The 57,671-nt window shown below is 42.7% G+C and carries 59 protein-coding genes and 1 riboswitch (2 of these 60 only partly in view); of the genes, 42 read left to right on the forward strand and 17 right to left on the reverse strand.

The window, feature by feature from the left end:
* On the forward strand, positions 1 to 566 hold the 3' portion of the coding sequence (locus H70737_RS11835; protein ID WP_042187433.1) for an aldose 1-epimerase. It extends 424 nt beyond the left edge of the window; 566 of the gene's 990 nt are visible here — the last part of the coding sequence; the start codon falls outside the window, past its left edge; its stop codon occupies positions 564 to 566.
* 198 nt (positions 567 to 764) lie between these two features.
* Here H70737_RS11835 and thrS read toward each other — a convergent pair whose 3' ends face one another.
* Positions 765 to 2,675, reverse strand: a complete 1,911-nt coding sequence (gene thrS / locus H70737_RS11840) for a threonine--tRNA ligase (RefSeq protein WP_042187435.1) — start codon at positions 2,673 to 2,675, stop codon at positions 765 to 767.
* Positions 2,676 to 3,148: 473 nt separating this feature from the next.
* On the opposite strand from thrS, the gene H70737_RS11845 reads away from it, so the two are divergent.
* The gene (locus tag H70737_RS11845; protein ID WP_042187437.1) at positions 3,149 to 3,817 is read left to right on the forward strand and encodes a TraX family protein; all 669 of its coding nucleotides are present in this window, start codon (positions 3,149 to 3,151) and stop codon (positions 3,815 to 3,817) included.
* A gap of 93 nt (positions 3,818 to 3,910) precedes the next feature.
* Complete coding sequence (locus tag H70737_RS11850; protein WP_052404257.1) at positions 3,911 to 5,431, forward strand: copper amine oxidase N-terminal domain-containing protein; 1,521 nt, start codon at positions 3,911 to 3,913, stop codon at positions 5,429 to 5,431.
* Positions 5,432 to 5,533: 102 nt separating this feature from the next.
* Here H70737_RS11850 and H70737_RS11855 read toward each other — a convergent pair whose 3' ends face one another.
* Positions 5,534 to 6,949, reverse strand: a complete 1,416-nt coding sequence (locus H70737_RS11855; RefSeq protein ID WP_052404258.1) for a metallophosphoesterase — start codon at positions 6,947 to 6,949, stop codon at positions 5,534 to 5,536.
* Between the two features lie 208 nt (positions 6,950 to 7,157).
* On the opposite strand from H70737_RS11855, the gene H70737_RS11860 reads away from it, so the two are divergent.
* Together H70737_RS11860 and H70737_RS11865 are read left to right on the forward strand one after the other, a co-directional pair.
* A complete protein-coding gene (locus H70737_RS11860; RefSeq protein ID WP_042187439.1) occupies positions 7,158 to 7,757 on the forward strand; it encodes a nitroreductase family protein in 600 nt (199 codons plus the stop codon).
* A gap of 72 nt (positions 7,758 to 7,829) precedes the next feature.
* Positions 7,830 to 8,024 carry a DUF2188 domain-containing protein gene (locus H70737_RS11865; RefSeq protein WP_042187441.1) on the forward strand — a complete coding sequence of 65 codons (195 nt, stop codon included), beginning with the start codon at positions 7,830 to 7,832 and terminating at the stop codon, positions 8,022 to 8,024.
* 76 nt (positions 8,025 to 8,100) lie between these two features.
* Here the strand turns inward: H70737_RS11865 and H70737_RS11870 are convergent, their stop codons facing one another.
* Positions 8,101 to 9,270: a peptidylprolyl isomerase gene (locus H70737_RS11870; protein WP_042187443.1), complete on the reverse strand. Its 1,170-nt coding sequence runs from the start codon at positions 9,268 to 9,270 to the stop codon at positions 8,101 to 8,103.
* A gap of 185 nt (positions 9,271 to 9,455) precedes the next feature.
* Positions 9,456 to 9,791 carry a hypothetical protein gene (locus tag H70737_RS11875; protein WP_042126947.1) on the reverse strand — a complete coding sequence of 112 codons (336 nt, stop codon included), beginning with the start codon at positions 9,789 to 9,791 and terminating at the stop codon, positions 9,456 to 9,458.
* Positions 9,792 to 9,972: 181 nt separating this feature from the next.
* Here H70737_RS11875 and H70737_RS11880 point away from each other — a divergent pair, with 181 nt between their 5' ends.
* Entirely contained in the window at positions 9,973 to 11,079 is a 1,107-nt protein-coding gene (locus H70737_RS11880) for a lactonase family protein (protein ID WP_042187445.1), read from the forward strand.
* A gap of 124 nt (positions 11,080 to 11,203) precedes the next feature.
* Here H70737_RS11880 and hfq read toward each other — a convergent pair whose 3' ends face one another.
* The gene (gene hfq, locus H70737_RS11885; RefSeq protein ID WP_042126951.1) at positions 11,204 to 11,425 is read right to left on the reverse strand and encodes an RNA chaperone Hfq; all 222 of its coding nucleotides are present in this window, start codon (positions 11,423 to 11,425) and stop codon (positions 11,204 to 11,206) included.
* Positions 11,426 to 11,535: 110 nt separating this feature from the next.
* On the opposite strand from hfq, the gene H70737_RS11890 reads away from it, so the two are divergent.
* Positions 11,536 to 12,177 carry a phosphatase PAP2 family protein gene (locus H70737_RS11890; protein WP_042187448.1) on the forward strand — a complete coding sequence of 214 codons (642 nt, stop codon included), beginning with the start codon at positions 11,536 to 11,538 and terminating at the stop codon, positions 12,175 to 12,177.
* 94 nt (positions 12,178 to 12,271) lie between these two features.
* On the opposite strand, the gene H70737_RS11895 is transcribed toward H70737_RS11890, so the two are convergent.
* Positions 12,272 to 12,805, reverse strand: coding sequence for a hypothetical protein (locus H70737_RS11895; RefSeq protein WP_042187450.1), 534 nt, complete (start codon positions 12,803 to 12,805; stop codon positions 12,272 to 12,274).
* A gap of 187 nt (positions 12,806 to 12,992) precedes the next feature.
* On the opposite strand from H70737_RS11895, the gene H70737_RS11900 reads away from it, so the two are divergent.
* The 3 genes from H70737_RS11900 (at position 12,993) to H70737_RS11910 (ending at position 17,936) form a co-directional block, all read left to right on the forward strand.
* Positions 12,993 to 14,039 carry an FUSC family protein gene (locus tag H70737_RS11900; protein ID WP_042187452.1) on the forward strand — a complete coding sequence of 349 codons (1,047 nt, stop codon included), beginning with the start codon at positions 12,993 to 12,995 and terminating at the stop codon, positions 14,037 to 14,039.
* 97 nt (positions 14,040 to 14,136) lie between these two features.
* On the forward strand, positions 14,137 to 16,488 hold the full coding sequence (gene helD, locus H70737_RS11905) for an RNA polymerase recycling motor HelD (RefSeq protein WP_042187454.1): 2,352 nt from the start codon (positions 14,137 to 14,139) through the stop codon (positions 16,486 to 16,488).
* Between the two features lie 134 nt (positions 16,489 to 16,622).
* Positions 16,623 to 17,936, forward strand: a complete 1,314-nt coding sequence (locus H70737_RS11910; RefSeq protein ID WP_042187456.1) for a bacillibactin exporter BcbE — start codon at positions 16,623 to 16,625, stop codon at positions 17,934 to 17,936.
* Positions 17,937 to 17,991: 55 nt separating this feature from the next.
* Here the strand turns inward: H70737_RS11910 and fsa are convergent, their stop codons facing one another.
* Positions 17,992 to 18,639 carry a fructose-6-phosphate aldolase gene (gene fsa / locus H70737_RS11915; protein WP_042126959.1) on the reverse strand — a complete coding sequence of 216 codons (648 nt, stop codon included), beginning with the start codon at positions 18,637 to 18,639 and terminating at the stop codon, positions 17,992 to 17,994.
* A 235-nt stretch (positions 18,640 to 18,874) separates the two neighbouring features.
* Here fsa and H70737_RS11920 point away from each other — a divergent pair, with 235 nt between their 5' ends.
* The 8 genes from H70737_RS11920 (at position 18,875) to H70737_RS11955 (ending at position 26,999) form a co-directional block, all read left to right on the forward strand.
* Positions 18,875 to 19,327: a hypothetical protein gene (locus H70737_RS11920; RefSeq protein ID WP_197071283.1), complete on the forward strand. Its 453-nt coding sequence runs from the start codon at positions 18,875 to 18,877 to the stop codon at positions 19,325 to 19,327.
* Between the two features lie 78 nt (positions 19,328 to 19,405).
* Positions 19,406 to 19,888, forward strand: coding sequence for a GNAT family N-acetyltransferase (locus H70737_RS11925; RefSeq protein WP_231573435.1), 483 nt, complete (start codon positions 19,406 to 19,408; stop codon positions 19,886 to 19,888).
* Positions 19,889 to 19,926: 38 nt separating this feature from the next.
* The gene (gene rpiA / locus H70737_RS11930; protein WP_156113224.1) at positions 19,927 to 20,607 is read left to right on the forward strand and encodes a ribose-5-phosphate isomerase RpiA; all 681 of its coding nucleotides are present in this window, start codon (positions 19,927 to 19,929) and stop codon (positions 20,605 to 20,607) included.
* Positions 20,608 to 20,666: 59 nt separating this feature from the next.
* Positions 20,667 to 21,083, forward strand: a complete 417-nt coding sequence (locus tag H70737_RS11935; protein ID WP_197071284.1) for a VanZ family protein — start codon at positions 20,667 to 20,669, stop codon at positions 21,081 to 21,083.
* Between the two features lie 3 nt (positions 21,084 to 21,086).
* Positions 21,087 to 21,527: a GNAT family N-acetyltransferase gene (locus H70737_RS11940; RefSeq protein WP_042187462.1), complete on the forward strand. Its 441-nt coding sequence runs from the start codon at positions 21,087 to 21,089 to the stop codon at positions 21,525 to 21,527.
* 171 nt (positions 21,528 to 21,698) lie between these two features.
* The gene (locus H70737_RS11945; RefSeq protein WP_042187464.1) at positions 21,699 to 22,154 is read left to right on the forward strand and encodes a MarR family winged helix-turn-helix transcriptional regulator; all 456 of its coding nucleotides are present in this window, start codon (positions 21,699 to 21,701) and stop codon (positions 22,152 to 22,154) included.
* A complete protein-coding gene (locus H70737_RS11950; RefSeq protein ID WP_042187466.1) occupies positions 22,151 to 25,312 on the forward strand; it encodes an MMPL family transporter in 3,162 nt (1,053 codons plus the stop codon). The genes H70737_RS11945 and H70737_RS11950 overlap by 4 nt, the downstream gene beginning before the upstream one ends.
* 283 nt (positions 25,313 to 25,595) lie before the next feature.
* Positions 25,596 to 26,999: a lytic polysaccharide monooxygenase gene (locus H70737_RS11955; protein WP_042187468.1), complete on the forward strand. Its 1,404-nt coding sequence runs from the start codon at positions 25,596 to 25,598 to the stop codon at positions 26,997 to 26,999.
* Positions 27,000 to 27,096: 97 nt separating this feature from the next.
* Here H70737_RS11955 and H70737_RS11960 read toward each other — a convergent pair whose 3' ends face one another.
* Positions 27,097 to 27,768, reverse strand: a complete 672-nt coding sequence (locus H70737_RS11960; protein WP_042187471.1) for a tetratricopeptide repeat protein — start codon at positions 27,766 to 27,768, stop codon at positions 27,097 to 27,099.
* 192 nt (positions 27,769 to 27,960) lie between these two features.
* Here H70737_RS11960 and H70737_RS11965 point away from each other — a divergent pair, with 192 nt between their 5' ends.
* The 3 genes from H70737_RS11965 to H70737_RS31035 all read left to right on the forward strand — a co-directional run bounded on the left by H70737_RS11965 (position 27,961) and on the right by H70737_RS31035 (position 30,537).
* On the forward strand, positions 27,961 to 29,517 hold the full coding sequence (locus H70737_RS11965) for a stalk domain-containing protein (RefSeq protein ID WP_042187473.1): 1,557 nt from the start codon (positions 27,961 to 27,963) through the stop codon (positions 29,515 to 29,517).
* An 88-nt stretch (positions 29,518 to 29,605) separates the two neighbouring features.
* Complete coding sequence (locus H70737_RS11970) at positions 29,606 to 30,199, forward strand: LOG family protein (protein ID WP_042187474.1); 594 nt, start codon at positions 29,606 to 29,608, stop codon at positions 30,197 to 30,199.
* A 173-nt stretch (positions 30,200 to 30,372) separates the two neighbouring features.
* On the forward strand, positions 30,373 to 30,537 hold the full coding sequence (locus H70737_RS31035) for a hypothetical protein (protein WP_188114458.1): 165 nt from the start codon (positions 30,373 to 30,375) through the stop codon (positions 30,535 to 30,537).
* Positions 30,538 to 30,609: 72 nt separating this feature from the next.
* Here H70737_RS31035 and H70737_RS11975 read toward each other — a convergent pair whose 3' ends face one another.
* A complete protein-coding gene (locus H70737_RS11975; protein WP_042187476.1) occupies positions 30,610 to 30,822 on the reverse strand; it encodes a hypothetical protein in 213 nt (70 codons plus the stop codon).
* Between the two features lie 182 nt (positions 30,823 to 31,004).
* Here H70737_RS11975 and H70737_RS11980 point away from each other — a divergent pair, with 182 nt between their 5' ends.
* The 15 genes from H70737_RS11980 to H70737_RS12050 all read left to right on the forward strand — a co-directional run bounded on the left by H70737_RS11980 (position 31,005) and on the right by H70737_RS12050 (position 46,754).
* The gene (locus tag H70737_RS11980) at positions 31,005 to 31,598 is read left to right on the forward strand and encodes a manganese efflux pump (RefSeq protein ID WP_042187478.1); all 594 of its coding nucleotides are present in this window, start codon (positions 31,005 to 31,007) and stop codon (positions 31,596 to 31,598) included.
* A 329-nt stretch (positions 31,599 to 31,927) separates the two neighbouring features.
* Positions 31,928 to 32,530, forward strand: coding sequence for a hypothetical protein (locus H70737_RS11985; RefSeq protein WP_042187480.1), 603 nt, complete (start codon positions 31,928 to 31,930; stop codon positions 32,528 to 32,530).
* 136 nt (positions 32,531 to 32,666) lie between these two features.
* Positions 32,667 to 34,022: an ABC transporter substrate-binding protein gene (locus H70737_RS11990; RefSeq protein WP_042187481.1), complete on the forward strand. Its 1,356-nt coding sequence runs from the start codon at positions 32,667 to 32,669 to the stop codon at positions 34,020 to 34,022.
* 156 nt (positions 34,023 to 34,178) lie between these two features.
* Positions 34,179 to 35,132: a carbohydrate ABC transporter permease gene (locus H70737_RS11995; RefSeq protein ID WP_042187483.1), complete on the forward strand. Its 954-nt coding sequence runs from the start codon at positions 34,179 to 34,181 to the stop codon at positions 35,130 to 35,132.
* On the forward strand, positions 35,129 to 35,992 hold the full coding sequence (locus H70737_RS12000; protein ID WP_042187486.1) for a carbohydrate ABC transporter permease: 864 nt from the start codon (positions 35,129 to 35,131) through the stop codon (positions 35,990 to 35,992). The genes H70737_RS11995 and H70737_RS12000 overlap by 4 nt, the downstream gene beginning before the upstream one ends.
* 83 nt (positions 35,993 to 36,075) lie before the next feature.
* Positions 36,076 to 37,800, forward strand: a complete 1,725-nt coding sequence (locus tag H70737_RS12005; RefSeq protein WP_042187488.1) for a sensor histidine kinase — start codon at positions 36,076 to 36,078, stop codon at positions 37,798 to 37,800.
* A gap of 33 nt (positions 37,801 to 37,833) precedes the next feature.
* A complete protein-coding gene (locus H70737_RS12010; RefSeq protein WP_042187490.1) occupies positions 37,834 to 39,180 on the forward strand; it encodes an ABC transporter substrate-binding protein in 1,347 nt (448 codons plus the stop codon).
* 16 nt (positions 39,181 to 39,196) lie between these two features.
* A complete protein-coding gene (locus H70737_RS12015; protein WP_042187492.1) occupies positions 39,197 to 40,795 on the forward strand; it encodes a response regulator in 1,599 nt (532 codons plus the stop codon).
* A gap of 169 nt (positions 40,796 to 40,964) precedes the next feature.
* Positions 40,965 to 42,029: a Delta(5) desaturase DesA gene (locus H70737_RS12020; protein WP_042187494.1), complete on the forward strand. Its 1,065-nt coding sequence runs from the start codon at positions 40,965 to 40,967 to the stop codon at positions 42,027 to 42,029.
* Positions 42,030 to 42,190: 161 nt separating this feature from the next.
* The gene (locus tag H70737_RS12025) at positions 42,191 to 43,327 is read left to right on the forward strand and encodes a sensor histidine kinase (protein ID WP_042187496.1); all 1,137 of its coding nucleotides are present in this window, start codon (positions 42,191 to 42,193) and stop codon (positions 43,325 to 43,327) included.
* Positions 43,327 to 43,929: a response regulator transcription factor gene (locus tag H70737_RS12030; protein WP_042187498.1), complete on the forward strand. Its 603-nt coding sequence runs from the start codon at positions 43,327 to 43,329 to the stop codon at positions 43,927 to 43,929. Before H70737_RS12025 ends, H70737_RS12030 begins: the two co-directional genes overlap by 1 nt.
* A gap of 125 nt (positions 43,930 to 44,054) precedes the next feature.
* Positions 44,055 to 45,140, forward strand: a complete 1,086-nt coding sequence (gene asd / locus H70737_RS12035) for an aspartate-semialdehyde dehydrogenase (RefSeq protein ID WP_042187500.1) — start codon at positions 44,055 to 44,057, stop codon at positions 45,138 to 45,140.
* Between the two features lie 116 nt (positions 45,141 to 45,256).
* Positions 45,257 to 45,655, forward strand: coding sequence for a hypothetical protein (locus tag H70737_RS12040; protein WP_042187502.1), 399 nt, complete (start codon positions 45,257 to 45,259; stop codon positions 45,653 to 45,655).
* 115 nt (positions 45,656 to 45,770) lie between these two features.
* The gene (locus tag H70737_RS12045; protein ID WP_042187505.1) at positions 45,771 to 45,953 is read left to right on the forward strand and encodes a DUF3934 family protein; all 183 of its coding nucleotides are present in this window, start codon (positions 45,771 to 45,773) and stop codon (positions 45,951 to 45,953) included.
* A 108-nt stretch (positions 45,954 to 46,061) separates the two neighbouring features.
* Entirely contained in the window at positions 46,062 to 46,754 is a 693-nt protein-coding gene (locus H70737_RS12050; protein WP_042187507.1) for a pseudouridine synthase, read from the forward strand.
* Here the strand turns inward: H70737_RS12050 and thiE are convergent.
* The 6 genes from thiE to H70737_RS12080 are packed head-to-tail and all read right to left on the reverse strand — an operon-like array spanning position 46,735 to position 51,547.
* Positions 46,735 to 47,391 (reverse strand): thiamine phosphate synthase, encoded by a 657-nt coding sequence (gene thiE / locus H70737_RS12055; RefSeq protein WP_156113226.1) that lies wholly within the window; start codon positions 47,389 to 47,391, stop codon positions 46,735 to 46,737. The two genes, H70737_RS12050 and thiE, sit on opposite strands and share 20 nt — an antisense overlap.
* Entirely contained in the window at positions 47,381 to 48,208 is an 828-nt protein-coding gene (gene thiD / locus H70737_RS12060) for a bifunctional hydroxymethylpyrimidine kinase/phosphomethylpyrimidine kinase (protein WP_042187509.1), read from the reverse strand. Before thiD ends, thiE begins: the two co-directional genes overlap by 11 nt.
* A gap of 22 nt (positions 48,209 to 48,230) precedes the next feature.
* Positions 48,231 to 49,025 carry a hydroxyethylthiazole kinase gene (gene thiM / locus H70737_RS12065; protein WP_042187511.1) on the reverse strand — a complete coding sequence of 265 codons (795 nt, stop codon included), beginning with the start codon at positions 49,023 to 49,025 and terminating at the stop codon, positions 48,231 to 48,233.
* A gap of 41 nt (positions 49,026 to 49,066) precedes the next feature.
* On the reverse strand, positions 49,067 to 50,101 hold the full coding sequence (locus H70737_RS12070) for an ABC transporter substrate-binding protein (protein WP_042187513.1): 1,035 nt from the start codon (positions 50,099 to 50,101) through the stop codon (positions 49,067 to 49,069).
* Entirely contained in the window at positions 50,098 to 50,871 is a 774-nt protein-coding gene (locus H70737_RS12075; protein ID WP_081951101.1) for an ABC transporter permease, read from the reverse strand. Before H70737_RS12075 ends, H70737_RS12070 begins: the two co-directional genes overlap by 4 nt.
* Positions 50,852 to 51,547: an ABC transporter ATP-binding protein gene (locus H70737_RS12080; protein WP_197071285.1), complete on the reverse strand. Its 696-nt coding sequence runs from the start codon at positions 51,545 to 51,547 to the stop codon at positions 50,852 to 50,854. The genes H70737_RS12075 and H70737_RS12080 overlap by 20 nt, the downstream gene beginning before the upstream one ends.
* Positions 51,548 to 51,814: 267 nt before the next feature.
* A riboswitch (TPP riboswitch) is annotated at positions 51,815 to 51,918 on the reverse strand.
* Between the two features lie 223 nt (positions 51,919 to 52,141).
* Between H70737_RS12080 and H70737_RS12085 the strand changes: the two genes are divergently transcribed.
* The 3 genes from H70737_RS12085 to H70737_RS12095 are packed head-to-tail and all read left to right on the forward strand — an operon-like array spanning position 52,142 to position 54,465.
* Entirely contained in the window at positions 52,142 to 52,978 is an 837-nt protein-coding gene (locus H70737_RS12085) for an amino acid ABC transporter substrate-binding protein (RefSeq protein WP_042187517.1), read from the forward strand.
* A 51-nt stretch (positions 52,979 to 53,029) separates the two neighbouring features.
* On the forward strand, positions 53,030 to 53,698 hold the full coding sequence (locus H70737_RS12090; RefSeq protein ID WP_042187519.1) for an amino acid ABC transporter permease: 669 nt from the start codon (positions 53,030 to 53,032) through the stop codon (positions 53,696 to 53,698).
* 14 nt (positions 53,699 to 53,712) lie between these two features.
* On the forward strand, positions 53,713 to 54,465 hold the full coding sequence (locus tag H70737_RS12095; protein ID WP_042187521.1) for an amino acid ABC transporter ATP-binding protein: 753 nt from the start codon (positions 53,713 to 53,715) through the stop codon (positions 54,463 to 54,465).
* A 93-nt stretch (positions 54,466 to 54,558) separates the two neighbouring features.
* On the opposite strand, the gene H70737_RS12100 is transcribed toward H70737_RS12095, so the two are convergent.
* Positions 54,559 to 55,221, reverse strand: a complete 663-nt coding sequence (locus H70737_RS12100; protein ID WP_042187523.1) for an S-layer homology domain-containing protein — start codon at positions 55,219 to 55,221, stop codon at positions 54,559 to 54,561.
* A gap of 320 nt (positions 55,222 to 55,541) precedes the next feature.
* On the opposite strand from H70737_RS12100, the gene H70737_RS12105 reads away from it, so the two are divergent.
* Positions 55,542 to 56,015 carry a Fur family transcriptional regulator gene (locus H70737_RS12105; RefSeq protein ID WP_042187525.1) on the forward strand — a complete coding sequence of 158 codons (474 nt, stop codon included), beginning with the start codon at positions 55,542 to 55,544 and terminating at the stop codon, positions 56,013 to 56,015.
* A 365-nt stretch (positions 56,016 to 56,380) separates the two neighbouring features.
* On the opposite strand, the gene H70737_RS12110 is transcribed toward H70737_RS12105, so the two are convergent.
* On the reverse strand, positions 56,381 to 57,061 hold the full coding sequence (locus H70737_RS12110) for a TIGR00266 family protein (RefSeq protein WP_042187527.1): 681 nt from the start codon (positions 57,059 to 57,061) through the stop codon (positions 56,381 to 56,383).
* Between the two features lie 145 nt (positions 57,062 to 57,206).
* Between H70737_RS12110 and H70737_RS12115 the strand changes: the two genes are divergently transcribed.
* The gene (locus H70737_RS12115) at positions 57,207 to 57,413 is read left to right on the forward strand and encodes a hypothetical protein (RefSeq protein ID WP_042187530.1); all 207 of its coding nucleotides are present in this window, start codon (positions 57,207 to 57,209) and stop codon (positions 57,411 to 57,413) included.
* 61 nt (positions 57,414 to 57,474) lie between these two features.
* On the forward strand, positions 57,475 to 57,671 hold the 5' end (the start) of the coding sequence (locus H70737_RS12120; RefSeq protein ID WP_042187532.1) for a class I SAM-dependent methyltransferase. It continues 535 nt past the right edge of the window; the window shows 197 of its 732 coding nt (coding positions 1–197); it begins with the start codon at positions 57,475 to 57,477; its stop codon lies beyond the right edge, outside the window.

Genomic DNA, 57,671 nt, shown 5'->3' on the forward strand with positions numbered 1-57,671 from the left:
CGTTTAAATACACAATGAAACTACGGTATACCCTTGGTGAAGGTGGCTTATCTCAACAGGTACAAGTCCATAATGATGGTGATGAAGAGATGCCTTGCTTGTTGGCATTCCATACCGCGATTAATGCACCATTCGCACCAGGTAGCACACCACAAGACTACCTTGTAAAAGCGACCATCGGTAATCGCTGGGAATTGAATGACCGTATGCTGCCGACTGGTAAATTCCAAGAGCTGGAGCCAGGTGAAGCTCAGCTTCGTGATAAAGGTGTGAATCCTTATTTCGCTTCGATGGACAACCATTACACAGCTGTAGCTCAGAATGGACGTAACCGGATGGAGCTTACCGACAGCAAAGCTGGAGTCACTTTAGTTTATGACGTTGGGACTTCATACAAGCAGTGGATGATCTGGAATAATGGTGCTTCTGAGCAGTTCTTCTGCCCAGAGCCGCAAATCAACTTGGTTAATGCACCAATGGTAGATCTGCCAGCGGATGAGATCGGCTTATTCAGTCTCAAACCAGGCGAGTATTGGGATGAAAGCAGTCGTCTGTACGTGAAATAGTGTCCCTGTGAAATTTATATGTGATCAAAGAAAGGGCTGTCTTGTTCGTAGATTTCTACGATAGACAGCCCTTTAACGTTTAATTTGAAGCAGAACTTTATTTTTTAAAATATAGGAATTTATATGCTACACGTATAAATTATTCTTATATTTCTCGCTAAAACGCTTACCGTCCTTATAAGGACGCCGAAGGCGTTTTTACTTGCTAACTATTTCTTTATTAATCTGTTCAATAATCTCTTGGATACTCTTTGAACCAAGATCACCCTCACCACGTTTTCTTACAGAAACACTGCCAGAGTTTTTCTCATTCTCACCGAGAACGAGCATATAGGGTGCTTTTTCAAGTTGGGCTTCACGAATTTTGTAACCTAGCTTCTCATTTCGGATATCAACCTCTACACGAATGCCAGCTTGTTCTAAGGATTGTTTCACCTGAAATGCATAAGCAACGTAGTTCTCAGAGACGGGCAATAACTTCGCTTGAACGGGTGCTAGCCATAGCGGGAATGCGCCGGCATAATGCTCCGTAATAATCCCCATAAAACGATCAATCGACCCATAAACAGCGCGATGGATTACGACTGGGCGGTGCTTAAGGTTATCTTCCCCGATGTAAGTAAGATCGAATTTCTCTGGCATTTGCCAATCTAGTTGGATGGTTCCACATTGCCAGCTTCGTTTTAGCGCATCTAAAATATGAAAATCAATCTTTGGTCCGTAGAATGCGCCATCACCTTCATTCACACGATACTCGATCCCGAGATTGTCTAATACACTTTGTAATGATTGTTCAGCTAGATCCCATAGTTCTTCTGATCCCATATAATCTGCCGGGCGAGTAGATAATTCAATCTTGTACTCAAAGCCAAACACTTGATAAATATGGTCAATCAGTGAGATTACCCGGCTTATTTCATCTTCAATTTGCTCTGGTAATACGAAGAGATGGGCATCATCCTGACAAAAAGTACGAACACGCATCATCCCGTTAAGTGCCCCAGAGAACTCATGGCGATGTACTTGACCAAATTCGGCAATTCGGATAGGCAACTCTCGGTAAGAATGTAGGTTATTTTTGTAGATCATCATATGACCTGGGCAGTTCATCGGTTTGAGTGCGAATTTTGTTTCGTCTACATTGGTGAAATACATATTGTCTTTGTAGTGATCCCAGTGTCCGGATTGCTCCCAAAGCCGATTGTTCATCATCAGTGGTGTACGAACTTCATCGTAATCTCTCTGTCTTTGTAATTCACGTGCGAAATTCTCAAGCTCTGTGCGGATAGTCATCCCCTTGGGAAGATAGAAGGGCATACCTGGAGCTTCTTCAGAGAACATAAACAATTCCAGTTCCTTGCCGAGCTTACGGTGATCACGTTTTTTAGCTTCTTCAAGAAAGAGTAAGTGCTCTTCAAGTTGAGCTTTCTTAGGAAAAGCAGTTCCGTAAATACGTTGCAGCATTTTATTATTGGAATCTCCACGCCAGTAGGCACCTGCTACATTCAACAGCTTAAAAGCCTTGACCAAGCCAGTTGAGGGAAGATGTGGGCCTCGGCAGAGATCCGAGAATTCACCTTGATCATAAATAGACAATACTGTGTCTTCCGGTAGATCACGGATAAGCTCTAGCTTTAAGGGCTCATTCATCGCTTCAAAAAGCTTGATTGCTTCAGCGCGGGGAACGACACGGCGGACAATCGGGTGATTCTCTTGAATAATTCTCGCCATCTCTTGTTCGATTGCTACAAGATCATCCGTGGATAGAGGTGTCTCAATATCAATGTCGTAATAGAAGCCATCTTCGATTACTGGACCTATGCCGAGCTGGACACCCTTGTCTCCATATATACGTTTTATGGCCTGCGCCATGATATGTGCTGTACTGTGTCTATAAATTTCCAGGCCTTCTTTGCTATCCAACGTAACAATTTCGAGCTGGCAATCATGTTCGATCGTTTGGTTTAGATCAACGGATCTTCCATCGATTATTCCAGCTACAGCATTTTTTTTCAGACTGGTACTTATGGCACCTGCTGCTTCTTTAATCGTCGTTCCTTGCAGTACCTCTCTAATTGTTCCGTTTTGCAGTGTTACCTTGATCTCCATGATTGTTAGCCTCCATTTCTCAAAAATTGTTAGTGGTGAACGCAAAAAAACGCATCTCTCCCAGAAAGGGACGAGTGCGTTCAGCTCGTGGTTCCACCCTAATTCGACCTATCACAAGGATAGGACCTCATTGGTATCCTTTAACGTGGATAAGTCGGTGCCACATACTACCGCAAAATTTAGATCGGCGGATTCAGCGTCACGGCTACAAAGGGGTAACTTCACAATCGTGTACTGGAGAAGCTTTCAGCCTAGACCTCTCTCTCTGGACAGTTCGTATAGGAAATCATGTCTTTGATCATTGCCATATGATGTTGCTCGTTCATAGTACTCAATTGCACCCCATAAAGTCAAGAGGCAAGAAACCAGAAATTCAGTTCTCTTTTATTGCAGTCATCATTTGTGTACAGGCGAAGGAGATGAAGTACTCATTGGCGAATGTATGATATCAACTTATTTTAAGGAGGTTTGATATGCAGATTCTCGCCATGTTGACGATGCTAATCGACCATATTGGCTATATCTTTTTTCCAGAGGATATTGCTTGGAGATATGTAGGAAGAATAGCCTTTCCAATCTATTGTTACGGGCTTGTGCAGGGGCATATCCATACATCATCCAGACCGAAATACTTGTTCCGACTGCTCATTATCGCTATTATTGCGCAGATCCCATACAATTTAGCGATTAATCCTGGTGGATGGAACGTGGTGTTTACGCTTTTGTTATCCGCAACCGTATTGGTTATTTTAGATAAACTACCTACTCCATGGCTTGGAATACCAGTCGTCATTGCAGCTATCGCGTTAATGGATTATTTCCCGATAGATTATAATGCGTACGGCCTGCTGCTAGTATTGATATTCCGTTATACGAAGTCATTTTGGCTTGTTGTAGCACATTTGGCACTTAATCTATTCTACATGTTTTATAATTATTGGGTTGTGCAAATGCTTAGTATTTTACCAACGCTGTTGATTGCTTTGGCGCCTGCACTTTGGGGATATTTAGAGCGTCACCGGGTACCACGCTGGGTGTGGTGGTCTTTTTATCCTGCGCATTTACTGATTTTAGCATTATTTAAAGGCGTAATATACAATGAATGGGTTTCTATCGAATGGCGAACTTTGTTGAATCTATAGTGTTTTTACAATAAGCAATACTTTGATTTACAAATGTTGCCTTTGCTGAGATAATGGATTGATTTCAAAAAATCTTAAAAAAGGAGACTTGCTATGAGGAGAATGAAAGCTAGGGCAAAATGGTTTATTCCTTTTGTCGCACTGCTGCTTGTTCTGGCCGGTTGTCAATCGGTTGGAGGTTTCGATGTTAATAAGGCATTGATCGGGGATGTCGGTGTTAAATCATCAGAATCCAGCATGACGTTTTCTATGAACGCTGAACCTTCAGAAGGAATTAGCGCAGAAGATAAGGAAATGGTCGATCTCATAAATTCTTTTTCCCTGAGTATTAGCAATGCAAAGTTACAAGAGAATGGTAATGTATCTGCCAATGGAACGATCGGCTATAAACAATTGAATATTCCATTCTCATTGTTTATGGACAAAAAAACTTTAGTCTTTACGGTTGAAGGAGCAAAACAACCGTTTTACTTCCCGGTTCAAGGCTATGATGAGGTCTTTGCTGAAGTTGGATTGGATCTGACTAAAGCTGAAGATCTTAGTAAGCTGCTAACGAAGTTTGTGGTGAAGAATCTTCCTAATCCAAGCGCAATTAGCGTAACACCCGTTAGTGAGGCTGTGTATGGCCAGCAGGTGAATATGACGAAGTTACATACCGAAGTGACGGGTGATGAGCTTCCGGCATTGTTAAAAGGATTCCTGAAATCGATCTCTAAAGATACGGAAGGCTTTACAGAATTGGTTGGTGGTCTATATGACTATCTATATCCTGTGATTAAAGCTATGGACGAAAAAGCCTCCGGTGATTATGAAATTCCAGGTATTGGAGTCATTCCTCTGGGTGATAAAGAAGCTGTTGTAACTGTACTACATGATGCAGCAAAATTGGCTGTGGATGCGTTACTGCTGGTTTATGACAATCAACTAGACAGTCTTTACAAAGCTACCCCTGAGCTTAAAACGGTTCTGAGCAAGGATACGAAGCTTGCTGTCGACATTTTTGTAGACAGTGGACTACATGTTCGTAAACAGAATGTTGATCTGAAAGTGGCGCTTCCAGGTACTGAAGATATGCCATTAAAGAGCTTCTCTCTTAAGGCTTCCAGTCAGATTTGGAACATTGGTGGTGCTGTAACGGCAGATCCAATCAGTACTGAAGGAGCACTTGATGTTTCTTCTGGTGACCTGACTCCTGGAGAGACTTTGAACAATTTTGATCCAAATTCTAACGTCTATCGTATATTGAAAGACGATCTTGGTATCACCAAGAGAACGATTGTCATCGAACCAGACGACGAATATTATTATCCGATCGTTGACAATAATACGACGTACATTCCTCTTCGGTATTTTGCAGAAGATTTAGATGCTATTGTGGAATGGGATACAGTCAATCGTGCTATTATCGTAACTGATGGTGTGTACGGTGATAAGCTGGTATTCAAAATCGGTTCTTCCGAAGCAGTAATTAACGGTGAAAAAGTGAAGCTTGCAGAGCCTGTATTTGTTGACGAATATGGTGATGCCTATGTATCGCTGCGTCTGCTTGCTGAAGCACTTCATGCTACTGTGTATGTAGATGAAGATGGTTGGATTACTATTACACGTAAATAGTTAGTTCGATCCTCATTGGCTAAATAACACAAACAAACCCAGCTTCTAACTTCGCAGAAATGCGGGTGAAGCTGGGTTTTTTATATGAAATATGGCATCTTTTCATTGCTTCGTTAAAACCACTTCTAGGTCGACATTACTTAGCGCTTTTTCTTCAGCCATACTTTGGACATACCCTCCTAAGAAACCGTCCTGCTGTTCCTCCCAAAGCTTGTAGCCCGGCAACGCTTTTATATCCTTAGCAAAGGTACCTGCAGTTCCTGCGAAGTATCGTACATTCAGCTTGGACATTACCTTCGCCATGGATTCTTTTTCAGACTCCGTTAAAGGGCTTTCCTTAAGACTATCCATAGCTTTGTCATAGGAGTTAGTAGCAAAGGCTTCTTCGGCATAAGCCTTGAAGTTTAAGAGATTGTGATCTGTAATCTGATTAGCTTCAGCCCAACCTTCTACGTTCAAAGACGTTGTTTTATAATTTATGGTTCGCGAGACGGGATCGAAGGTCATGGCTCCATATTGATGCGGATTGACGGCCATCGCACTCGTAGCGATATCATAGATTGGCATTTGTTCAGAGGATGCTGTATCTTCATTCGCGTCTGCTGGATCTACTTGAATGTCCTGCATATGAATATGTCCTGAGAGAACTAGATTAAGTCCATTCTTCCGTAAGGATTTTATAGCTTCCTGGCTGTTATTAAGCTTGAAGCCTGAAACAGACATAGAAGTGTGACTTAATAAATTATGATGCATCACCGTGATCACAGAAGCGTGCTCTTTGGCTGCAAGCTTAACGGATTCATCCATCCATGAAAGCGTAGAGGAAGCAATACGCCCATCGGTCTGAGGGAAACCGTATTTTTTATTATTAAGGTATTGGCTACTGTCTATCATCAGAATCCATAAGTTGGGGGCAGCCTTGACGATATAGCTTAGTGATTCCTTATCACGTGATGCAGCTTCTTTGTAGCCGAAATCCGCATACATTTTGACGAAATCCTTATCTGTAATTGAATCCGTAAGGAGCTGTTTATCGCCACTGAAGGATCTAGCCCAAGGATTAAATAAGTCGTGATTGCCTGGAATGACATATACAGTGGTTCCTTGTTGTTCAATTCGTTTTAAATTTTCGGTTAACTTTTGATGGCTGCTGCGTTCTCCATTATTAGTTAAATCGCCACTGAGGATGATAAACGCAGGTTTTTTCTGTTCAGCGTCATAGACCAAAGCTTCAGCCATTTCATCACTGTAGGGCAGCATTTTTCCATCGCCTCCAGTGACATAGGTCTGAAAAGCCTGCCCACCATCCTGAAGATCCTTATCCAAAAAGTGAGTGTCTGTGGCGACCCAGAAAGATACAGGTTTAAGCTCAGCTTGATCAAGTTCCATAGCGTTTAAATTAGACGATTTTGTGTCTTTACAGCCAGTAAGTGCCAAGCTAAGGAAAAAGAGCACTACACAAGAGAATATGATCGTTTTTTTATGTAGAATAAGAACTTTATCTGTTGAAAAATTCATTTATATAACCTTCCTTCTGTACTTTTGCTGCACTATTGTAGCTTATTTTTAGCCGAAATGTATATCGGAAAAGTGAAGGGGAGATGTTACTAACCGAGGCTAATTGTATATCCGACAAAATAAGTTGTGAATAAATGTTGTATTTTCAGAAAAAAGGTGATAAGATGTACAAAAGTAAGTTACTTAAATAAATGGAGGTAGTTATTTTATGTCTAACAATTTTCTTGAAGCGGTTAAAGGAAGACGTTCCATCTATGCCATCAGTAAAGAATCCACTGTAGCCGATGCTCAAATTATTGAAATCGTTGAGCAAGCGGTTTTGCATAGCCCAACTTCATTCAACTCCCAAAGCTCCAGAGCGGTTGTTCTTTTAGGTGAACAGCATGATAAATTATGGGATATCACGACAGAAACTTTGCGCAAAATCGTTCCAGCTGAACAATTTGAAGGAACAGCACAAAAATTAGCATCTTTCAAAGCAGGTTACGGTTCCGTATTGTTCTTTGAAGATCAAGCGGTAGTGAAGAACCTTCAAGAAAACTTCGCCTTGTATGCCGAGAACTTCCCAGTTTGGTCTAACCAATCTTCAGGCATTCTGCAATTCGTAGTATGGACTGCACTTTCTGAAGCAGGTTTAGGTGCATCCTTGCAGCACTATAACCCACTAATTGATGACGAAGTGAAAGAAGCTTGGGGCATCCCGCAAGACTGGAAACTGATTGCTCAATTGCCATTTGGTAAGACAGTAACTCCAGCAGGTGAGAAACAATTCCAACCGGTTGAAGATCGCGTTAAAGTCTTTAAATAAGCTTAAGAGAGTGTTTAAAACCTCCTAGACCAGGCTAATTAATTATATAGTCAGGTTAAGGAGGTTTTTTGTATGCCGTGGAACAAAAAAGATTATCCAGATTCACTCAAAAACTTCACTGCACCTATTCGTAATAAGGCGATTGATATTGCTAATGCACTGCTAGAAGATGGATATGAAGAGGGAAGGGCGATTTCTATTGCTACCGCACAAGCGAAAGAGTGGGGAGAGAATCGTGATAAGCAGGTCCGTAAAAAAGGACATTAATTAAAAGTTCGAAAATAGAGGTACAAAAAAAGCAGGACAGCGTCGCTTAACGCTTGTCCTGCTTTTTACAGTCATATTATTTAGCAGATTCAGTTCCTGCTTCTGCGCTTGCAGATGGCTCAGGAGAAGCTGTTGCTTCTTTTTTGGCATCCGTAAGTGAATTTGTGATTTTTGCTTTTGCAGTTGTATCTGACAACCAAGTGGTGGAAAGAGTGGAAACCTTCTGAGACACAAGCGTCTTTTTGATTTCATCTTTCTTTTCTTCCATGGTGTAGTTTTTAGCGTCTTTGTGGTCGGTAACTTTAATAATGTGATAACCGTAATCGGATTTCACAGCACCGCTTGTTTCCCCAACTTTAAGTTTAAAGGCTACATCGGAGAATTCAGCTACCATATCTCCACGTTTGAAGAAGTCTAGATCTCCGCCATTAGCTTTGGAACCAGTGTCTGAAGATTTTTCTTTTGCTAGTTCAGCGAAATCAGCTCCATCTTTCAATTGCTTCAGAATTGCATCTGCTTCTTCTTTAGTCTCAACGAGAATGTGGGAAGCGCGAACTTGTTCTTCTTCATTGAAAGTAGCTTTATTTGTTTCATAGTAGTCTTTGATTTCTTGATCCGTTACAGTCACTTGCGGCTCAAGAATCTTACGCAGTTTAACTTGTAGCGGCATTTGCTTCTTCAAGTCATCAACGGTCATTGAGCTTTGTTGCAATGCAGCATTAAATGCAGCTTCTCCGCCGAATTGTGCCTTAAGGTCTTCTAATTCAGCATTGATGTCTTCATCAGTAACGGTTACGTTGGCTTTTTTAGCTTCTTGATCAACGAGTTCAGTAGTAATCATAGCTTGCAGTGTGCTTTCTCCGCCTGCTTCGATCAATTTATCATAAAGTTGTTCTTTAGTAATGTTAGTTCCGTTAACGCTAGCAACAGCTGTGCTGCTGTCGTCCTTTTGGAATGGAGGCTTAATCAATACAATGATGAGTGCCGCAGCCAGAACCACAGAGGCAATCATCCAGCCCTTGTTACCTTTAGGAGAAACTGGTGGAGCAGGTGGCGTCGTATTATTGTTGCTGCCGACTTTGTTCATTACTGGAACACTTTCCTCTTTTGTTGTATTCACAGGTTCTTCAGCAGCTACGACCTCCACTTCATTTACTTCATTGGTATTCTCGGTAGTGTTCAATTCTTCTTCCGGAGTACCGTTGTTTTCTAAGTTCTCATTTCCATTCAGATCTTTTTTGTCCATTATTAGTAATGACTCCCTTCAATATAGGTGTTGCTTGTCTATTTACAACTTTAACAGAAATCCAGATCCTAAACCTTAAGAAAGTATAAAAAAAGATAGGATCTTTTTAAGTTTCTATTAATAAAAAGCAAAAAGCCGGAAATGGCATCGGTAACATGCCCTTCCGGCTTATGGGAATAAGATGTTTACTTCAGTCCTTTCAATAGATGACGAATACTTTCTTGTTTCCGTCTTGGAACCCGTACGTTTTTAGCGAATAGGCCCTTTTCTCCGAAATAAATGCAGTCGTCTTCGATAGAACTGATCTTGTTTAGATTGACATAACAGCCACCGTACACATGATAGTAAGTAGAATTGGATAACAATCGTTTTAATTGCTCGGCAGTCATTCTCTTTTTTATGTTGTAGTTTCTGCCGTGAAAAATGACCAAATCATGGTCCCCGACCTTAAAGAACAGAATGTCTGTTTCCACCTCGAAGTCCTCGTATACATTTCTGGCTTCCAGCAGGATGCTACTCATTCATGTTCCCCCTTTATACTTAATAAAAGACTAATGTTAGCGCTTTCATTATAGCACAATCCCTAATCATTGGAAAGCCTTATTTTTGAACTATTTGTCACACTTTTTACTTTATAGTTTGTCTTTAACGTTTAAAAATTGTAAATTATATAATAGCAATACTTTGGAGGAGGATGTAGAGATGGAAAAGCAGACTAAGTTATTGCTGTTTACGGGTTCCTATGCAAGTGCCACGGAAAGCGGTGTGCAGGTATTTGAATTCGATGGCGAAGCAGGAGGTACGTTAAAATTAATCGACTCGGTTCAGGGTCTAACTAACCCCACCTTTGTTAATGTAGATGCTTCAGCCCTGCGTTTATATGCCATAGGAGAAAAGCCAAATGGTGAAGGTGGAAAAGAGGGAGAAGTCGTTACCTTTGCTATCGACGCTAAGTGTGGGAAATTGAGCGAGTTGAATCGTATAGCCTCAATGCCTGCTTCAGGTAATGGTCAAACGACCACATGCCATATTTCAAGAGATCTAAACGATGAATACATTGTTGTATGTAGTTATCATGGTGGCAGTGTAGGCTTGATCACACTAGATGAAGAAAAAGTTGCTAATCAACTGGCGGATGTCGCGATTCATTCCGGTCATGGTCACCATCCTGAACGTCAGGATCGCCCACATCCCCATTCGGCTATTTTCAGTCCGGACGGACAGTATCTGTTTGTTTCTGATCTTGGGCTTGATATTATTCGGTCCTATAGAATCAATAGAGACTTGAACAAACTAGAAGTTCACGGAGATACTGCGCTTCATCCAGGGGCCGGACCTCGTCATTTTACATTTCATCCAGATGGAAAGTCTGCATATGTTATAAACGAGGTGGATTCCACGATAACATCGTTTACATATGACAGTGCTACAGGGACTCTTCACACGGTAGATACAGTTTCAACTTTGCCTGAGGATTTTAAGGAAGAGAATACTTGCGCTGAAATTGCTACTTCAGTAGATGGAAGATATCTTTACGCTTCTAACCGTGGAGCTGATAACATCGCAGTGTTTGCAGTGGATAACGCTACTGCCAAGCTTACACTAATTGAATATGTATCTACTCGTGGAGGGCATCCACGACACTTCTCATTAACTCCGGATGGGGCTTATCTTATTGTTGCAAATCGTGACGCTAATAACCTGGTTGTGTTCTCTATTGAAGAGACCAGTGGTCGTCTCGTCTTTACTGGGAATACTGCTGATGTATCCAAGCCGGTGTGTGTGAAGCCTGTGATTTTCCCAGTATAAAAGAAACTTGTTTTGAAGAGTGAATAAGACAATTTAAGAAAATAATAAAGGGAACACCGGAGATGTAGTCCGGTGTTCCCTTTATTATTGAAAATAGGATGAAGAAGTTTAATGAATGTGTGAACTATTTGAGTGAGACGGGCTTAAGAGGTACAATAGTGGATACTGCAGATTTGAAGAGCACATTCTGTCTGCCATCACCTTGACCCTGTAAAGTGATTGTGAATGCATCATACGAGGTTACGACGCCTTGCATTTTTACACCATTTGTTGTAAAAATCGTCACGGGCACCTTTGTGGAAATAAACTGATTCAACAAACGTTCCTGCAATTTTAGACTCTCCACTTTGGCAGCACTCCATCTTTTTGTATATTTATTTCTCTATAATTATAGCACGGGTTATAGCTTCTCAGGAAATGTGATCGACAGGCACAAAATTAGACACGGAGGTATTTATGCTTTATTATCAGAACTGGTCTAGAGGTTTTCGTTATTTTATAGGGTTTACTGCTTGTTTCGTCGTTATTGCGATCCTAGTTCATATGAATAAGGTATCATCATTTGATAATTATTTGATTCATTTTGTTCAATCCGCTGAATCACCTGGACTGACCACATTCGCCAAAGGACTATCTCTGATTGGTTCCTCTAAGGTAGCGATTGGCATATCTATCGGCACGATGGCACTGCTGTATTTTCTGCTGAAACATCGGCTTGAGCTAATTCTGTTCCTATGGGTTGGACTAGGCTCACAGCTATTGAATACACTTATGAAGTTATGGTTTCAAAGGGAGCGTCCAAATTTCAATCGTATTGTCCAAGAGCTCGGTTATAGTTTCCCAAGTGGACATTCCATGGCAGCCTTCTCCCTCTATGGGGTAATTGCCTATTTACTGTGGCGTCATTTGCCGCGAAGAAGTGAAAGAATTCTGCTAATAACGTTTGCGGTATTCATGACTGTGGGCATTGGCTGGAGTCGTATTTACCTGGGAGTTCATTATCCTAGCGACGTAATTGGTGGTTATGCTGCAAGTGGTGCGTGGCTGATGTTATCCATCAGTCTATTTGAAGCCTATAAAAAACGGATATCCTCATAAGAAATGAAGATACCCGTTTTTGTGGGATATTTTAAAATATAAGAATATATATGTTTCACGCTATACATTATCCTTATATTTCTCGCATAAACGCTTACCGTCCTAAATAGGACACCGAAGGCGTTTTTGCTTGAGGGTTCATCATATGATGTTCCGAAGATTTATGATCTTGGAAATGACCCATTTTACTTATTTTTTTCTTCAGCATAGAAGGAAGTCCAGCCTTTAGTTTTTGAGCTTCGTCTTTTGTTAGACGTCCCTCGCTGATGGCTTGATCCAGCCGCTTACTTGCGGATTCGCTGAGCTTTTGAATATATTGATCTTCTGTCCAGCCTTTCTTCTCAAGGGCAAGCTCGGGGAGGGTTTTGCCTGTTTTTAGGCTATTGATTAGCTCCATACGATCCATCTCAAGCAGCTTGGCTGTTTCGAAAATAATGAAATGTCCGCCGGCTCTGAATTTCCCGTCTTTCCCTGGTGGGGGTCTATGACCTTTTTCCGAAGGCCCAGAATCAGGTGCAGTGGAGGTTACATTCTCAGCTGACACGCTCCGAGTAGGAGCAAGTGCTGGAGACAGACTGAGGAAAAGAACAGCTGTGATGGTCACTAATTTTTTGATGTTGTTATTCATTCACTCACCTCGTATGTTATATGTGATAGGTACTTACTTGAATTAGTATTCCCTGAAAGCTGAAAGAATCATAAGTGAGAGGTTAAATGATCATAAATTCATCAACATTAGGCTTGGGTAATTAGAGGAATGAGGGATTCGTAGATGTCCATATTGCAGAGTGGGCCAATTTTTAGGGGGGATATTTTTGGCTTTTGGAGCTCGCATATTTAAAACAGGAATGGCAGTCACGCTTGCCTTGTATTTAGCCGAACTGCTACATTTTCCATCTTCTGTGGGCGCTGCGATTGCAGCAATTTTCGCTATGCAGCCATCTATTTATCGCTCTTGGCGTTATTTTCTTGATCAGCTGACAACGACTACAATGGGTGCGGTACTCGCTCTTCTGGGAGGAATGCTGTTATCCAATAGTCCAATTGCGGTTGGGTTGGTCTGCATTCTTGTCATTATGATCAGTATGAAAATTAACCGAGCGGATACTATTAGCTTGACACTGGTCACCGTTATAACAGTGATGGAGGCTTCTGGTGAATGGCAGTTCGCGCTGAATCGTTTCTTATTAACATTGACAGGGATTGTTTCTGCATTTCTAATCAATATTATAGTAGTTCCTCCGAAACCACGGAAACAGTACATCAAGCAAATCGAGAACGTCTTTGCCAGTCTTTCCTTGCTGCTAAGAACGGCTGTATCTCATGAGATGAAGGAAAGTGTGTTTCGTGATGAAAAACTTGCACTGGAGTCATCTATTAAATCTTTAGCGGATAAGTACGCTTTGTTTGAGGAAGAGCAGAAACAGCTAAAGAGGGCGAAGTACAGTCAGACTAGACAAATGGTTGTCTATAAGAACCTGTTATCTTCTTTGCAAAAGGGCTTCGATGTTCTTGAGGCTGTGGATCGGCATTATTTTCAAGCGGATCGAAGTGAAGAGACAGATGCATTGTTTGACAGTCATTTGGAGCAGTTAATCAAATATCATCAACTGATCTTGCTGAAATTTGAAGATAAACTAAAACCAAACACTAATGAATCGGAACCCTTGGGAGACGAGAATGATGGATTTTTGAATTCAACGATCCTGGGGTATAATGCGGAGAAAATAGGTCAACTACGATTGTATGTTGTAGCCGCAGCTATTTACGATTACGGATATCAATTAGAACGGCTTGATAAAGTGGCAGATCAGATGAACCGTATAGCGACTGAGGAAAAAGAAACGGATCGCGAAGCTTAAAACATAACCTTGTGATGTGCAACATATAAGCTTAAGGATTCATCTATTAAGAGTATCCTCACTTGAAATATCAACCTTCCAAAGGGGATGAAATGTAGTGGAGAATCATGAAATTGAATGGAAAGAGGAACAGCAGCGGGTTGACGGAGTGACTAAGCTTTTGTCTGCCCATATCCGGCGACTATCTGAGGAGCTCGGACTCCATCGCAGTGATGTGGTGGATATGCGGAAAGACTTCTGGGAAGAGGTAACAGTAAACTTCAGTAGTCCAGATGATTTAGGGGAAACTTCAACAAGTCTGCGCCAACAATCCCAAATCTTGAATGAACGTGAACGCCATCATTTACAGTCGAGCAAGGCTCTAAAAAAATATAAAAAGCTACTCGTCTCTCCTTACTTTGGGCGTATTGACTTTACAGAAGCACCAAATGGAGAAACGGAAAAGATTTATCTGGGAATTGGATCCTTGATGGAGGATGATGGCACCTTCTTGATCTATGACTGGCGGGCGCCTATATCGAGCTTATATTATGACGGAGCTCCTGGCCCAACAGCTTATGAGACACCTGGTGGACTTGTTTCCGGTACAATGAATCTTAAACGTCAGTTTGTGATTTCTGATGGTGTTATTGAAGTTATGTTTGATACTGGGGTAACGATCGGCGACGAGCTTTTGCAGCAAGTGCTTAGCCATAGTGCCGATGATCGAATGAAGAGTATTGTAGCTACCATCCAGAAAGAGCAAAATGCGATTATCCGCAACGACAAAAGCCGAATGCTGGTCGTTCAGGGTGCCGCAGGAAGCGGGAAAACCTCTGCAGCATTGCAGCGGGTTGCTTATCTTTTGTATAAATACCGTGAAGTTCTGCAAGCAGACCAGATGTTGTTGTTCTCGCCGAACCCGCTGTTTAATAGCTATGTATCAACTGTGCTCCCAGAGCTAGGTGAAGAAAATATGCAACAAACCACTTTTCAGATGTATCTTGAGCATCGTTTAGGACATGAATTCCAGCTGGAAGATGTCTTTAGTCAGACGGAAAATCTATTGAATGCCCCTGATGGCCCTGAAGTGGGTATACGCAGAGAAGGAATCGCTTATAAATCATCTGTACCTTTTCTCGATGTGATTCGTCGGTATGCTACGATGCTGGAACATGAGGGCATGCTGTTCAAGCCTTTAATGTTTCAAGGTAGAGCGGTAGTCAGTAAAGAAGAAATGGAACGTCATTTCTATGCCTATGATCCCGCCATTAAGCTTGCGAACCGTGTAGACTTAATGACACGCTGGTTACTGAAGAAGATCGCTGATTTTAGCCATGAGGAAAGAAATGCTTCATGGGTTGAAGATCAAATTGAGCTATTAGACTCCAGTGATTACCATCGTGCATATCAGATGTTGCGACGTAAGAAGAAAGCCACGCAGGATAGTTTTGATGATTTTGATACTGAAAAAGAAGTGTTATCCCGGTATGTAGTCAGCCAACGCTTAAAACCGCTGCGCGGATGGACTAAACGAGGTCGTTTTGTGGATGTTAAGGGGTTGTACAGTACGCTGTTTACTGATCGTGAGCTTATGGAACGTCTGAATGGTGTTAATTCTCTGCCGGAAATATGGGATGAGATCTGTGAACAAACACTAAAATCAATCGCAGTGAACGAGCTTGCCTACGAAGATGCTACACCATTCCTTTATTTGAAGGAGTTAAGCCAAGGCTTCCGTACCAATACGCTGATTCGTCATGTGATTGTGGATGAAGTACAAGACTACTCACCTTTCCAATTAGAGTTCATGCGCCGTTTATTTCCAAGGGCAAAAATGACCGTATTGGGTGACTTGAATCAGGCGATCTATGCACAAGGCGAGGTCCTCGGTGATTTGTCTAGTTTGGTAAGCATTTATGGGGAAGAGAATACAGAAGTGATCTCGTTAACCCGAAGCTATCGCTCCACTTTTGAGATTGTAGAATTTACGCGTTCAATGATTCCTGGAGGAGAAAGAATTGTGCCGTTTAATCGACGAGGAGAAGAACCTCAGCTAAGTGTAGTGTCTAGCGAGGATGAGCTTCTGAATGCAGTTGAAGTGGATATCCGGAATTTGCAATCCAAGGGGTATCATTATGTGGCTGTCATTTGTAAAACAGCAGAAGAAAGCGCAAGAGTTCATGATGAACTACATAGTAGGCTGCCAGTAAGACTCGTTACGAAGGAAACGCCGAATTTCCAGAAGGGAACATTGGTGTTACCTGCTTACTTAGCTAAAGGTGTGGAGTTTGATGCTGTCATCATTTACGATGGTTCAGCTGAACGATATGGCAGAGAAAGCGAGCGTAAACTGTTCTATACAGCTTGCACTCGAGCGATGCACTTGCTGCATATTTTTAGCCTAGGAGAACCAAACCGGTTTCTTCCATCTGTAAAAGCGAAGACCATGATTACAAATTCGCTGTAAAGCCCCATCTTCTGATCATAAGATCGTCCTTTCGCATTGGCGGGGGGACGGTCTTTTTATATGTATGAATAAAGAGGGATGAACAAACCACAATATAGAGAGTCGTCGCAAACAATGACAAAGGTGGTCAGTTCATGAAGGAAAGAAAATGGGATCTGCTTGCACTGGCATCCATTCCACTAATTATGACCCTCGGTAACTCCATGCTGCTTCCTATTTTGCCGCAGATTTCTAAAGAACTAGGCATTAGCTCTTTTCAGGTGAGTATGCTGATTACTGTTTATGGATTGATGGCTATCGTGATGATTCCTATTGCAGGGTACCTGTCTGACGCTTATGGACGAAAAAAGGTGATTCTTCCGAGTCTGATCATTGCTGCTATAGGTGGAGTCGTCTGCGTGGTGGCGGCTTGGTTTATGAAGGGCGTTAGCGCCTATTGGGTCATTCTGGCCGGACGTTTGTTACAAGGGATAGGTGCGGCTGGTGCTTTTCCTATTGTGCTGCCCTTCGTTGGTGATTTATTCAAGGAAGAAGAGGATGTAAGCAAAAGTCTGGGAATTATTGAAACCTCAAATACCTTTGGTAAAGTACTCAGTCCGATCCTTGGAGCTTATCTTGGAATATGGCTCTGGTTTGCACCTTTTATCGCTATTCCTGTTCTATGTCTAATTTCATTTGCTTTAGTTCTTTTTCTGGTTCGAAAGCCGGAAGCGAAGGAACAACCTGAGAAACAGGGTATAAGAGAATTTTTATCCGGAATTGTGAGCATTTTGCGAGAAAAGGGACGATGGTTGTATGCTATTTTTGCCATAGGTGGTATCTGTATGTTTGTAACCTTTGGCGTTCAATTCTATTTATCGGAAATGCTGGAAACTAAATTTAATATGCATGGGGCAATGAAGGGATTTGTGCTGGCAATACCATTAGCCTTGTTATGTTTGTCTTCATATGGAACAGGAAAGATCATTGGTCAGAACAAAACGCTAATGAAATGGCTGGGCTTTGGAGGTATGGTGTTACTAACTGCAGCAATGATCTTTGCGGGGTTCAATAAAGGTATTTATTTCTTAGTCGGGTTTATGGGCTTAGGTTGTGTTGGAATCGGGATTGTGCTTCCTTGTATGGATGCTTTAATCACGGAGGGAATTGAGAAAGAGAATAGTGGCACGATAACCGCTCTCTATAGCAGTATGAGGTTTATAGGGGTAGCCGCAGGACCGCCAGTGGTATCGCTGCTGTTAAGCAGTGGTCATTGGGTATTATTCGCTTTAATGGCTACAGTCGGCGCAATTGGTGGATTGCTGACCTTATTTGCAGTAACGCCAAGCAAGGGGAGCAAGGGAGAATCTGGTGTGAAAGAAACGGAGCAGGTAAATCCGCACCTCTTGTCAAAGCGTGTTCGTCAGACTTCTGCAAGGACTTTAGATGGAAAAAAGAGCTATCCTTAAGCTACGTTGCCGTAGCTTGCGGGATAGCCCTTTGATAAAAGAATGAAAGACAATCTTATGCTTGTGGTACGGATTCCCAATCCTTCAGGAAGCGTTCGATACCGTTATCTGTCAGCGGATGCTTCCAGAGGGTAGGCAGGAGCGAACCTGGGATGGTAGCAATGTGAGCACCGGCAAGAGCGGCTTGCTCAACATGCGCAATGTTACGGATGGATGCTGCAATAATTTCGGAAGTCATACCGTAGTTAGTTAGGATGGTCTTCAGATCCTTGATCAGCTTCATTCCGTCAACACCGATATCATCCAGACGTCCTACGAAAGGAGAAATATAAGTTGCGCCTGCTTTTGCAGCCATTAAGCCTTGAGCCGCTGAGAAGACAAGCGTTACGTTAGTTTTGATACCTTTTTTTGTAAGCTCATAACAAGCTTCCAAGCCATCTTCAGTCATAGGGAGTTTAATGACAACGTTTGGAGCCCACTCAGCAATTTCGTATGCTTCTTTAAGCATTTCTTCTGCTGTAAGTCCGATTACTTCTGCACTTACAGGACCTGGAACGATTGCTACGATTTCTTTGATAACATCTTTAAACAATCTTCCTTCTTTAGCAATGAGCGACGGGTTAGTCGTTACGCCATCCACTAATCCGAGGCGAGTAATACGTTTGATCTCTTCAATATTTCCGGTGTCCAAGAAAAACTTCATTTTAAGTTTCCTCCCTTGATTTCCATATGGATTGACAAACAATATTCATATTTTCATTATGAGACATGTCAAACGAAGTTTCAACTGTTATTTTGAATATTTCAAAATAACTTTATAGATTGAATATCGCTTACACTTGTTATAGTGTTGATAATATAGGATTGGTCTATGCAGTTATCCATGATAATATATAATCGGCATTGTTATTATGGAGTATTGGGTGGGACGTGATGAAATGTACTCGATATTAGTTATTTTGCTTGTGCTCGTGTTGTCAGTTGCCGGATTCTTGGCCTACCAGAACAGCAAATTGGTATCTAATCAGAAAAAATTAGGAACTTTATCACGCAATCCTTCACTAATGTATTCTATCTTTGACCAATCTTGCGCTGCTAGTGTGGAAGATCCAGACGTAATTCCTTTAGTTCAATACACAGTTTTTGTGGAGTCCAGCGGGCAGGCAGTTGTGAATAAGCCTTTAGCAATCATTATTCTTTGTAGAGTAAGTGCGGGTAGAGGAAATCTAGTTCTCGCTGATGTCGAACGCAGTGTGCTGGAGCACATTAAATTGGCAGCCCCCTCAGATGCTTTCATTGAGCATAAAGCTTACTTACATAGGGCTGCTAACCACGCTGAAAAAGAGATGATCCTAAATTTAGAGGATGTAGTGAAATTACAATATACATAAGACAGAATGAAGAATATTGATTTTTTTGGCTGCAAGAAGGATAATACGAATTTGGATACAAGAAAAGAGGGAAATAGAGTGTCGCCCGTAACAGAAGTGAATTTTGAAGTAGTTGATCCAGAGAACGCTGATTTAAGAGAACTTATTACGTTTCTGGATGAAGAACTGAAGATGCGTTATCCGCATGAGACGATCTATGTTGTTGATTTCGAGGATCCCAAAGTAAAAGAAATGACTTTCGTAGTAGCCTACTTAAACGGAAAACCAGTGGGCTGTGGTGGGCTTCGTCCACTAGATTATATCGGAATAGAGATCGCAACGATGGAGTTGAAGCGCTTTTATGTAGATTCTAGTTATCGTAAAATGGGCATAGCTACAAATATGCTGTTATTCCTTGAAGAACAAGCATTAGCGGCGGGGTTTAAGGAGATCCGATTGGAGACCGGAATTAAGCAGCCAGAAGCGATTGCGCTTTACGTCAAGCATGGCTACCAACCGATTGATTTATTTGGACCCTACATAGGTGATCCGCATAGTCTCTGTTACGGCAAAATACTATAAAACTTTATAATGGATAACATGGGGGTATTAAAATGAGTATCAACGTTAAACAACTAGCAGCTGAAAAAGCAGTGGAATATGTAGAAGATGGAATGAAGGTAGGTTTGGGTACGGGATCAACTGCCTACTGGGCAATCCGCAAGCTCGGTGAACGCGTCAGTGAAGGCTTGAAAATTACCGCAGTAGCTACTTCAAGCGCTTCCGAAGAGCAGGCACGAGAGCTGGGAATTCCACTGGTAGCTTTTGGTGATATTGATAGTCTGGACTTAACCATTGACGGAGCGGACGAGCTAGACAGCAGTCTGCAACTAATTAAAGGCGGCGGCGGCGCTTTGCTTCGTGAGAAGATTGTAGCTAGTAATAGTACCCGAATGATTGTGATTGCCGATGAAGGTAAAGTTGTAAACACGCTAGGCAAATTTCCGTTGCCGGTGGAAATCGTTCCTTTCGCGTGGGAATGGACTGTGGCAGAGCTTGCCAAACTGGGTTGCCAACCTGAATTGCGTCGCAGCGGAGAAGAGTTGTACAAGACGGATAATGGCAATTACATTGCGGACTGCCGATTTGAAGCGATAGAAGCTGCACCGAAGCTTGCACTGACCATCCAAAACATCCCGGGTGTTGTAGATCACGGCTTATTTATTGGGATTGCAGCGATGGCGATCGTAGGTAAACTTGATGGAACTATCGAAATTATTGAAGCTCAACCTAAGAATTGATTAACCGCAGACATAAAGAAACCTACCGTTCATGGCCGCTAAAAGGATTGACACGGGGAGTGCTAACTCTGTATAGTGCTACTGTTATCTATTGGATGTTTATCGGATTTGGACGTGAGGTACATACCGGAGGTCCTCTTCAGTATAATCTGGTTCCATTTCGCACGGTGTCACTTTATTTCAACTTGGATAACGGTTTATCACTTATCAATCGGCTAGTAAATCTGCTAGGAAATGTTGTAGTTTTTATTCCATTTGGTTTTCTTTCGCCATTAGTAAAGATACATCCGGTTTCTTGGCTTAGGATCTCGCTATATGCTGTCCCTTGCATACTGCTTTTGGAGTGCTTGCAAATGCTGCTGCATGTGGGAAGCTTCGATATTGATGATTTACTATTAAACATGCTAGGTGTGTGGACAGGCTACGGATTGTTTCGAGTGATTAGCTGTAAAAGGAACAAAGAAGGAGAAATGTGAAGAATGTTGATTGATCTTAAACCCCTCATTGGTACATCTGAGGTGAATGAGCTGCTGACCTATGCCGTGATAGATGATCCGAATGCTCTACAGCAGACTTCGTCTGAGTATAGCGAACAAGCCGGGCTAAAGTTATATGGCTGGGAAGAGGAAGAATTACTGCTTGGTCTTATAGGCTTTGAAGAAACAGAAGATGGTTCGTTGGATATTCGGCATATTGCTGTATTGCCAGAGAACAGAGGAAAAGGTTATGCACGGGGGATGATTCTGGAGCTGCTTACTACGCGTCAGCCGCGTTATCTGGTAGCTGAAACAGAGGATGAGATTGCTGCAGATTTCTACCGTAGTCTTGGGTTCATGGTGTACAGCCTCGGCGAAAATGCAGCAGGCATTGAAACGCTGAGATGTGTTTATGAAGTAGAAGAGATCGAGGATGAGGAATAAACAGTTTTTAAAAGACATACAATGGCAGGTCGAGATGAAATCTCGGCCTGTTTTTTTGTTGACACCTTAAATAGTTCCTTAGAATTGTAAAGTTGACTTTTGAAATAAATGGGATTATAGTTTGACAATGAAACTATTCTACAGTTGAACTATATTTGGAGGTAAGAAGCTTTGGAAGATGAAGTTCAGCATTGGATTAACCGTTATATGGATGCTTATATGATGGTGACTCGACAAGTAGCCGCAAGAATTAAAGATAGCATTGCTGCAGATACAACGAATGATCAGTATCAAATTCTGCGTCTGATTAATGCTCAGGAACATTGTACCTCTACATATCTAGCAGAAACTTTTTGCGTGGGTAAAAGCTCCATTACAGCAATAATCAACAGACTGGTGCAAGCAGGCATTATTGAGCGAACTCGTGACGAGAATGATCGTCGTCAGGTGTATTTATCGATGTCAGAGCATGGTAAAAGAGTATTTGAAGCCGCTGAGTCGCAAGTACATGAAGTAGTGGCCCCGTATTTGTTTCATTTTGAAAAGAAGGATATTGAGACGTTCATCATGATGTTTGAGAAACTGGCAAGTCTAATTCAGAATGATAATGGAGGGAAGAGCCAATGAAGACGATTCTAAAAGCAAGATGGGCGGTTATCGCAATCTGGCTCGCTGTAGCGGTGGTGCTAGTGATGACGGCCCCGTCTTTCTCTGATCTTGTCCGTGAGAAGGGGCAGGTTACCGTTCCAGAGGGATACCCTTCATCAAGAGCAGCAGAAATCATGAAGGAAGCGTCAAGTGACAAGGGAGGCGAATCACTCCATCAAGTAGCCCTTGTGTTCAATAACCCGAAGGGAATCGGAGCGGAAGAAACAGCAAGTATTCAACAAGGCGTTGAGAAGCTGGCTGCGAATAAGGAAGCTTTGCAGTTAGATTCCATCACCGATCCTTTTTCACAAAGTGAGCTTAAAGATACACTAATTTCCAAAGATGGCAAGACTATTATGGTGGCGTTGTCCGTAAAAGGTGAAGGAGAGGCTGTTACTGCTCTGCCAGATAAAGTGGATGAGATGCTCTCAGGTGTTAAAGCAGATCATTATTTGACCAGTGAAGGTCTGATTACAGAGGATATGATTGCTAGCTCAGAAGCAGGGCTAAAGAAGTCGGAGTATATTACAGTTGTCTTTATCCTACTTATTCTATTCGTCGTGTTTCGTTCGTTCGTAGCGCCTTTTGTACCGCTGCTGACCGTGGGTATCAGCTATATTGTATCCCAATCTGTCGTGGCTTTTTTGGTGGATCGTTATGATTTTCCTTTATCAACGTTTACTCAAATCTTTATGGTTGCGGTCATGTTCGGGATCGGTACGGATTATTGTATTCTGCTGATCAGTCGCTTTAAAGAAGAATTGATGACCGCAGAAGATACTAAAAGTGCAATCATTGCAACTTATCGAAAAGCTGGAGGAACGGTGTTCTATTCGGGCTTAGCGGTGTTTGTAGGTTTTGTAGCAATTGGGTTATCGAAATTTATTCTTTATCGTTCAGCAGTAGCTGTTGCAGTTGGTATTGCAGTTATGCTATTGGCACTTGTGACGATTGTTCCGTTCTTTATGGCTGTTCTAGGCAAAAAGCTATTCTGGCCCTCCCGTGGCAAGCTGGAGCATAGTGAGAGCCGTATTTGGGGATGGGCAGGTTCTTTTTCTTTAAAAAGACCGTGGGCCGCACTTCTAATCGTTGCAGTAATCGTATCCCCATTCCTAGTCACCTATAGCGGTAAGCTGTCCTTTAACAGCTTGGAGGAAATTGGCTCGGAATATGCTTCGGTAAAAGGTTTTAATATTATTTCGGAGAGCTTCGGACCAGGTGAATCGATGCCTGGCAAGATCGTTATCAAGAATGATGATCGTATGGACAATTCAGAATATCTGGGACTTGCGGAGAAAATTAGCCGCGAGCTGGAAAAAGTGGATAGTGTAAAATCTGTTCGGAGTATGTCACGTCCAACAGGTGAGCTGATTAGTGATTTCTTGATTCCGAATCAGGTAGGTACTCTTTCTGATGGACTGGACCAGAGTAACGAAGGTCTGACCAAGATTCAGACCGGCTTGTCTGAAGCTAGTAAACAGCTTAGCGATAATGCCCCTAAACTTACAGAAGCTGTTGCAGGGAGTGCTAAGCTGACAGAGGGCACAGCTGATCTCAAAGACGGAATTGTTGCTTTAGGCGCTGGGCTCACTCAGATTGAGAGCGGGATTAAGAGTGGCTCAGCGGGTGCAGGAGAGATCAAAGCCGGTCTTCAGCAGGCAGCAACAAGTGCTAAACAGTTAGCAGATGCAAATGCGAAGTTACTTGAGGGCTATAAAAAAATCGGTGGAGGCTTAACCCAGCTGGATGAAGGACTCGGACAGCTTCCGAAGCAGCTACAAGGTGTTGCAGAGGCATTAAAAGGACTGGACGGTTCCTTCGCTGGCCTAGAGAGCAGTTATCCGGAAATTGTTCAGGATGTAAATTATTTGACGATCAAAGGTACAGTAGCACAAAGTAGTACGGGTGCAGCGCAACTAGCAGCCGGTCTTGGTCAGGTTTCAGAACAGCTTAAAGGTGCAGCTACAGGCTTAAATGAGGCGAATGCCGGTTATGCCAAAGCTGCGGCTGGGCAAACCGCGCTCGCGCAAGGTTTAGCTAAGCTTGTAGCTGGAATCGGTCAGCTGCAAGCTGGACTCGATCAGGCGGCAGCAGGTCAAGGACAGATCGTAGATAAGATTCCATCTATCACAAGTGGGCTTGATCAATTGCAAGGCGGACAGAAGCAGCTTGCAGATGGTTTTGGTGAATTGACAGGTCAGATTGGAGCCTTAACCACTGGACTAAGCGATAGTGCTGATGGATTGAAGCAAATTACAAGCGGTCTGGGCTCGGCACAAGAATACTTGAATCAGATTCAAGCGGCTAAGGATGAAGAGCTGAGCGGATTCTTCGTGCCAGCTGAGGCACTTAAAGCTGAAGGTATAAAGCAGGTATTTGATACGTACTTGTCTGATGACCGTAAGGTGATGACGTTGGATGTGGTATTTACCGAGAATCCTTACAGCTCAGAGGCTATAGATAGTGTGGGTGATATTCAAGCAGCAGTAGATCGTGCAGTTAAAGGTACGAAGCTTGAAAATGCTGAAACAGCTATTAGCGGGGTTACAAGCAGTCAAAGCGATTTGCGGAATATTTCCAATGAAGACTATACGCGTACAGTAATCTTGATGCTGAGCGGTATTTTCATCATATTAGTGTTGCTGCTCCGTTCAATCGTAATGCCGATTTACCTTATTATTTCACTTTTGATCACTTACTTTTCAGCGTTGGGCGTTACAGAGGCTATTTTCGTTAATCTTCTGCACTATGAAGGGATTACCTGGACGACGCCATTCTTTAGTTTTGTTATGCTGATTGCACTAGGTGTGGATTATAGCATTTTCTTAATGGCCCGGTTTAACGAAAATAAAACATGGGACGTAAAAGAAGCGATTCTACACGCTATGCGAAATATGGGTACAGTTATCCTTTCAGCTGTAGTTATTCTGGGTGGTACCTTCGCCTCGATGTATCCTTCTGGGGTATTGTCGATGATGCAGATTGCTACAGTGGTGCTCGTAGGATTGGCCTTGTATGCTTTAATCTTCCTGCCGTTCTTTGTCCCTGTAATGGTACGGGTCTTCGGCCGAGGGAATTGGTGGCCATTTTCGGTTAAACAGAGCGGAGAAGCTAACAAGCAGGATTTAAATATGTAAATGGGACTATACCCCATTTATGAATCAGAAGTCATAACAAGTTGTTTTTTTGCAGTCAGCCACCGATATATTTATCGGTGGCTGGCTTTTTATTTGAGTAGAATGAATCGTTTCGATGGGGCATTATTAGCGGGGAGAACTACTAATCCGTTCAATTGTCATGGGTCTTTTATCCATTGTCGTCTGGTTCTTTAGGTTATTGTTATTATGTTTTCAGAAAATTATAATAACACTGGATTCGTTTTCAAAGTCTCCAAATTACAACTAGAAAGCGAGATGATGAATGATGAAAGTAAGCATGAAGAACAGCAGTATCGCAAAGAAGGTTGCTCCATTTGTTATTACTGCGGGGGTTATTGCCGGAGTAGGACTTATCGATACCGATAAAGCGTTAGGACACGGTTATGTATCCGAACCAGCAAGTCGTGCGAAGCTTGGTGCAGCGAATAATGTGGGTTCTGTTCAATATGAGCCACAGAGTCTAGAGGCACCAAAGGGTTTCCCATTGGCGGGTCCTGCGGACGGGAAGATTGCATCTGCGGGTGGCATGTTCGGAGGAATTCTGGATCAACAATCAAGTGATCGTTGGATTAAGCACGATATGGTTGGCGGAGTCAATGACATCACTTGGTATCATACAGCACAACATAGAACAACAAAATGGCATTACTATATTACGAAAAAAGGTTGGAATCCTAATACGCCAATTAAACGTTCCGATTTAGAGCTTATTGGAACTTTTGAAAATGGCGGTAAACAGCCTGAGCGTTCTGTGACGCACAAAGTAAATGTCCCAACTGACCGCAGTGGATACCATGTTATTTTGGCAGTGTGGGATATCGATGATACATCGAATGCCTTCTATCAAGTCATTGATGTGAATCTAAAGAACAGTGAATCAGGACCTGGGGTACAACCAGACACGGAGAAGCCGTCAACAGTAACGGGGTTACACACGATGAGTGTAGAATCGAGCAGTGTAGATCTTATGTGGAATGCTGCAACAGATAACATAGGCGTAGATCATTACATGATTTATCGCGGGGATAGCGTCGGTATAGCGAAACAAATCGGAACATCTTCAACAACGAGCTTTAAAGACATTACTGTAGAACCAGGTAAAATTTATACATATTATAGTGTTGCGGTGGATCGTGCAGGAAACACGTCAGGCGCAAGTAATATTATTGTTGTTAGCACACCAAACCCGGAAGTGGTTATACCTCCAGTGGAAACACCAGATACTTTGAAACCTTCGATGGTTGAGGGGCTGCATACCATGTCTGTGAAGCACAATAGTGTTAATCTGATGTGGAACGCAGCCCAAGATAATGTAGGTGTTGATCATTATGTTGTGTATCGAGAGGGTGTTGAATTGACCCAAACTAAGGGAACTTCCTTTACGGATTTAACGGTGCAAGCTTCCACTACGTACAATTATCATGTGAGAGCTGTAGACGCTGCTGGTAATATTTCAGACAAGAGCTCTTTGTATACAGTCACAACCCTTGTGAAACCCGTATTACCAGATGTAGCAGCTTGGAATGCAACCGGGTTGTACATTGTAGGAACAAAAGTTGAATACAAGGGTAACGTTTATGAAGCTCGAGTGACATTTAGAAGTTTCGGTGATACCAACTGGAATCCGGAGTCGGCACTATCGCTTTGGAAATTAGTGACGAACTAATAACATCGTTTCCCCCCCCAATTTATTATAAAAAAACGGAGATCATTTCTGATAATCAGAAGTGATCTCCGTTTTTTGGGTTAAGGAGTCGTCAAGTTTATTTCATCTTGGCGAAAAAGCTGCGCAACGCCCAACCGCGCTCCTGCCGTTTTTTATATTTAGGAAGTGAACGATAAACAGCGGTGGATTCTTCGAAAGCTCGTTTCGCATCCTCTGATCTGCCAAGCGCTTTATACATCGAACCAGCCAGATAATACGCCTCAGAAGAAGAAGACTGGATTTCTTGATACTGAGTAACGTAATGCAATGCTTTATCATGATTCGTATGGCGGAAAGTTTCCGCTAACCAAAGATATGGCTGTCCATATCGAGCCTTACGGTTGATCTCCAGACCACGAAGCATTTGTGCTTCGCCTTCCTCCAAAGCGCCTAGCTTAAGATTCACATGTCCGAGTTCTACCCAATATTCAGCAGATTGTTCATAACGGTCCTCGATTTGCAGTAGGAGATCCTTCGCTTCCCTGTATTTTTTACGTTCTGTCAAACTCCGCGCTAAATCAAATTTGGATGAAACATCATTAGGATTTAAAGAAATGGTTGTACGTAACTTGGAAATTTGACGCATTCTTTTGAAGGGCTTTGTAATGCTGGGGAAGATGCCCACATATCGCCGATCCAAGAAATACAAGATAAGAAGCAGGATGAATATAGCCAGAAAAGGGTTGCCCACTAATCTGAAGAGCAGTAAAACACCTATAAATTTAAGCATAACTTCCCTCCATAATCATTTGGTTCCGGTATTGCGATTGAAAAGAGTAGATCCAAGGCAGCGTAATTATAACATAATTCAAAGCAATCTGAATCCCAGGATTTTAAAATTATACAACTTTGAGCAGCTTAATAGCGTCTTAGTGTAAGATGAATAATAATTACAATAATATCATAAGAAGGGAAAAACAAGATGAACTTATTAGCAAGGAAGCTACAGCTGTTTAGTTTGGCTGTTTGTTCTACTTTTATGGCTGTTACGTCAGTCCCACAAGTGATAAGCGCGGATCCCTCATCCGCGAAGCTGAGTGGAATTAAGGAGATTGTTGCCACTTCTGGATTTTGGGGAGGGAGCTCCTTCGCACTGGGGACTGACGGAACCGTATGGTCTTGGGGGAGCAATGTTTTTGGACAATTTGCAAATGGAACTGCAGGTCCTGAAGGGTGGACGATTACTCCCCATAGCATAGCAGCGCTTGATCGTACGAAGCAGTTAGAGATCGGTGGAATTTATTATGTTGCGCTGAACGAAGACGGGACGGTTAAAGCTTGGGGAGATTACCGGGATAAGAATGCTATAGAAGCAGGCAATGGGGTAAGCACTAAACAGTACAAGGTGCTGCTTCCTCAGGTTATCTCTGGGATGACCGATGTAGTCAGTATAGCTTCAGGCATACACAATACCTTAGCTTTGAGAAAGGATGGAAGCGTACTACAGTGGAATCCTCCAGAAATCACTGATGTAGGTTTTACAGCGTTGCCTGCTGCTACCAAGGTTCAGGGTTTAAGTGAGGTAATGTGGGTCGGTAACAGTGACTATCAGGCCGCAATTCGCACCAACGGTACTCTTTGGATTTGGAGCGCTAACCCACAAATAGAGAATACAAAAGCGGTGAAGAAGCCGACCCCAGTCAAGGATTTATACCATGTGAAGTCCGTTTCTATGAACTGGAGGAGTATACTGGCGTTAACTGAGACTGGAAGTGTCTGGGCAACGGTTGACAGCAATAATTATAACGAAATCATGATGAAGAAGATGCCAGGTCTTACGGATATTGTATCTGTTCAGACGAATAATGGGTTCAATCTTGTTGCCAATAAAAAAGGAGAATACTGGGTATGGAAAGCTGGCACTTTATTGCAAGGTCTGCAAAAGATCACAGTCATAAAGCCGATCTCCAAACTTACGCTGGATTTAGGTGGCTTTGTAGCTGTTAAAAAAGATGGCACCGTGTGGACTTGGAGTACCCAATCATCAACCGACAGTAAATGGGTCTTTACTAAACCTAAACAAATCAAAGGCTTGAGCAATCCGATTTCTTTTGCCACGGGGGAAAATAGTAAATATGCAGTTTTGAAGGATGGGACAGCAGTAGCTTGGGGGACGAATATGTTTGGTCAACTTGGTATCAGTGCGCTTGATTCACGTCCTTTTACTATATCACCTATCTTGAAGCCTGTTACTGTAATCGTGGATGGGAAGAAGATCGACTCCGCGCAATCTGCTATATTCTTGGATGGAAGTGTAAGAGTACCGATCAGGGAAGTGGCGGAAAATCTGGGCTACACCCTCTCATGGGACGGCGATATGACGCTCTTGAAAGAAGGTAAGAAAACCATCTTTAAAGAGGGAGCCATTAAAGTAAGTTATGCATCACTTGTTCCAGCGGCAGCTTTGGCTAAGGCACTAGGTGTTACTGCAGAGTGGAATAGTAAACTGTACCAATTAACGATACAAACAAAAAGATGACTTTCATTTAACACTTATTTTAATATTCTGATGTACAATAAGTGAATTATCTCAATTGAACCATAATAACCAGTCTGGAGTGATAGGTATGGCTTTTACAATATGTGTGTTCGCCGGTTCGAATCCAGGTCTTAATTCAGAATATACAGAAATGGCTAGAGAGTTGGGTTATCATATAGCTGCACAAGGTTGTAGGCTGGTTTATGGAGGTTCAAGAAATGGCCTGATGGGACAGGTGGCAGACGGAGTGTTGGCAAATGGTGGTGAAGTCGTCGGTATCATGCCAGTGGATCTTTTTAAAGATGAAATCAGGCATTCTGGGCTAACGAATCTGATTGAGGTTTCTAGTATGCATGAACGAAAGGCCGTTATGAGCGGTATGGCTGATGCGTTTATTGCCCTGCCGGGTGGTCTCGGAACCTTTGATGAGTTATTTGAAATTCTATGCTGGATGCAGATTGGGATTCATCAGAAGCCTATAGGGATGCTGAATATAAGAGGTTATTTTAATCCACTGTTAGCCATGATCACTCACAGTGTAAGTGAAGGGTTTGCTCCAAAAAATGCGTTGAAAATGTTAGATATGAACTCTGATCCCGAATATTTGCTTGAACTGATGAGAGGTCAAGTTGATCATAGTAATAAAGATTTTGGGAACGCTAGATTTCCATCACAGCGTTGAGAAAATGAACAGAAATTAAACAACCTCCAGCTGTTTTACAGCTTGGAGGTTGTTTTCATATGAACATGTGATAAACTTGTTTCGGTCTATATGTTGCTGGGTAAGTAACTTTTAAGTAGTAGTGGTTGCTCTGCGTATTTCAGGAAATGATTACCTAAGGAGGTTGGAATTCAATGAATGTGATGGTACATAATCTTATGGCTTACAATCATCAGTTTTTTAGACCTCAGCCCGTGGTCAATCCTAAACAAGAGAGATCTAATAAGAAGAAGCAGAGTTTTCAGGAAGTCTTGAATGAAAAAATGAAAGTGTATGGCACATACAAAAATATTAAGTAAGAGCTACTACATATGTCTGCTGAAAAAAGCCGGAACGCATTGATCCCAAGGGTCACTGTGTTCCGGCTTTTTTTAGGGTCTAACCTCATAAAATTGGCAACTCTTACGAGCGTAATAAGTCAGATCGCTAACCCTCGACTGAATAACTACATCAGAATCGGTGAAGCGGACAACAGTGGCCCCTGAATTCACCAAATGATCGTCCTGAAATACACGAACAGGTAGTTTGCGGTCAACGGCTTCTTGGAAATCGCTGTCTGTTAGCAGCGGGCGGTTAATTGGCATAAGTATTTAACTCCTTTTGATCATTTAATGAAGTTAGAAATAAAAATAGTATACCTGTGGAAGCATGAGAAATCCAATATAAATGAAGCTGACGAACATTTTATGAGCAGCACATTTGGACAAAATTCTATACGCCCATCTCAGACATAACATAGTTATGAATGTATTAAGGGGGTCTAGATATGCATTGGCTTTCCATCATCATTATTGGGTTGGCTTCAAATTTGGATAACTTAGGAATAGGCGTTTCCTTTGGTGCTAGGTCCACAAGAATTACACCATTTTCTAATCTGATTATTGCTGTTCTGTCGATGCTGGCTACCTTCCTTTCAATTACCTCAGGAGAATATGTATCAGAATATTTCTCGGAGGCACTTGGCAATGCCATCGGTGGCTGCTTGATTCTGTTTATGGGAATCTGGAGTATTAGAACTGTGTATAAGAAACCAACTTCAAGTGTAAGCATGGATATAGAGGCCAACGTGCTCAGCACATCATCTACAGATACTGGCTATCGTCATGTTTTAAAATGGCAAGAATCGGTGTGGTTGGGTGTGGCGCTAGCTATCAATTGTATTGCTACAGGCTTTGGAGCAGGGATCAGCGGCGTGAACGCAACATTCACAGCGATCTCAGTGGGTGCCTTTTCGTTTATCACTGTTGCTGCCGGAATGAAAATCGGGAATCGAATGTCCAAAACTTGGCTAGGTAAACATTCTGATCTTATCGGTGGATTGTTATTAGTAGGCATAGGTCTGTATGAAATATTGATTTAAGGAAGGTCAAAGATACGAAGTAAATGTTTAAGACCACATTCAATTGAATGTGGTTTGTTAGCAACGATTTTTGAACGCTTGCTGGAAAATCTAACGAAAACAATCACAAACCGTTAATCGTGGAACTCATATCGACGGCATTGTAGATGTAGTTAGCTGCAGCGGTACATTCGTAGTCTCTTAACAATGTCCTACCCTATCACCCGGTTTTTGGATATACTTGGTATATTAATATATTGGAGGTCAGACATTGAAAAAGAAGATTATCGAAACTTTAGGGCATAATGCTACCGATGACAGCGCGCAAGCTACAGAGCTGGAGAAGAGGCATGAATAGAAAAACACTTTATTTGATGCTCCTAGTCATATCTTTATCAGCATGTTCTTCAAATGTGCAGAATACACCACCGGAACCCACGAAATCACCAGAAGAAGTCAATAAAGCATTATCCGGTCTGATTGAGGAGAGGGATGAGTTTGGAGAATTCTCAGTCTATTATGCACAAACAACCATTGATAACATAGACAAGAATGATTTTTACGTTTATTTCATAAAAAACGAAGAAGGTATTGTCTCAAATCTTCATTATGTGGTTGATTATATAGGTAATCGTCAGATTGACACAAAGTGGATTCAGATTAGAGCAGATGATGAAGTTTTTGAAGTTACTAATAATGCGGGAATTCTAATAAAGAAATCATTTTCTTATAGTACTGTACGTGAAGTTTATGAAGATACTGTTTATCTTAAAGATTTAAAGATGATAAAGGCGATGGCTAATGCCGAGAAAACAATTGTGCGATTGACAGGATTGGGTTTATACCAGGAAGACATAGTACTGAGTAAACGTCAGAAACAGGCCATGCTAAACGTTCTCAGAGCCTATAAAAACGCTGGTGGGGAAAACAAATTTTATGGTAATGAACTTTGAGTCCTCTTATGAGGGCTTTTTTTAATTGAATCAGAAGTATTTCCACCATAAATCGGAAGTTTGCCTCCTCAAAAAAAGAATATAAACCCTGTACACTAAATCTTGTAAGAGAAACCTTTGAAAGGGGTACAGGGGAATGAATAAAGTAAAACACTTGGCGCTTTCGTTAGTCGCTATCATGCTTGTAGGTTCACTGGCAGCATGCGGAGGCAACAACGCCGAGAATAATGCATCGAGTAAAAATACAGGTAACAACGCAGCAAGCACAAGTGAACCTGCAAAAGACGAGGGTACTGAGCCTGCTGAGAAAATCGAACTTTCTTTCTGGACACTCGGTAACGTGAACTACGAGGATCTAGCGAAAGAGTACACGAAGGAACATCCAAACGTTACGATCAAGGTTCAAAATACCGGTGACCAAACGGCTCACCATAATAATTTGACCACTGCTTTATCGGCGGGGTCGGGCGCACCAGATATTTTCCAACTTGAAATCGGTTTCATGGAGCGTTTTATCAATGCACAGGATAAATTCTATAACCTGAATGATCTCGGAGCCAAAGATATTCAAGCGAACTATCTGGATTGGAAATGGAAACAAGCCTCTTCCGTAGATGGAAGCTTCCAGCTGGGTCTTCCTACAGATATCGGTCCAACGGTTGTGTATTACAGAACAGATTTGGCTGAAGAAGCGGGATTGCCAAGTGACTCCGAGGGATTCGGCGCAGCGATTGATACTTGGGACAAGTTCGCAGCTGTAGCCAAAGCTTTCAAGGAAAAGACAGGCAAACCTTTTGTAGACCTTACTGATCTTACATTTAACGCATTACGTGACCAATCTGCGGATGAAATCTATTTCAGCAAAGCGGATGGCAGCTTTATCGGAGACACCAATCCGCAAGTTCGCAAAGCTTATGATTTCACAGTTAAAGGTATCCAAGAAGGCTGGATCAGCAATGTGATGCTCTGGTCTCCCGAATGGGGCCAAGGCATGAACGACGGATCATTTGCAGTGGTTATGGGACCTGCTTGGATGGCAGGGAATGTTAAGAGTAATGCTCCAGACTCCACTGGCAAATGGAAAATCGCGCAGCTTCCAGAAGGTGCTGGTAACTGGGGTGGTTCGTTCCTGACACTCCCTAAAGAAGGTAAGCATTCCAAAGAAGCTTATGACTTTATCGCATGGATGGATAACAAGGATAATCAACTGGAATCATTCAAAACAAAAGGTTTGATGCCTTCCATTCCAGCACTGTACGAAGATCCGGCATTCGTAGATTTCAAAGATGAATTCTTCGGTGGACAACAAACAGCTGTTGAATTTGGTAAAGCTGCTAATCGTGTAAAACCTGTATACTACGGTCCTCTTCATGACCAAACCGATACCTTCTTCAAAAATGCACTGAAAAATGTGCTGGAGAAAAAGGCTGATCCGGCTAAAGAGTGGGATGAAGCTGTAAAACAAGCGAAAACACTGGCTGAACGCAGTTAAGACTTCTAATAAAAGCACTCTATTTCTAGAAGGTCCGGATTCATGGAGAACGGTATTCTCTATGAATTCGGATTTATCTCGCATAAACGCTTAGCGTCCTTATAGAGACGCGGAAGACGTTTTTGCTTAATACGTTAGATTACCTGGAGGTGTGACATGGCTGAGCCTGTTATTTCGAGTCCGCATGCCGAGAGCAAGCGCCCGTTTTTAACTGAACAAAGAAGGAGCCGCATCACCGCTTATACTTTCATTTCTCCTTTTTTTATTCTGTTCTCGATATTTGGACTATATCCGATCTTCTTTACGATCTACCTCTCATTCTTTAAATGGGATGCCTTGAATCCTATGAAATTCGTAGGAATGAAAAATTATGAATTGGTCACAAGCGACCCTACCTTTTGGATTTCTTTTAGCAACACCTTAATTATGGGACTGCTCGGAACTGTTCCACAGATCCTATTGGCGCTTTTGATTGCCGTATTGTTGAATTCGGGGATGACTCGTTTCAAGAAAACGTTCCGTGTTCTCTTTTTCATGCCCAATATTACGTCTATCGTTGCGGTTACCCTGGTGTTTAGTACGCTGTTTGGGAACAACGGGATGATCAACTGGATGCTCAGTGGTTTAGGGCTTGATAGTGTGGCCTTCAACTCTGGCTGGTGGGGGGTCAAAATCGCGATCTCAACCATGGTGATGTGGCGCTGGACAGGGTATAATGCCATTATTTTTCTATCAGGACTTCAAAGTATTCCGACGGATTTGTATGAAGCAGCCCGTATTGATGGAGCGAACAGAAGGCAACAATTAACCTTCATTACATTGCCATTACTGAAACCGTTCATCGTATTTGTCACTTTGCTATCGACTATAGGCGCCCTGCAGCTGTTCACTGAGCCTTATGTATTCTTAGGACAATCAGGAACGGGATCTACACGCCAGGAAGGCATCACTATGGTTACCTATTTGTACAGCGAGGCATTCCGCAATGGATTCTTCGGTACGGCGGCGGCTACGGCAGTCCTGCTGTTTGTGGTCACGATTATATTTTCTGTCCTTAATATGCTGGTTTCAAGCCGCATGGGTGGAGATACAGGAGGGGGTAAAGCGTGAGTACTGTGCGTCTATTAAAAAAAGATCCGGATGATCTTGGGATTTTCGGCAAAGTAGGATTTTATCTCATTCTGATTCTTGGTGCACTCGTGTCCATCTTTCCTTTTTACTGGATGTTTGTAGTTGGCACAAATGATAGGGGCGCAGTATTCCATGTCCCCCCTTTGCTTACGGTTGGGAACCAGTTTTTTGATAATTTCCAGCGGGTTCTGGATAAAACGGATTTCTTCCAAGCCCTTGGAAACTCATTATTCGTCTCGTCTATGGTAACCATATCGGTCGTATTTTTCTGTACACTGGCTGGTTATGCTTTTGCTAAATATGAATTCCCGTTTAAAAATATTCTATTTTACTTTGTTATTGCCACTCTATTTGTACCCCAGCAGCTTGGTGTGTTACCTACTTATGTAATTATGGCCAAGCTCCACTGGATCGACTCTTTCAAGGCGCTGATTGTTCCTGCAATGGTTAATGCCTTTGGGATCTTTTGGATGCGGCAGTATACCTCTACAGCTGTACATACGGAACTGATCGAAGCTGGACGGATTGATGGCGGAGGACATTTCCGGATCTTCTGGAACATCGCCATTCCAGTTATCACTCCAGCTATGGCAACTCTAGGCATACTGAATTTTATGACCGTATGGAATGACTTCTTCTGGCCTTTGGTCGTGTTAAAGAACCAAGAACATTTTACAATACAAATCGCGCTCCAGCAGTTATTCTCCAATCGCGACGGTCTGGATTATGGAATGATCATGTCAGCTACGTTTACGGCGACCTTGCCACTGCTGATCGTCTTCCTGTTATTTAGTCGTTGGGTAATTGCAGGACTAACCTCAGGAGCTATTAAGAGCTGATTTTACTTTTAACATTTACAAGGGAATGGGCGGTTTCGTGAAGAATACTAGAGGACAGAGACAGCAGGGGGAAGGGGAATACCATGAAGCTCCGCCGTAAAATCTTGTTCGCTATTATTCTTCTCGTCTTTATTCCAGTGATTCTGATGGGGATTGTTACTTACGTTAACTTCTCTAACGCTATGGAGAAAAAATCAAGTAACTTCTACTGGGTTTCACTACTCGAAACGGATCGAAAGCTCAAATTCGCCCTTAGTGAGATCTCCTCGATCTCAAATTCTGCGATCACACAACCGGTTATTCAACAATCGCTAAAGCAGACTAACTTTGTGCTCACCTATGATCGCAAGCAGGAACTCAACAATTTACTCATTAATCACCCGATGATTACTTCATTTAGTTTATATAGTAAAGATCGGTTGCTTTATCAATACAATGCGCCGATGTCCTTTGAGGAGATGAAGAAGCAGAGCTGGTTTCATACTATGGAAAGTGCTGAGGGTCGCCCTGTATGGTCAGGACCTGGTGAGAACGGTTCGGCGTTATCGGGCCATCCGGTACTTGTGCAAGCCAGAGTAATCAAAGATTATTATTCTCTTGAAGATATAGGCTATTTGGTCGTTAATGTTAAACCTGATTTACTAGATCAGATTTTCTGGGAGGCAGCAACTCTTAAGAAGGGTGATATTCTGCTGGTGAACAAGCTGGGGAATATCGTTTTTAACAAATCCGGTGAACATATTGGGCAGCGCACGCAGTTCCCTTTTTTAGAAAATGATTATGCCAAGGAACAAAACTATTACATCGACAACTATCAGGGGGAAAAATCACTCATAACCTTCCTTCCTTCACATAATAAAGACTGGTATTTGGCAGCGATTACACCGATGAATCTAATTTCTTCGGAATCTATATCTATTCGTAATATTGCGATTATTTTGAGTACGGTTTCATTGTTATCCGCCATTTTGTTTGACCGATATTTTGTTAGAAGGCTCGTTTATAGCATTAACAGCGCGGTCAACGGGATGAAACGAGTGAAGCAGGGGATTTTTACACCTATCACTACACGATATCGTGCGGATGATGAAAGTGATTTTCTGATTGATGGCTTTAACCGGATGAGCACACAGATCAACGAATTGATTGTGCAAGTGCAGACGGAGCAGGGTCGCAAAAAGGAAGCGGAAATGAAGGCATTAATGGCGCAGATTAATCCTCATTTTATTTATAATTCACTAGAATCGATTAATTCGATGGCCGTGCTGCAAGGTAATAAAGATATTAGTAAAATGGTCATTTCACTCGGCAAGCTGCTGCGAATCAGTATTAGTCAGAATCAAGAGCTGATACCGCTGCAAATGGAGTTTGAACATGTTCGTCATTATCTGGATATTCAGAAGTTCCGTTTCGAGGATAAATTTTCGTATATTATAAATCTTCCTGAGGGTCTTAGAACGTTTATGACTCAAAAGCTGATTGTTCAGCCCATTGTAGAGAATGCATTGTACCATGCGATTGAACCGATGGAGGACCCTGGTATCATCGAAATCACAGCCTATGAAATGGGTACGGATATGATCATTATCGTAAAAGATAACGGTCCGGGCTTCGACTTAGCCAAGATGATGAATCTATGGGATAACGAGGGAGGCGGCCAGAAGAAATATAGTGACAGTGGCGTAGGGCTTAAGAATGTTCATGAGCGCCTGAATATCCGATTCGGCAGTCCATATGGCTTACTTGTGTGTTCATCCCCTGGATTTGGTTCAACGATTCGAATTCGTATACCAAAAATACTGCCATAATCGATCATACAGAGGAAACAGGGGGAGATTGACATGAAGTGGTTATTGAAGTGGGGCTGGATGTGGATATATCTAGTGCTGATATCTGGCGCTGTTCTATTTATTACTTTAGGAGATCACGAACCGATTGAAGATAACTCACCAGAAAAAATAACGCTGACCTTCCGTCATTTCTGGATCAAAGAGCATGATCGGCCACTATTGGCTATCTTTGAAGAGATCGTGGATAAATACCAAATTGCGCATCCGAATGTGAAGGTCAATTTTGAAGGACTAGACCAGACGATTCACCGTGAACAAAAACTGAAAAGCGAAATGGTTACTGGCACGCCACCAGATATGTTTGTTTTATTTGGTGGAGCTGAAATAGAGCCGTACGTGCGCTCCAATCGGCTGGTTGATCTGACTGATTTTGTCCGAGAGAACGGTCTAACCAATCAATTCAAGGATCTGCATCTATGGACCTTTGACAACCATATTTATGGATTGCCCATCGAAGGAAACGCTGAACCACTGTATTTCAATAAGACTATTTTCAACAAGCTTGGTCTCGGGGCGCCTACAACGCTTCAAGAACTCGATGATGTCATACTGGGGCTCAAGGCTGGAGGATATATTCCGTTTGCACTTGGGAACGAGGATCGCTGGCCTGCCGGGATCTTTGCACATTATTTAATGGATCGTTATGCTGGTTCCGAGCTGATCCAGAAGCTAATCACAGGTGAGGATCAAGCAAGCTTTCAGAATGAGTCCTATTTAAAGGCTTTCGAGCATTTGAATCAATGGATAAAAGAAGGAGCCTTCAGTACTCAGTCTAATGATCTCTCAACTGAAAATGCAGTCGGATTGTTTACAAGCGGCAAGGCTGCGATGTATTTAAACGGGAACTGGGATATCAATTTATTTTCTGGTAGTGCGGCTCCAGCTGATTTTCAGAATGAGGTAGGCGTTATTCCATTTCCTGCCTTGAAGCAAGGAGAGGAGCCTTCGATTGCGGGGGGATATACCATCGGCATCGGTCTTTCCTCCGAACTAAATGGAGCTAAACGGGAAGCCGCTTTGGATCTTATGAAGGCTTTTTACACGCAGGAAGTTCAGACCCGAATTGTATATGAAGGACTGAGAATTCCATCCATTCGTATTGCCTTTGATCCGGAGAAGACCGGTCCGGTATTCGCGCAAGTGATGGAAATGATGGAAGTGAACCGCAAGAGCTTTGTGCCTTACGATAACGTATTATCACCTGAAGTTAAGAAAATGTTCCTAAGTGTCATCGAAAAAATGATTAACGAAGAAATGTCTGCAGATCACGCTTTAAAGCTAGTGCAGGCATCATCGATGGAATACTGGAATCTGATCCAAAACTCAAGTGTTCAATAAGCATGGAGGTGCTGGAATGGATGAGATAGAAGAGAAATATAAAGTACTGCTCGTAGATGATGAGCCGATTATTCTTCGTAGTCTAAAAGTAGCTATTCCATGGGATGATCTCCAGATGGAAATTGTGGGAGAGGCTCGAAATGGAGAGCTTGCCCTCCGCTTAATAGAAGAAACTACACCGCATATTATAATCAGCGATATCCGTATGCCTGTGATTGACGGAATCACTTTGATGAAGGAAGTATTACCAAAGAATTCTAAGCTGGTATTTATCTTTATTAGTGGTTATGGGGAGTTCGAATATGCGAGAGAAGCTTTGCGTCAAGGAGCCTTTGATTATTTGCTGAAACCCATCGACCATGACGAACTGGTTGAAATGCTATACCGAGCGAAAACGAGGCTGGATGAGCAAAAAGAGAACGATCAGATGATGCATTCCGTTCAGATGCTGTCGATGCTAGCTCGTGAACGGATGTTTGCTGAAATTACTTTGGGAAATGCAAGGCCGCTTGAACACCTGAAATGGCTGGAGAACAGTGAACTTGAGAGTGGATATTTCATGGCTGTTGTCCAATTGGATGATTATTCTGTGCTTACTGGGCAGTGGAGTGTGGAAGAAAAGCGGCTGTGGCTGTTTGCGATCCGTAATATTGTTGAAGAGTGGTCGCTGGAACATGGAGTACTTACAGTCTTTCCTTTTCATAACGGGGAGTGGATATTGCTCTTTCCTGGATCTTTAAGCGCGAGCAGAAGAGAACTAGGTGAACATTTAATTACAGGGATCAAAAGATACTCCAAGCTAAGCTGCTCTGTAGGAATCAGCCGCTGTACACAAGGGATTGATCAATTAAGTACGGTGTATCCATTGGCTGCGAAGGCTTTGTATCAACGTTTCTATTATGGTCTTGCCGGGGTGTATATAGATGAGGAAACAACCTTCGCAGGCAATACAGAAGTGAAATATCCAAAAGAACTGGAGACCTCGTTGATAGAGAGTATTCGTACCTTGAATAGAAACCAAATGTCATCATTGTTTGATGAGTTGGCATTATATATTGAGGCTCAAGCTATTCCTAAAGAGATAGCAGAACGTCTTCTTGTGGAAATGGTTGTTGTGTTATACAGACATTTTGAACATTTGAATCTAAATTCGGATTGGTCTCTACATGGATTACTAAGTAAGCTGCACCATTTGGTTACCTTGAGTGAAATGATGTCTGCGTTGAAGGAAGAATTTGGGGAGCGATTGGATCAAGGTAGTAAACCTGTGAATCGGGAAGACACACGCAGTTCCATCGAGAAGACGAAACGTTTTATCGAGAGTAATTACTATAAAGACTTAAGTATTGAAGAAGTATCGGAGCTTGCCGATCTTAGTGTCAGTCATTTTTGTACTTTATTTAAACAAATAACAGGCTATACGTTCTTGGAGTATGTGACTCACTGTCGAATGGAGAAGGCGAAGGATATATTGCAAAGTAGTAATGTGAAGGTATATCAGATCGCTCCACTAGTTGGTTATCAGGATCCACGATATTTTACTCAAGTCTTTAAAAAAGCTAGCGGTCAGACGCCTACGGAATATCGTGAAGAGCATACGAGGCAGGTTAATTAACGAAAAAGTACACGGATTGCATAGCAAAAGGGGGAAAATAGGGCATAAGTATGACATTTATCATACCCTTTACTTGATGTTTATGACTTATAGGATGACACTTTATCTCCTATACTTAGGATAGATAAAAAGATCCTTAGCCAGACACATCAAGGAGGAAACGATAAAGATGACTACAAAACAGACATCACAGCTCTCCAGTCTTAAAAAAAGTGTAGCCCCTTACGAAAAAAACGACCGCAACGCGAGCATAAGACAGCTCATTAATACTTTAGGGCCACTTGTGCTGTTATGGGGCGGAGCTTATTTCTCTTTATCCGTTTCCTACTGGCTCACCCTTTTGTTGGCCATTCCTGCAGCAGGATTTGTAATCCGAACTTTTATTATTTTCCATGACTGCACACATGGTTCGTTCTTTAAAAATCGTAGAGCGAATGACATTATCGGAACGATTACAGGTGTACTTACACTTGTTCCTTATCGGCAGTGGAAGCATAGTCATTCCATTCATCACGCCAGCTCCAGTAACCTCGATAAAAGAGGGATTGGTGACATATGGATTATGACTGTCGATGAATATGAAGCAGCTTCATCCTGGAAACGTCTGTATTACCGGATTTATCGTAATCCACTCGTGATGTTCGGTTTAGGACCTATTGCTGTTTTTATGATTCAATATCGCTTTAATGCTAAAGGCGCTAGACGTAAAGAACGGATGAATACCTATTTAACAAATGTATCTATCGCAGCTCTCTACGGATTGCTTATTTGGGCGATCGGCTGGCAAGCCTTTATCATGGTGCAATTGCCAATAGCCTTTGTATCCGGTTTTCTCGGAATATGGTTGTTCTATGTTCAGCATCAGTTCGAGGATTCCTACTTCGAGAATGAATCGGAGTGGAGTTATGTTATGGCTGCAGTAGAGGGAAGCTCATATTACAAGCTACCTAAGCTATTGCAATGGATCACAGGGAACATCGGGTTCCACCATGTCCATCATTTAAGTCCAAAGGTACCCAACTATAATTTAGAAAAAGCACATAATGCAACGCCACCATTGCAAAAGGCGACGACCATAACGCTTAGCACTAGCTTGAAGGCTCTACACTTCCGTCTTTGGGATGAGGAGAATAAGTGCTTCATCAGCTTTAAAGAGGTAAAGTCGAGACTAAGCAAACCTAAGGTAGCGGGAGAAGTCCTGCAAGTTCATAAGACTAGACTCCAAGGAGAATAATAACTATAGGTTCGAACAAAATAGGAGTATAAAGAAAGGTTAGAGCCGGAGAAATCATTCGTGGCTCTAATCTTTTTCTATTTATCGTAGTGGTTCAACAGATTTTCACTGAATTTGTGCTAGAATAAGGAGAGTAATGTATGGTAAAAAGGAGAGCGGTCATGCAAAAGTGGCATCATATTTTTCATAAAAGCACAGGTCTCAGCCCTTATGTGTGGGTCGTTTTTTACATTCTACCGTTTTATTTTATATTTCGCTCCTCCTCTACCTACCAAGTAGTTTGGGGAATCTTGATGATTGCTGTATTTTTTGTTTGTTATGTGCTTTCCTTTGTTTCTAAGGGGTGGCTGGTTTATTTCTGGACGAGTGTCCAAATTATTGTTTCTATAACAATGACGCTTTTGTTCGGATATATGTATTTTGCACTTTTTCTAGCCTTTTTTATCGGGAACATACAGAATCGAGTGGGGTTCTTCACACTGTACTCTATTCATCTGTTAACTACGATCATTACAATCAATTATGAGCTGCTCTCGCGTAATTCAGTGTTTATTAGCCAGCTTCCGTTCGTACTTGTTAGTATGATTGCAGTAATTCTTCTACCCATCACTACCTACAACCGTAACAATCAAGAGAAGCTGCAAGACCAATTGGAAGATGCCAATAAACGGATATCCGAACTCGTTAAGCTTGAAGAACGACAACGAATTTCGCGAGATCTTCATGATACATTAGGTCAGAAGCTTTCATTAATTGGTCTGAAGAGTGATTTGGCAGGAAAGCTAATCGACTCCAATCCTACCCAAGCAAAAGCAGAGATCAATGATGTGCGACAAACGGCGAGAAGTGCGCTGAAAGAGGTTCGGGAAATGGTAACGCGGATGCGTGGCATTCGGCTTGAAGATGAACTGGTTCATATTCAGCAGTTCCTTGCAGCTGCGGAGATTGATTTCACATTGGAAGGGAATCCGAAGCTGACCAATACCTCATTGATTACCGAGAATGTCCTTAGTATGTGTATAAAGGAAGCCGTCACAAATGTTGTGAAGCACAGTGCAGCAAAGTCTTGCTCTATACTGATTGAACCCTCACGGACGGATCTAGTCATTAAAGTAAAAGATGATGGGACTGGTATACCTGGGAATGATCTTTATTTTAAAGGCCATGGCCTGCAAGGCATGAGAGAGCGTCTTGAATTCGTAAATGGCTGTATGGACATCGTGAGAGATAGCGGGACTACAATTGTAATTAAAGTACCCAATGCATTCAAACATCAGGAACAGGAGGTCATCCTATAATGATTAAAATTGTAATCGCTGAGGATCAACGAATGCTCCTCGGGGCGTTGGCTTCTTTACTCGATTTAGAAGAGGATATGAAGGTCGTGGGCCGAGCAAGCAATGGGGAAGAAGCTGTAGCGATGGTTCAGCAGCTTAAACCGGATATCTGTATTATGGATATTGAGATGCCGGCGATGAGTGGTCTCGACGCTGCAGAAGCGCTGAAGACTAGCGGCTGCAAAACGATGATATTAACGACTTTTGCCCGGGCGGGATATTTCGAACGTGCGCTCAAAGCGGGTGTCCATGCTTATTTACTGAAGGACAGTCCTAGTGAAGAGCTGGCACTCTCTATCCGGAATGTTATGGCAGGCAGACGCATGTATGCACCGGAGCTGATGGATGAAGCCTACAGCGGTGAAGTCAATCCATTGACTCAGCGGGAGAAGGAAGTACTCGGCCTGATCGCCGATGGCAAAAATACGAAAGAAATTGCCAGCGAGCTGTACATTACCACTGGTACGGTTCGGAACTACATTTCTGTTATCCTCGATAAGCTGGATGTGGGAAATCGGATTGAAGCGATCACTCGATTTAAGGAAAAAGGCTGGTTTAAATGAAAATATTAATTTTTTTAATGTTATTTTGATGTTAACACTCGCCAAATGTTCTCGACCCGTATATCATTAATTATCGGCCTATTATTCACAATAGGACAGTTAATCAAAAGGAAGTGTATTTTCTGATGTCAAGAAAGCTAAGAGCCGGCATAGTTGGCGGCACAGGTATGGTAGGACAACGTTTTATTGCCCTTCTAGAGAATCATCCTTGGTTTGAAGTAACTGCGATTGCTGCCAGTGCGAAATCTGCTGGGAAAACGTATGAAGAATCGGCCAAGGGCAGATGGAAGCTATCTACTCCAATGCCTGAGAACGTGAAGAATATTATGGTTCAAGATGCTTCTAAGGTAGAAGAAGTAGCTGCGGACGTAGACCTGATCTTTTGCGCAGTAGACATGAAAAAAGAAGAGATTAAAGCGCTCGAAGAAGCTTATGCTCGTACAGGCACTCCAGTTATCTCTAATAACTCAGCACATCGTTGGACACCGGACGTGCCTATGGTTATTCCTGAGATTAACCCAGAGCATCTTGAGGTTATTGCGCAGCAAAGAAAACGTCTGGGCACTGAGACTGGTTTCATTGCGGTTAAACCTAACTGCTCCATTCAAAGTTATGTGCCTGCGCTTCATGCACTTAAAGAATTCAACCCATCTAAAGTTGTAGTCACCACTTACCAAGCAATTTCGGGTGCGGGCAAGACTTTTGCTGACTGGCCTGAAATGCTGGACAACGTGATTCCTTACATTGGTGGCGAAGAAGAGAAGAGCGAGCAAGAGCCGTTGCGCATCTGGGGAAGCGTGCAAGAAGAAGGTATCGTAAAAAGTGAAGCGCCGACGATTACTTCGCAGTGTATCCGTGTGCCTGTAGCGGATGGACATATGGCTGCTGTATTTGTTTCTTTTGAGAAAAAGCCATCCAAAGAAGAGATTCTGAAACTCTGGAATAACTTCAAAGGACGTCCTCAAGAGCTTGAACTGCCTAGCGCCCCTAAACAGTTCATTACTTATTTCGAAGAGGAGAACCGTCCACAGACCAAACTGGATCGTGATATTGAGAATGGTATGGGCGTATCGACGGGCAGACTTCGCGAAGATGCCATCTATGATTACAAATTCGTAGGTCTCTCCCATAACACCCTGCGCGGAGCAGCAGGCGGTGCTGTATTGATCGCTGAGCTTCTGAAAGCAGAAGGTTATATTCAGCCTAAATAAAATGGATGAGCTGTAAAGCTGATTCGAAATAGACACCTCATCAAAGCTTAGTCTTTGGTGGGGTGTTTTTTAATGGATTGATTTGGTAAAATAAGTTGGGGAAGGAGCTGATATACTTGTATAAATATTTATTAGCTTTTATATGGTTACCTTTAATACTATTCACAAGCGGATGTACATCATCAACTCAAGAGGAGCAAGAGTACGGAATATCTTCTATAAATGCTGAAATTCCTATTCCTAAGAAAGCAAAGGAAATCGAAGTGACAACAACTTCAAGTAACCCCAATATAAAAATAGGCGTAAAATACGAATTGGATAATATAGGGGGAGAACAAGGTCTCTATCGACCTGACCACTACTTTAATAAATTAGAGGATGCTGGCTGGGTGGAGTTGGAGGATAAGCGATTAGGGCATGTGCAATTTTTCGAAAAAGAGGGTACTGTCATTGCCATTGAAATACATGAAGATACCTTTGATATTCATGAAATGAATAAAGATGCTAAATATTAGTCAGAGTATCGTTAGTCGAAGCTGAGCTATTACTTAACCAGAAAGTTTGAGAGTGTGGTAAAATAGATGAAGTGTATAAACTATACGAATTCTGAATGACTGACGGAGTGATAAGATGGGTGCAAAAAGTAAAGGTGGCGGCACGGGCAGAGGTACGGGGAGTAAGGGCTGGACACGCTGGAACAAAACAGCAAAACCAGTTAAACCTGCAAAAGGTGCTCCAACCACGGGTCCAGGCGCTAAAGATGCAAGTGGAAGCAAGGGCAATAACGTGAAAAAAAGCGGAAGCTCGAAATAGCTCCCTTGAAATCAATTATTCCTGAAGGTTAACATCTGATTTTGATCGTTAAAATCAGGTGTTTTTTTATGGATAGATGCAAGTATCAGAAGGAAAGTAGGATCATCAGTGAGAATCGATAAATATATAAGCGAAACAGGCTTCTGTTCCAGAAGGGAAACGAAACGACTCATTGCCGCAGGGCGGATCGCTGTTAACGGCATAGTCTGTGATGCGAATATTCTTTTAGAGCCAGAGGATATCGTATGGATTGATGGAGAGCCCATAACAAGCAGTAAAGGGGAGCCGGTATACCTCGCGCTGAATAAACCGATAGGCATCACCTGTACAGCTGCGCCAAATGTGGCCGGGAATATTATAGATTTTGTAGGTTATCCCTCACGGATCTTTGCGATCGGCAGATTAGATAAACACTCGGAAGGCCTCATTTTGTTAACCAACGATGGAGATATCGTAAACAAAATGATGCGTTCCGAGAATGGGCATGAAAAAGAATATGTAGTTCATGTAGACAAGCCAATAACGTCAGAGTTCATACATGCCATGTCTAGTGGTGTGGATATTCTTGGCGTCACAACAAAACCTTGTGAGGTCTCTCGGATCGCGGAATGTCAGTTTAGAATTATCCTAACTCAAGGCCTTAATCTGCAAATACGCAGAATGTGCAAGGAGTTAGGATATAGAGTACTAAAGCTAGAGCGTATAAGAATCATGAATATTACACTTGGTAGTTTGGAGCGAGGACAATGGCGGCATTTGAGCGGAGAAGAGCTGAGTGAGCTTATGACCCGCTTAAATTAACTTCGTGAACAAATCCTCTGGCTGCCAAGGCGATGTCTTCAGCGCCCGCAATAGCTGAGATAACGGAGATACCGTCCGCACCCGCAGCTAGTACTGGTGCTGCATTGTGCACCGTGATCCCGCCTATGCCAACCAAAGGAATCGTAATGCCGCTGTTTCGTATTTCTTCAATAACTGATGTGCCTCGAACAGCTTGGGCATCCTCCTTGGAAGAGGTAGGATAAACAGGACCAATGCCCAGATAATCGGCTCCATCCGCTATCGCCTGCCGAGCTTCGGCGAGCGAATGAGCGGACACACCAACGATCTTATCCTCGCCAAGCAACTGCCTAATCGCTAGCGCAGGGGTATCATCTTGTCCTACATGAATGCCGTCCGCATCAAGGGCGATGGCTAGATCAATATCGTCATTAACGATAAAAGGGACTCCGTTAGCACGACATATCTTTTGGAGCCGTCTTCCTAAATTAAATTTAACTTGGGCAGTTAATGCCCCCGTACCTTTTTCACGAAATTGGAACATCGTTATGCCTCCCGCGACGGCTTCTTTTAATACCTTGGCTGGGGCTATCCGACAATTCACACTGCCCATAATGAAATAGACTTTTAATAAATCCCGCAGTTGATCACTGTCTATTTGCTTCAAGGTTCATCCCTCGCAATCTATTCTGATATGCAAAATGATTCGTAGGTCCATGTCCAGCCCCTATGCCCAGCTCGTCTTCAATCGCCGCTTGTATAAAAGCTTTAGCTATGTGTGTTGCTTCGGGAACGGTTTTGCCCTTGGCAAGCTCGGCAGTGACTGCTGCTGAATAGGTGCAGCCTGTGCCGTGCGTGTGTCTAGTCTGAACTCGTTGACTCTCCATAAAGATGAATTCGTGACCATCATATAGGAGATCCACAACAGCCTTAGTTGAAGTATCATGCCCACCTTTTAGCACTACATAGTTAGAGCCCATGGCATGAATTATTTTAGCTGCTTCTTTACGATCGTCTATAGTAGTGATGCTTCTGTTGGTAATCATTTCAGCCTCTGGAATATTGGGTGTCGTCACTAAGGCTAGCGGGAGGAGATGATTGATTAAGGACTGAACAGCTTCTTGCTGTAGCAGCGTGGAACCTCCTTTAGCAACCATCACAGGATCAACTACAAGATTACGCCAGCTGTATTGCTGGATCTTCTCTGCTACGATACGTATAATGTCACTGCTAAAAAGCATCCCGGTCTTCACAGCATCCGGCTTCAGATCAAGTCCAATGGAATCAAGCTGCTGAGTAATAACTTCCAGTGTCAACGGATAAACGCCTTGAACTCCGAGGGTGTTCTGGGCTGTCACAGCCGTAAGAGCACTCATTCCATATACAGAAAGCTCCTGAAAGGTTTTTAGATCTGCTTGGATGCCAGCGCCACCACCGCTATCCGAGCCGGCTATAGTTAAAGCTTTAGATATCATCATTGTTCACTCCTTAGGGTTGTTATCTGAGTTGCTTGATTATTGATTTATCTTGGTAAGTTTCAGCTGTGACCAAGCTCAATTGATTTAGAAACTCGATTTGAAAGCTCCCCGGACCTTGTCCAGTCGTTAGTTCAGCGGCTATTTCAGCAGCCACTCCATAGAAGGAGAGAGCTTCGACTGCGGCTTCAAGAGATGCTCCTTCACTTACCGCTAGAAATGCACCGACTACTGCACTTAGCAGACAACCTGTTCCCGTTACTTTCGTTAGAATTGGGTGACCATTGCTGGCAATGTAGGTGTTATATCCATTTGTGATGACATCGTCTTTTCCGGTGATGATAACTACACAGCCTAACTTCCGCGCGGCTGTCTCAGCCAAGACGACTACGTCGCCATCCCCTTCGCCTGCATCTACCCCTTTAATAGACCAGCTTTCACCAATGACATTGGCAACTTCAGCTACATTGCCACGTAGAGCGGTAATCTGCATCTCATTCACTAGCTTTTGAGTGACCGCTGTTCGATAAGAAGTGGCTCCCGCACCCACTGGATCAAGAACTAAGGGAACGCCGTGCTTATTCGCAGATTGTCCCGCGAGCACCATGGATTGAATGGCATAGTCATTCAGTGTGCCGATATTTAGAACTACAGCAGATGAAAATGCGGCGATATCGACCACTTCCTCGTGAGCATCCGCCATAAAGGGGGAGGCACCCAGCGCCAAAAGACCGTTGGCTGAGAAATTGGCTACGACGATGTTGGTGATATTGTGGACCAGTGGATTGGATTCCCGTACTTTGGATAGATAACTCATGATTTATTCCTCCTCAAGTTTTATTAGCGAATAGCTAATGTTTAAAGATTAATAAAAGAATCCTCAGCTTTGATGTCAGTAGACAGTAAATCATTGTCCGATAGCCACTGTCTTACCTTCTCCCAAGACGCTGGCGCTTGATATCCAAAATCTTGATCACCCGCATTCATTAACGGTAGTAGAATCGCTAGGCTCTTCTCTTCAATTTGCTTATCGAGTGGAGAGGTCTCATCTTCGTGTGCAAGCAGCAAATTTAACGCTTTTTCCGGATTATCCTGCACAAATTGTTGTCCTTTTGTAATTGCATTTAGAAACTTTTTGAAATAGGATTCAGAATTTTGTATTCCTTGATCGCTGGCGACAAGGACTAGCTCATAATAATCGGGGACTCCGTAATCCGTGGGATTGAACGAGTTCACGGGATAACCTTCTTTTTCCAAGATTAATTGTTCGTGGTTAATGAACCCTCCCATAATGGCATCCACTTGCCCCGTCGCAATCGCCGGAATAAGGTCAAAGCCTACGTCTATTAATTTGCTGGCCTTAGGGTCACCCCCATCGTTTTGGATCATCGTACGAATCATGGCTTCATAAAGAGGAATGGAAGAATACCCAATCTGTTTACCTATGAGGTCTTTGGGACTATGAACGTCTCCAGCCTGAGGTACCATTAAATGATTAAGCGGATGTCTCACAATCGCAGCAATCGAACGTACTGGAATGTTCTCACTGCGTGCCATGAGCACCTGAGGTTGATAACTAAACGCTAAATCGATTTGATTCGCTGCTACAAGCTTCAGTGCGTCATTGCTGTCTGCGGGCATTTGGATCTCTACGTCCAGACCTTCCTCTTGGAAATAACCATTCTGCTCAGCAGCATATAAAAAAGAGTGAACGGCATTGGGATACCAATCGAGCATAATCTTCAGCTTGTGCGTTTGTATAATTTCGTTATTAGATGAATTAGCAGGAGGACTACTTACATTGGATGCTTTTCCGCAGCTGGTGAAGATTAGGAGTGAACATATGAGAAATACGGGAATAAGCCATTTTCTTTGGAAATTCAAATCATTCATTGCTTAGATCCTCTTTTCTTTAAAAATAATGGTTCGAGCAGAGCTATCATCACAAACAACACTACACCGAGCGCGGACAACAGAAATACAGCGGCGAACATTTCGGCACTTTGCATATTTCCGGCCATCCTTCGGCTAAAATAACCGAGTCCTTTGCTGCCTCCAAGCCATTCGCCGATGGTTGCTCCAATTACGCAGTACACAATGCATAGCTTTAGTCCTGAGAAAAAAGAGGGCAGCGCCAGCGGAATTTGGGTTTTAGCAAGCAGTTGCCAGCGGTTTGCGCCAAATGTTAACAATAAGTCTTTGTAGGCTTGACCACTTGTACGAAGTCCGTCATATGTACTCACAACGACTGGAAAAAAAGCAGTTAGAAACACAACAGCCACTTTGCTCCACAGCGTATACCCGAACCACATAATAAAAATGGGGGATAGCGCGATTAACGGGATCGTCTGACTGATAATAAGGAACGGATAGATGGCTTTTTCAAGGGGGCGAAACAAGAACATTCCGGTGCCCAGCAGTGAACCACAGATAACCGAGAGAACAAAACCTACCAATATTTCCTGCAGTGTCGCCATTAAATGCGGTCTGAGTAATTGCCTGTGTTCGATCAATGCGATACCTATTGAAGAAGGTGCAGGTAGAATAAAGGCTGGAATCAAGTGAAGACGAACAGCTGATTCCCAGATCACAAGAATGAACAATAGCAGTAGAATGAAGGGGCCGTAATTGTTTAAATATTTTTTAAAAGGTATGGGATGCATACAGTCTCCGCTCCAACTCTTCCCGTAACGCTATAAACCGGGGTTCATAGTTCATCTTGTAATGTCTTGGCCTCGGTAAATCAACGATGATCTCCTGTAATTCGCTATGCACGCCTCCAGACAATAAATAAATCCGATCGCTTAGTAACAGCGCTTCCTCTAGATCATGGGTGATGAGCATCACTGTTTGATCCAGCTCATCCCAAAGCTCCAACAGCCAACGGTGTATCTCACGTTTGCTCATAGCGTCGAGCGCTCCAAATGGCTCATCTAGCAGCATAAGACCGGCCCCGCCGCCAGCTACAAGCGTTCGTAGAAATGCGACTCGCTGTTTCATGCCACCCGATAGCTCATGGGGAAAAGCCTTCTCTACATCGGCCAAACCGAAGCGTGACAGCATTTCCCGAATGTGAGAGATCGTCTGTTGTTTACTAAACCTTGGTTTAATCTCCCAGGGCAAAAGACAGTTGTCGAGCACGGTTCTCCAAGGCAGCAGCAAATCCTGCTGAGGCATGTATGCGATCTGACCTAAGCGAGTAGAGGATGACGAGTTCGAATGAATTATTATTTTCCCATGAGTGGGTTCGAGCAAGCCTGCTATAGTTTTGAAAAGCGTACTTTTTCCGCATCCGCTAGCCCCAATGACAGAAACAAACTCACCTTGCCTGATATCCATGGATAGATCTGCGAATACAGGGGGTTGTTCTGATTCCGGAAAAGAGTAGGTTAAGCCTTGAATGGATAGGATTGTCGTGATGATCGAACCTCCTAAAAAGTTTTGTGAGCGTTGGCTTCTTGGAAAGCATCGTACAAAACTTGCTTCGGAAGCCTACGCTTAAGTTTTGTGATTGATTGTAAACAAACAAAGACCCATTCATTTCCGGTGGGAAATAAATGGGTCAAAAAGTTCATTCAGCATAGGAACACTAAAAATGCATGGGATGAAAATTCTGCTCCACTTCCCTCCGCTGGTATGATCCAGATCAGGTTCCAAGGGTCCGGAGCTTGAAGCTCCGTCTCAGTCGGCCGACTCCCCTAGTGAAATAACAGGTCCATATTTAATTTGTTTATAAATATACCATATCTTTCTGAGATGTAAAGAGAGGATCTTGTGAAGGATTATTCTAAGAATGGGTAATATAAGGGTAGAGATTTACCTAATATTACAATTCCGATGAATATAATCGGAAAAAATCATTGACGGTAAACATCAGCCAGTGTAGTATACAATTTACCGGATGAATTCCGGGTAAAGAGAGGGGAATTAATAATGAAAAAACTAAGTTTAACTATTCTATTGGCGTTAACCGTGGTGTTTGTAGCGGCCTGCGGCAATAATTCGAATACCGATACTTCTAATAATTCTTCAGCTGGAACGAATGGTGGAAATACAGCCACTGCGCAAAACAGCCTGGAAGCTGTTAAAGCTAGCGGCAAATTGCGTATAGGAACAGAAGGGACGTATGCTCCCTTTACTTATCATGACGCTTCGGGAAAACTGACCGGCTTTGACGTAGAAATTGCTGAGGAAGTAGCGAAGCGCCTCGGTGTTGAACCAGAATTTTTTGAGACACAGTGGGACGGTATTTTTGCTGGGATGGATGCCAAGCGGTTTGATGTTATTTTTAACGAAGTATCCATTAATGAAGATCGTAAAGTGAAATATGATTTCTCTGAACCGTATATCGTATCTAAAGCGGTATTGATAGTGAGTGAAAACAATGAGGATATCAAAACATTTGCAGATCTTAAGGGTAAAAAAGCCGGACAATCTCTAACCAGTAACCTGTCCGATATCGCCCGTGAGAACGGTGCTGAAATCGTTGCTACAGACGGGTTCAATCAAGCGATGGACCTATTGACCTCAGGCCGTATTGATGCGACTGTAAATGATGGTTTGTCTTATCTGGACCTGAAAAAGCAAAAGCCTGATGTGAAAATTAAAGTGGTAGATGAGATTCCTGACGGTTCGCAAAGCGCAGCTGTTTTCTTAAAAGGCAACGATGAGTTGGTAAAAGCAGTTAGTGATGCAATTGTTGAAATGAAGAGCGATGGCACATACTTAAAGATTTCTGAGAAATACTTTGGTGCTGACGTTTCAAAATAATACAAGGTTTCAGAAGCTAACCAGCTTGGAGCCAAAAAAGGATGTCTAAAAATGGATGACCGCAAAATACAAATTTTCTTAGATTCACTGCTACCCCTGCTAAAAGCTGGGGTGGCTTTTACCATTCCTTTGGCATTGATATCATTTGCACTGGGACTGATCTTAGCGATATTGACTGCATTAGCTCGTCTCTCCCCGTGGGTACTTCCGAAGCTGATCGCTCGCTTTTATGTATGGGTCATTCGTGGAACCCCTTTGTTGGTGCAACTGTTTATTATTTTCTATGGTTTGCCGGCAGTTGGAATCGTGCTAGACCCTTTCATAGCCGCAACCATTGGATTTACGCTTAGTGTAGGGGCTTATTCATCAGAAATTATACGTGCTGCTATCCTGTCTATACATAAAGGTCAGTGGGAAGCGGCCTTCTCCGTTGGGATGACTCGTACCCAGGCACTGCGCCGCGTTATACTGCCACAAGCTGCCCGTGTTTCTGTACCGCCGTTATCGAATTCCTTTATTAGCTTGGTCAAAGACACTTCACTGGCAGCGACCATTACCTATACGGAGATGTTCAGAACAGCACAGCAGGTTGCTTCCACCTCCTATGAGCCACTGCTGATCTATTGCGAGGCAGGATTGTTCTATTTACTATTCTGCTCAGTGTTATCAGCACTGCAAAATTACTTGGAGAAACGACTGAGTCGTTACTCTGCGAGCTAAAGGGGGAGACAATTATGATTGAAATACTTAATTTGCATAAATCCTTCGGTGAGCTGCAGGTATTAAAGGGCATTGATCTCGAAATGGAACATGGCAAGGTACTGGTCATTATTGGCCCATCGGGTTCAGGCAAAACAACGCTTTTACGCTGCTTTAATCTGCTTGAAGTCCCTGATCAAGGAAGCTTATCGCTCAGTGATATTAAAATTAATTTCACGGATAACAAGAAAATCCCCCAGAAGTCCATTTTGGCATTACGCCAAAAAACAGGGATGGTTTTTCAGTCCTATAATCTTTTTCCGCATATGACTGCACTAGGCAACGTGATGGAAGGGCAGGTGACGGTCCAGAAACGATCCAAGGACGAAGCACGCGAACGTGCCCTTCAGTTGTTAACTAAAGTTGGCTTGGCGGACAAAGCGGATGCTTATCCGCACCAACTGTCTGGTGGCCAGCAGCAACGGGTAGCTATCGCTCGTGCCATGGCAGTAGATCCAGAGGTGCTGTTGTTCGATGAGCCTACCTCTGCGCTTGATCCTGAGTTGGTGGGGGAAGTGCTTAAGGTTATTAAACAGTTAGCGGCAGAGGGAATGACTATGGTGATAGTGACCCATGAGATGAAATTTGCTGCTGATGTGGCTGACCGAATCATTCTGATGGATGGAGGCCATATTCTAGAGCAAGGGACTCCGCAAGAAGTTCTTGAGCATCCTCAGCATCCTCGTGCTCTACAATTTCTGAACAGAATTAGTGGAGAAGAAGTATAGAAGAAGATCAAGACGCAAAAAAGCAGTTCAGGACTATACCTGGGCTGCTTTTTCTTGTTTAACATTCAATGTTAGTGGTGCGTCGCTTCTAGGTTAGGATTTAATACCAGTCTTCAGAAATTCCAAAGCATTATAGAGCATAATCGCAGCTTCGGCGCGAGTGATTTCACTTTTCGGATTAAACTTCCCATTAGCGTCTAAACTATTGATTTTGTATTTAAGCGAACGTTGAATACTGCCTTGATAAGAGGGGTTAAGCGCAGCATCGTCAGCGATATCTACGGGCACTATATTGATCATCGGCAGATTCCCAATGCCTTCGACCCCTTGCACTAGATAATTGGTGAACTCTTCTTTGGTCATTGTTTTGGTTGGATCAATATCCTTAGGAAGCTCGACATGATTGTAATACGCATTGATAAAGGCTTCAGCGTACCAAGCTTTATCCTTGACTTTCGTGAACAAGCCACTGGCAACGGGAGCTTTGTTGAAATCAATAGCCGCGAGACTAAGCTGGAGTCCACCCGAAATGAACTGGATCCCTTGTGCTGTTGTTACTTTGGAGCTGGGCAAGAATTGGGATTCACTAACCCCTTTAATCAAGCCTTGATTTTTTAAAGAAATAATTTTTTCTTTGCCGTTTATATTATCAATATCCTTAAAGGTATTTCCGGCTGCAAATATTTGGCCACCCAAAGAGAAGGAGAGAATCGTAACGGTTGTAATCGCGGCTAACGTTCTTTTTTTCATATTCATGGTTATTTCACCTCGTTGTATGGATAGGCCTCGTGGCCGCTATCACAAACTTAAACGCAGAAAAATATGGAAAGGTTGCGGTCAAACCTATAATATTTCACGAAAAAGTAGATTTTGGCAGAAAAATAGGCAGGAATGGATGAAAGAACTTTGGATAAGAGAGCTGAAATGTTATAATGATGTCAGGCTCTATTCATTCGTGATTATTTTTGATATGATTATATCGTAAAGATTACTATTTACGTTTAATATTTGATGCATAAATGGGTGCGTCTCAGTGGATACGGATGTTAAATCATTCCGGGAAGGTAGGAGATCAAATGGATCAAATTTCAAATATCAGTCAGCTTTTTGCGGCGCAAAAATATAAATTAACGCCCCAGCGTGAGGCCATAGTGAACATATTGCTCGACAATGAGAAAGATCATCTCAGCGTAGAAGAAGTATATATGCTTGTCAAGAACAGTTATCCGCATTTAGGGCTGGCAACGGTATACCGTACACTTGAGCTCTTATGCGAGCTTCACATTGTAGAAAAGATGAACTTCGGAGATGGAGTCGCTCGTTACGATCTGCGCGGGAATGATCATTCTCACATGCATCATCATTTGATATGCAGCGTGTGCGGCAGGTTGGAGGAAATTAAGGATGACTGGCTGGTGGAGCTGGAGAAAAGAGTGGAACGTGAATATGGCTTTAACGTCACGGATCACCGCCTTGATTTCAAGGGCACTTATGACACATGTAAACGAACAGGCTGCAAAAAAGAAAAAGCAAACAAAGCGGTTTCTTAAGCCGCTTTCTACCTAAAAGAAGAAGCTGTCTCAGAAGTAGTAAGTACTACTTAGGGGGCAGCTTCTTTTTCGGAAAAGAATTAGGGAAAAACTCCCTCTAAATAACTGATAATTGCCCGATACGAATGGAAATGGGGAAATCCTCCCTATAAATCGGACAAATATCTATATTTCACAACAAATAAGTTGAATTATAGGGAGGATTTCCCTAATTAGTAGTCAAATGCGCAGACATCTCTGAATTATAGGGAGATATTCCTTAATTTGCACGCACAGCAGCGCTTCTTGAAAACCGGAGCAGCGCTATCTTGCCTTTTAAACAGTTAAAGGAAATCCTAATTATGAGAAAGCCTATGACATTTTTCTTAGCTTCGAGTGGGTACGAAGGATTTAATCCACGTTCCGAAGCTCCCAGGGTTACGGCTCTGAACGAGGATTACACCTTCTCCGCGGAATCGGCAGACTAACGCTTCACCACTGGTTAAACTGTTCAACCAACCCGAGGCTGCTTTTTCTACCTTATAGTCCATATAATCTGGCCAAGCGACGAGATGTCCATTGTCGATAATCATCTCTTCACCAGGTGCTAAATTAATGGCGTGGATCGCTCCGAAGGAGGACAGGAATACTGTTCCTCTGCCGCTGATTTCTACAATGAAGAAGCCTTCACCAGAGAAAAGTCCGCGTGTTAAATTTTGCATTTTGGTATTTACTTGAATGCCTTCCGTTCCGGCTAAGAATCCGTCCTTTTGAACTAACAGCTTATAGGAACCATCTAATTCGATAGCTTGGATATCACCTAATGATCCAGGAGACAGTAGGACCTCACTTTGACCACGGATAGCTCTGAGTTCCTGGAAGAAGAACTTTTCACCGCTCAGCATTCTTCCCAGACCGCGCATTACGCCTCCATCAGCGGTTCCTTTTAATTCTACGTTAGGAGACATGGCAACCATTGCGCCCATCTCAGCTTTAACACTTTCGCCGGGGTCCAAATATACCTTTAACATTGCAAAAGCACCCTCGTACAAAACATCGTATTTCATCACTAAAAACCTCCGAATCTATTTAGATAAGTAAGAAAACTAGCAGTGATCTCATTGTAACGGAATTCTGGCTGCGCTCATAGTCTGTATTATGTTAAACTGTAGTTGTCTAATAGTTCATCTATGAATAGGAGAGTGGTGCCACATGGCACGAACCAAGACTCAAAAAGCCTTGTTAAAGGCAGAGCGCTCAGGAACCTGGTGCGCAGCTCAAAGTCGAAGATCCAATGGAGATTATGGCGCCATTTCACAGCATGTACGGTTAACGCCGAGCAAACAACAGCAATTGAATAAGAACAAACACAAGGAGCGGATCTTCCAAGATGATGCTCCTTTTTATTTGGCGATTTGAAAATAATGCGTCACTAAGAATATACTGATGGAAGACATTATGGATAGGAGATATATAACTGATGAAACAAAATAAATACGACGATACGAATTTCTTCTCAGCCTATAAACAAATGCCTCGTTCCATTGGTGGGCTTGAAGCAGCTGGAGAATGGCATGTATTACAACCTCTGATCCCAGACTTACATAATAAAAGTGTTCTTGATTTAGGCTGCGGATTTGGCTGGCATTGTCTATATGCACGCGAGCAGCAGGCAAG

Source organism: Paenibacillus sp. FSL H7-0737 (genome assembly GCF_000758545.1).
Classification (GTDB): Bacteria; Bacillota; Bacilli; order Paenibacillales; family Paenibacillaceae; genus Paenibacillus_AQ.

Bases quoted from the DNA above. Each gene is read 5' to 3' on its own strand.
- H70737_RS11940 (WP_042187462.1), top strand. From the start codon at position 21,087: ATGTTGATTGATCTTAAACCCCTCATTGGTACATCTGAGGTGAATGAG.
- H70737_RS11965 (WP_042187473.1), top strand. From the start codon at position 27,961: ATGAACTTATTAGCAAGGAAGCTACAGCTGTTTAGTTTGGCTGTTTGT.
- H70737_RS12025 (WP_042187496.1), top strand. From the start codon at position 42,191: ATGCAAAAGTGGCATCATATTTTTCATAAAAGCACAGGTCTCAGCCCT.
- H70737_RS11960 (WP_042187471.1), bottom strand. From the start codon at position 27,768: ATGCTTAAATTTATAGGTGTTTTACTGCTCTTCAGATTAGTGGGCAAC.
- H70737_RS12070 (WP_042187513.1), bottom strand. From the start codon at position 50,101: ATGAATGATTTGAATTTCCAAAGAAAATGGCTTATTCCCGTATTTCTC.
- H70737_RS11845 (WP_042187437.1), top strand. From the start codon at position 3,149: ATGCAGATTCTCGCCATGTTGACGATGCTAATCGACCATATTGGCTAT.
- H70737_RS12085 (WP_042187517.1), top strand. From the start codon at position 52,142: ATGAAAAAACTAAGTTTAACTATTCTATTGGCGTTAACCGTGGTGTTT.
- H70737_RS11865 (WP_042187441.1), top strand. From the start codon at position 7,830: ATGCCGTGGAACAAAAAAGATTATCCAGATTCACTCAAAAACTTCACT.
- H70737_RS12100 (WP_042187523.1), bottom strand. From the start codon at position 55,221: ATGAATATGAAAAAAAGAACGTTAGCCGCGATTACAACCGTTACGATT.
- H70737_RS11920 (WP_197071283.1), top strand. From the start codon at position 18,875: ATGTACTCGATATTAGTTATTTTGCTTGTGCTCGTGTTGTCAGTTGCC.
- H70737_RS12020 (WP_042187494.1), top strand. From the start codon at position 40,965: ATGACTACAAAACAGACATCACAGCTCTCCAGTCTTAAAAAAAGTGTA.
- H70737_RS11990 (WP_042187481.1), top strand. From the start codon at position 32,667: ATGAATAAAGTAAAACACTTGGCGCTTTCGTTAGTCGCTATCATGCTT.
- H70737_RS11910 (WP_042187456.1), top strand. From the start codon at position 16,623: ATGAAGGAAAGAAAATGGGATCTGCTTGCACTGGCATCCATTCCACTA.
- H70737_RS11890 (WP_042187448.1), top strand. From the start codon at position 11,536: ATGCTTTATTATCAGAACTGGTCTAGAGGTTTTCGTTATTTTATAGGG.
- H70737_RS11895 (WP_042187450.1), bottom strand. From the start codon at position 12,805: ATGAATAACAACATCAAAAAATTAGTGACCATCACAGCTGTTCTTTTC.
- asd (WP_042187500.1), top strand. From the start codon at position 44,055: ATGTCAAGAAAGCTAAGAGCCGGCATAGTTGGCGGCACAGGTATGGTA.
- H70737_RS11870 (WP_042187443.1), bottom strand. From the start codon at position 9,270: ATGGACAAAAAAGATCTGAATGGAAATGAGAACTTAGAAAACAACGGT.
- H70737_RS12105 (WP_042187525.1), top strand. From the start codon at position 55,542: ATGGATCAAATTTCAAATATCAGTCAGCTTTTTGCGGCGCAAAAATAT.
- H70737_RS12010 (WP_042187490.1), top strand. From the start codon at position 37,834: ATGAAGTGGTTATTGAAGTGGGGCTGGATGTGGATATATCTAGTGCTG.
- H70737_RS12110 (WP_042187527.1), bottom strand. From the start codon at position 57,061: ATGAAATACGATGTTTTGTACGAGGGTGCTTTTGCAATGTTAAAGGTA.
- fsa (WP_042126959.1), bottom strand. From the start codon at position 18,639: ATGAAGTTTTTCTTGGACACCGGAAATATTGAAGAGATCAAACGTATT.
- H70737_RS11860 (WP_042187439.1), top strand. From the start codon at position 7,158: ATGTCTAACAATTTTCTTGAAGCGGTTAAAGGAAGACGTTCCATCTAT.
- H70737_RS11975 (WP_042187476.1), bottom strand. From the start codon at position 30,822: ATGCCAATTAACCGCCCGCTGCTAACAGACAGCGATTTCCAAGAAGCC.
- H70737_RS11875 (WP_042126947.1), bottom strand. From the start codon at position 9,791: ATGAGTAGCATCCTGCTGGAAGCCAGAAATGTATACGAGGACTTCGAG.
- H70737_RS11980 (WP_042187478.1), top strand. From the start codon at position 31,005: ATGCATTGGCTTTCCATCATCATTATTGGGTTGGCTTCAAATTTGGAT.
- H70737_RS12075 (WP_081951101.1), bottom strand. From the start codon at position 50,871: ATGCATCCCATACCTTTTAAAAAATATTTAAACAATTACGGCCCCTTC.
- H70737_RS12005 (WP_042187488.1), top strand. From the start codon at position 36,076: ATGAAGCTCCGCCGTAAAATCTTGTTCGCTATTATTCTTCTCGTCTTT.
- H70737_RS11970 (WP_042187474.1), top strand. From the start codon at position 29,606: ATGGCTTTTACAATATGTGTGTTCGCCGGTTCGAATCCAGGTCTTAAT.
- H70737_RS12030 (WP_042187498.1), top strand. From the start codon at position 43,327: ATGATTAAAATTGTAATCGCTGAGGATCAACGAATGCTCCTCGGGGCG.
- H70737_RS11880 (WP_042187445.1), top strand. From the start codon at position 9,973: ATGGAAAAGCAGACTAAGTTATTGCTGTTTACGGGTTCCTATGCAAGT.
- H70737_RS12115 (WP_042187530.1), top strand. From the start codon at position 57,207: ATGGCACGAACCAAGACTCAAAAAGCCTTGTTAAAGGCAGAGCGCTCA.
- H70737_RS11855 (WP_052404258.1), bottom strand. From the start codon at position 6,949: ATGAATTTTTCAACAGATAAAGTTCTTATTCTACATAAAAAAACGATC.
- H70737_RS12090 (WP_042187519.1), top strand. From the start codon at position 53,030: ATGGATGACCGCAAAATACAAATTTTCTTAGATTCACTGCTACCCCTG.
- H70737_RS31035 (WP_188114458.1), top strand. From the start codon at position 30,373: ATGAATGTGATGGTACATAATCTTATGGCTTACAATCATCAGTTTTTT.
- H70737_RS12095 (WP_042187521.1), top strand. From the start codon at position 53,713: ATGATTGAAATACTTAATTTGCATAAATCCTTCGGTGAGCTGCAGGTA.
- H70737_RS11985 (WP_042187480.1), top strand. From the start codon at position 31,928: ATGAATAGAAAAACACTTTATTTGATGCTCCTAGTCATATCTTTATCA.
- thiD (WP_042187509.1), bottom strand. From the start codon at position 48,208: ATGATATCTAAAGCTTTAACTATAGCCGGCTCGGATAGCGGTGGTGGC.
- thrS (WP_042187435.1), bottom strand. From the start codon at position 2,675: ATGGAGATCAAGGTAACACTGCAAAACGGAACAATTAGAGAGGTACTG.
- thiM (WP_042187511.1), bottom strand. From the start codon at position 49,025: ATGAGTTATCTATCCAAAGTACGGGAATCCAATCCACTGGTCCACAAT.
- H70737_RS12045 (WP_042187505.1), top strand. From the start codon at position 45,771: ATGGGTGCAAAAAGTAAAGGTGGCGGCACGGGCAGAGGTACGGGGAGT.
- H70737_RS11950 (WP_042187466.1), top strand. From the start codon at position 22,151: ATGAAGACGATTCTAAAAGCAAGATGGGCGGTTATCGCAATCTGGCTC.
- H70737_RS11955 (WP_042187468.1), top strand. From the start codon at position 25,596: ATGATGAAAGTAAGCATGAAGAACAGCAGTATCGCAAAGAAGGTTGCT.
- H70737_RS11850 (WP_052404257.1), top strand. From the start codon at position 3,911: ATGAGGAGAATGAAAGCTAGGGCAAAATGGTTTATTCCTTTTGTCGCA.
- H70737_RS12015 (WP_042187492.1), top strand. From the start codon at position 39,197: ATGGATGAGATAGAAGAGAAATATAAAGTACTGCTCGTAGATGATGAG.
- H70737_RS12080 (WP_197071285.1), bottom strand. From the start codon at position 51,547: ATGGATATCAGGCAAGGTGAGTTTGTTTCTGTCATTGGGGCTAGCGGA.
- H70737_RS11995 (WP_042187483.1), top strand. From the start codon at position 34,179: ATGGCTGAGCCTGTTATTTCGAGTCCGCATGCCGAGAGCAAGCGCCCG.